Origin of the sequence: Nocardia fusca NBRC 14340 (assembly GCF_001618425.1) — a bacterium.
In the GTDB taxonomy this organism is placed as follows: Bacteria; Actinomycetota; Actinomycetes; order Mycobacteriales; family Mycobacteriaceae; genus Nocardia; species Nocardia fusca.
Genome location: NZ_BDCU01000029.1, coordinates 113,904 through 171,574 on the forward strand (window position 1 = coordinate 113,904; position 57,671 = coordinate 171,574).

Annotated in this window: 53 protein-coding genes and 1 pseudogene (1 of these 54 only partly in view); 25 read left to right on the forward strand and 29 right to left on the reverse strand. The window is 66.4% G+C overall.

What is annotated here, in order from left to right:
- Positions 1-310: 310 nt before the first annotated feature.
- The 4 genes from NF4_RS37825 to NF4_RS17875 all read left to right on the forward strand — a co-directional run bounded on the left by NF4_RS37825 (position 311) and on the right by NF4_RS17875 (position 4,258).
- Positions 311-532, forward strand: a complete 222-nt coding sequence (locus NF4_RS37825) for a hypothetical protein (protein WP_157120420.1) — start codon at positions 311-313, stop codon at positions 530-532.
- Between the two features lie 701 nt (positions 533-1,233).
- Positions 1,234-1,545, forward strand: coding sequence for a DUF222 domain-containing protein (locus NF4_RS17865; RefSeq protein ID WP_063128639.1), 312 nt, complete (start codon positions 1,234-1,236; stop codon positions 1,543-1,545).
- Between the two features lie 71 nt (positions 1,546-1,616).
- A complete protein-coding gene (locus tag NF4_RS17870; RefSeq protein WP_157120422.1) occupies positions 1,617-3,602 on the forward strand; it encodes an adenylate/guanylate cyclase domain-containing protein in 1,986 nt (661 codons plus the stop codon).
- Complete coding sequence (locus tag NF4_RS17875) at positions 3,599-4,258, forward strand: Crp/Fnr family transcriptional regulator (protein WP_063128466.1); 660 nt, start codon at positions 3,599-3,601, stop codon at positions 4,256-4,258. Before NF4_RS17870 ends, NF4_RS17875 begins: the two co-directional genes overlap by 4 nt.
- 4 nt (positions 4,259-4,262) lie before the next feature.
- Here the strand turns inward: NF4_RS17875 and NF4_RS17880 are convergent, their stop codons facing one another.
- Positions 4,263-4,820 (reverse strand): hypothetical protein, encoded by a 558-nt coding sequence (locus tag NF4_RS17880; protein WP_063128467.1) that lies wholly within the window; start codon positions 4,818-4,820, stop codon positions 4,263-4,265.
- A 342-nt stretch (positions 4,821-5,162) separates the two neighbouring features.
- Positions 5,163-5,999 carry a helix-turn-helix transcriptional regulator gene (locus NF4_RS17885; RefSeq protein ID WP_198165364.1) on the reverse strand — a complete coding sequence of 279 codons (837 nt, stop codon included), beginning with the start codon at positions 5,997-5,999 and terminating at the stop codon, positions 5,163-5,165.
- A gap of 166 nt (positions 6,000-6,165) precedes the next feature.
- Here NF4_RS17885 and NF4_RS17890 point away from each other — a divergent pair, with 166 nt between their 5' ends.
- Positions 6,166-7,071, forward strand: coding sequence for an oxidoreductase (locus NF4_RS17890; protein ID WP_063128468.1), 906 nt, complete (start codon positions 6,166-6,168; stop codon positions 7,069-7,071).
- Positions 7,072-7,351: 280 nt separating this feature from the next.
- Here NF4_RS17890 and NF4_RS17895 read toward each other — a convergent pair whose 3' ends face one another.
- Positions 7,352-7,558: a hypothetical protein gene (locus NF4_RS17895; protein WP_063128469.1), complete on the reverse strand. Its 207-nt coding sequence runs from the start codon at positions 7,556-7,558 to the stop codon at positions 7,352-7,354.
- 1,088 nt (positions 7,559-8,646) lie between these two features.
- Positions 8,647-9,240 (reverse strand): TetR family transcriptional regulator, encoded by a 594-nt coding sequence (locus NF4_RS17900; protein ID WP_198165365.1) that lies wholly within the window; start codon positions 9,238-9,240, stop codon positions 8,647-8,649.
- Positions 9,241-9,314: 74 nt separating this feature from the next.
- Between NF4_RS17900 and NF4_RS17905 the strand changes: the two genes are divergently transcribed.
- From NF4_RS17905 to NF4_RS17910, 3 genes are all read left to right on the forward strand, one after another.
- A complete protein-coding gene (locus NF4_RS17905; RefSeq protein WP_063128641.1) occupies positions 9,315-10,208 on the forward strand; it encodes an SDR family NAD(P)-dependent oxidoreductase in 894 nt (297 codons plus the stop codon).
- A 124-nt stretch (positions 10,209-10,332) separates the two neighbouring features.
- Positions 10,333-10,491, forward strand: a complete 159-nt coding sequence (locus NF4_RS37830) for a hypothetical protein (RefSeq protein WP_157120424.1) — start codon at positions 10,333-10,335, stop codon at positions 10,489-10,491.
- Positions 10,492-10,995: 504 nt separating this feature from the next.
- Positions 10,996-12,147, forward strand: a complete 1,152-nt coding sequence (locus NF4_RS17910) for a N(5)-(carboxyethyl)ornithine synthase (RefSeq protein WP_063128470.1) — start codon at positions 10,996-10,998, stop codon at positions 12,145-12,147.
- A 131-nt stretch (positions 12,148-12,278) separates the two neighbouring features.
- On the opposite strand, the pseudogene NF4_RS17915 reads toward NF4_RS17910, so the two are convergent.
- Positions 12,279-13,346, reverse strand: a pseudogene (locus NF4_RS17915) (RNA polymerase sigma factor); the annotation flags it as partial.
- A gap of 425 nt (positions 13,347-13,771) precedes the next feature.
- On the opposite strand from NF4_RS17915, the gene NF4_RS17920 reads away from it, so the two are divergent.
- The 5 genes from NF4_RS17920 (at position 13,772) to NF4_RS17940 (ending at position 19,560) form a co-directional block, all read left to right on the forward strand.
- A complete protein-coding gene (locus tag NF4_RS17920; protein WP_063128471.1) occupies positions 13,772-15,253 on the forward strand; it encodes a serine/threonine-protein kinase in 1,482 nt (493 codons plus the stop codon).
- Positions 15,235-16,371, forward strand: a complete 1,137-nt coding sequence (locus tag NF4_RS17925) for a BTAD domain-containing putative transcriptional regulator (protein ID WP_063128472.1) — start codon at positions 15,235-15,237, stop codon at positions 16,369-16,371. Before NF4_RS17920 ends, NF4_RS17925 begins: the two co-directional genes overlap by 19 nt.
- A 125-nt stretch (positions 16,372-16,496) precedes the next feature.
- On the forward strand, positions 16,497-16,877 hold the full coding sequence (locus tag NF4_RS17930; RefSeq protein ID WP_232330532.1) for a peptidoglycan-binding domain-containing protein: 381 nt from the start codon (positions 16,497-16,499) through the stop codon (positions 16,875-16,877).
- 500 nt (positions 16,878-17,377) lie between these two features.
- On the forward strand, positions 17,378-17,620 hold the full coding sequence (locus NF4_RS17935) for a peptidoglycan-binding domain-containing protein (RefSeq protein ID WP_063128474.1): 243 nt from the start codon (positions 17,378-17,380) through the stop codon (positions 17,618-17,620).
- Positions 17,621-17,859: 239 nt separating this feature from the next.
- On the forward strand, positions 17,860-19,560 hold the full coding sequence (locus NF4_RS17940; protein WP_084533206.1) for an MFS transporter: 1,701 nt from the start codon (positions 17,860-17,862) through the stop codon (positions 19,558-19,560).
- Here NF4_RS17940 and NF4_RS37840 read toward each other — a convergent pair.
- The 14 genes from NF4_RS37840 to NF4_RS18005 all read right to left on the reverse strand — a co-directional run bounded on the left by NF4_RS37840 (position 19,536) and on the right by NF4_RS18005 (position 32,795).
- Positions 19,536-19,673, reverse strand: coding sequence for a hypothetical protein (locus NF4_RS37840; RefSeq protein ID WP_157120426.1), 138 nt, complete (start codon positions 19,671-19,673; stop codon positions 19,536-19,538). The two genes, NF4_RS17940 and NF4_RS37840, sit on opposite strands and share 25 nt — an antisense overlap.
- Positions 19,674-20,556: 883 nt before the next feature.
- Entirely contained in the window at positions 20,557-20,763 is a 207-nt protein-coding gene (locus tag NF4_RS17945) for a hypothetical protein (RefSeq protein ID WP_063128475.1), read from the reverse strand.
- Between the two features lie 167 nt (positions 20,764-20,930).
- Positions 20,931-21,425: a hypothetical protein gene (locus tag NF4_RS17950; RefSeq protein ID WP_063814621.1), complete on the reverse strand. Its 495-nt coding sequence runs from the start codon at positions 21,423-21,425 to the stop codon at positions 20,931-20,933.
- Positions 21,426-21,430: 5 nt separating this feature from the next.
- Positions 21,431-22,051, reverse strand: a complete 621-nt coding sequence (locus NF4_RS17955) for a TetR/AcrR family transcriptional regulator (RefSeq protein ID WP_063128476.1) — start codon at positions 22,049-22,051, stop codon at positions 21,431-21,433.
- A gap of 310 nt (positions 22,052-22,361) precedes the next feature.
- Positions 22,362-22,886, reverse strand: a complete 525-nt coding sequence (locus NF4_RS17960) for a GNAT family N-acetyltransferase (protein WP_063128642.1) — start codon at positions 22,884-22,886, stop codon at positions 22,362-22,364.
- A gap of 430 nt (positions 22,887-23,316) precedes the next feature.
- Positions 23,317-24,537, reverse strand: a complete 1,221-nt coding sequence (locus NF4_RS17965; RefSeq protein WP_063128477.1) for an MFS transporter — start codon at positions 24,535-24,537, stop codon at positions 23,317-23,319.
- 100 nt (positions 24,538-24,637) lie between these two features.
- Positions 24,638-25,873, reverse strand: coding sequence for an alpha/beta hydrolase (locus NF4_RS17970; RefSeq protein WP_157120427.1), 1,236 nt, complete (start codon positions 25,871-25,873; stop codon positions 24,638-24,640).
- A gap of 2 nt (positions 25,874-25,875) precedes the next feature.
- Entirely contained in the window at positions 25,876-26,643 is a 768-nt protein-coding gene (locus NF4_RS17975) for a maleate cis-trans isomerase family protein (protein WP_063128643.1), read from the reverse strand.
- 27 nt (positions 26,644-26,670) lie between these two features.
- Positions 26,671-26,988, reverse strand: a complete 318-nt coding sequence (locus NF4_RS17980) for a hypothetical protein (protein WP_063128478.1) — start codon at positions 26,986-26,988, stop codon at positions 26,671-26,673.
- The gene (locus NF4_RS17985; RefSeq protein WP_063128479.1) at positions 26,985-27,623 is read right to left on the reverse strand and encodes a VOC family protein; all 639 of its coding nucleotides are present in this window, start codon (positions 27,621-27,623) and stop codon (positions 26,985-26,987) included. The genes NF4_RS17980 and NF4_RS17985 overlap by 4 nt, the downstream gene beginning before the upstream one ends.
- Positions 27,610-29,235, reverse strand: a complete 1,626-nt coding sequence (locus tag NF4_RS17990; RefSeq protein ID WP_063128480.1) for an FAD-dependent monooxygenase — start codon at positions 29,233-29,235, stop codon at positions 27,610-27,612. Before NF4_RS17990 ends, NF4_RS17985 begins: the two co-directional genes overlap by 14 nt.
- The gene (locus NF4_RS17995; protein WP_063128481.1) at positions 29,232-30,917 is read right to left on the reverse strand and encodes a (2,3-dihydroxybenzoyl)adenylate synthase; all 1,686 of its coding nucleotides are present in this window, start codon (positions 30,915-30,917) and stop codon (positions 29,232-29,234) included. The genes NF4_RS17990 and NF4_RS17995 overlap by 4 nt, the downstream gene beginning before the upstream one ends.
- 129 nt (positions 30,918-31,046) lie before the next feature.
- Positions 31,047-31,751 (reverse strand): TetR/AcrR family transcriptional regulator, encoded by a 705-nt coding sequence (locus NF4_RS18000; RefSeq protein ID WP_063814622.1) that lies wholly within the window; start codon positions 31,749-31,751, stop codon positions 31,047-31,049.
- A 432-nt stretch (positions 31,752-32,183) separates the two neighbouring features.
- Positions 32,184-32,795: a TetR/AcrR family transcriptional regulator gene (locus tag NF4_RS18005; RefSeq protein ID WP_232330533.1), complete on the reverse strand. Its 612-nt coding sequence runs from the start codon at positions 32,793-32,795 to the stop codon at positions 32,184-32,186.
- A gap of 66 nt (positions 32,796-32,861) precedes the next feature.
- Here NF4_RS18005 and NF4_RS18010 point away from each other — a divergent pair, with 66 nt between their 5' ends.
- Positions 32,862-33,659: an SDR family NAD(P)-dependent oxidoreductase gene (locus tag NF4_RS18010; protein ID WP_063128483.1), complete on the forward strand. Its 798-nt coding sequence runs from the start codon at positions 32,862-32,864 to the stop codon at positions 33,657-33,659.
- 684 nt (positions 33,660-34,343) lie between these two features.
- On the opposite strand, the gene NF4_RS18015 is transcribed toward NF4_RS18010, so the two are convergent.
- The 3 genes from NF4_RS18015 to NF4_RS18025 form a co-directional block, all read right to left on the reverse strand.
- Complete coding sequence (locus tag NF4_RS18015) at positions 34,344-34,565, reverse strand: hypothetical protein (RefSeq protein WP_063128484.1); 222 nt, start codon at positions 34,563-34,565, stop codon at positions 34,344-34,346.
- Positions 34,566-34,726: 161 nt separating this feature from the next.
- On the reverse strand, positions 34,727-35,689 hold the full coding sequence (locus NF4_RS18020) for a cytochrome P450 (RefSeq protein ID WP_198165368.1): 963 nt from the start codon (positions 35,687-35,689) through the stop codon (positions 34,727-34,729).
- A gap of 726 nt (positions 35,690-36,415) precedes the next feature.
- Entirely contained in the window at positions 36,416-37,189 is a 774-nt protein-coding gene (locus tag NF4_RS18025) for a cysteine hydrolase family protein (RefSeq protein ID WP_232330534.1), read from the reverse strand.
- A 188-nt stretch (positions 37,190-37,377) separates the two neighbouring features.
- Here NF4_RS18025 and NF4_RS18030 point away from each other — a divergent pair, with 188 nt between their 5' ends.
- The 3 genes from NF4_RS18030 to sigJ all read left to right on the forward strand — a co-directional run bounded on the left by NF4_RS18030 (position 37,378) and on the right by sigJ (position 40,397).
- Entirely contained in the window at positions 37,378-38,001 is a 624-nt protein-coding gene (locus NF4_RS18030; protein ID WP_198165369.1) for a TetR/AcrR family transcriptional regulator, read from the forward strand.
- Between the two features lie 216 nt (positions 38,002-38,217).
- Positions 38,218-39,399: an NAD(P)/FAD-dependent oxidoreductase gene (locus tag NF4_RS18035; protein ID WP_063128487.1), complete on the forward strand. Its 1,182-nt coding sequence runs from the start codon at positions 38,218-38,220 to the stop codon at positions 39,397-39,399.
- An 83-nt stretch (positions 39,400-39,482) separates the two neighbouring features.
- Positions 39,483-40,397, forward strand: coding sequence for an RNA polymerase sigma factor SigJ (gene sigJ, locus NF4_RS18040; RefSeq protein ID WP_232330535.1), 915 nt, complete (start codon positions 39,483-39,485; stop codon positions 40,395-40,397).
- Positions 40,398-40,470: 73 nt separating this feature from the next.
- Here the strand turns inward: sigJ and NF4_RS18045 are convergent, their stop codons facing one another.
- Positions 40,471-43,743 carry a protein kinase domain-containing protein gene (locus NF4_RS18045; protein WP_063128488.1) on the reverse strand — a complete coding sequence of 1,091 codons (3,273 nt, stop codon included), beginning with the start codon at positions 43,741-43,743 and terminating at the stop codon, positions 40,471-40,473.
- A 286-nt stretch (positions 43,744-44,029) separates the two neighbouring features.
- Here NF4_RS18045 and ctaD point away from each other — a divergent pair, with 286 nt between their 5' ends.
- On the forward strand, positions 44,030-45,799 hold the full coding sequence (gene ctaD, locus NF4_RS18050; protein WP_063128489.1) for an aa3-type cytochrome oxidase subunit I: 1,770 nt from the start codon (positions 44,030-44,032) through the stop codon (positions 45,797-45,799).
- Between the two features lie 9 nt (positions 45,800-45,808).
- On the opposite strand, the gene NF4_RS18055 is transcribed toward ctaD, so the two are convergent.
- Entirely contained in the window at positions 45,809-46,231 is a 423-nt protein-coding gene (locus NF4_RS18055; protein WP_063128648.1) for an SAM-dependent methyltransferase, read from the reverse strand.
- Between the two features lie 254 nt (positions 46,232-46,485).
- On the opposite strand from NF4_RS18055, the gene NF4_RS18060 reads away from it, so the two are divergent.
- The 3 genes from NF4_RS18060 (at position 46,486) to NF4_RS18070 (ending at position 48,644) form a co-directional block, all read left to right on the forward strand.
- Positions 46,486-46,821, forward strand: coding sequence for a YciI family protein (locus NF4_RS18060; RefSeq protein ID WP_063128649.1), 336 nt, complete (start codon positions 46,486-46,488; stop codon positions 46,819-46,821).
- A complete protein-coding gene (locus NF4_RS18065) occupies positions 46,818-48,035 on the forward strand; it encodes an RNA polymerase sigma factor (protein ID WP_063128490.1) in 1,218 nt (405 codons plus the stop codon). The genes NF4_RS18060 and NF4_RS18065 overlap by 4 nt, the downstream gene beginning before the upstream one ends.
- A 114-nt stretch (positions 48,036-48,149) precedes the next feature.
- Entirely contained in the window at positions 48,150-48,644 is a 495-nt protein-coding gene (locus NF4_RS18070; RefSeq protein ID WP_063128491.1) for an SRPBCC family protein, read from the forward strand.
- Positions 48,645-48,863: 219 nt separating this feature from the next.
- Here the strand turns inward: NF4_RS18070 and NF4_RS18075 are convergent, their stop codons facing one another.
- The gene (locus tag NF4_RS18075) at positions 48,864-49,568 is read right to left on the reverse strand and encodes a hypothetical protein (RefSeq protein WP_063128492.1); all 705 of its coding nucleotides are present in this window, start codon (positions 49,566-49,568) and stop codon (positions 48,864-48,866) included.
- Between the two features lie 773 nt (positions 49,569-50,341).
- Here NF4_RS18075 and NF4_RS18080 point away from each other — a divergent pair.
- Together NF4_RS18080 and NF4_RS18085 are read left to right on the forward strand one after the other, a co-directional pair.
- On the forward strand, positions 50,342-50,713 hold the full coding sequence (locus NF4_RS18080; protein ID WP_063128493.1) for a YybH family protein: 372 nt from the start codon (positions 50,342-50,344) through the stop codon (positions 50,711-50,713).
- 218 nt (positions 50,714-50,931) lie between these two features.
- Positions 50,932-52,713, forward strand: a complete 1,782-nt coding sequence (locus tag NF4_RS18085) for a thiamine pyrophosphate-requiring protein (protein WP_063128494.1) — start codon at positions 50,932-50,934, stop codon at positions 52,711-52,713.
- Positions 52,714-52,778: 65 nt separating this feature from the next.
- Here the strand turns inward: NF4_RS18085 and NF4_RS18090 are convergent, their stop codons facing one another.
- Complete coding sequence (locus NF4_RS18090) at positions 52,779-53,087, reverse strand: hypothetical protein (protein WP_063128495.1); 309 nt, start codon at positions 53,085-53,087, stop codon at positions 52,779-52,781.
- A gap of 305 nt (positions 53,088-53,392) precedes the next feature.
- Between NF4_RS18090 and NF4_RS18095 the strand changes: the two genes are divergently transcribed.
- Together NF4_RS18095 and NF4_RS18100 are read left to right on the forward strand one after the other, a co-directional pair.
- Positions 53,393-54,145 carry a FadR/GntR family transcriptional regulator gene (locus tag NF4_RS18095; protein ID WP_063128496.1) on the forward strand — a complete coding sequence of 251 codons (753 nt, stop codon included), beginning with the start codon at positions 53,393-53,395 and terminating at the stop codon, positions 54,143-54,145.
- Positions 54,142-54,876, forward strand: a complete 735-nt coding sequence (locus NF4_RS18100; protein WP_157120429.1) for a cache domain-containing protein — start codon at positions 54,142-54,144, stop codon at positions 54,874-54,876. The genes NF4_RS18095 and NF4_RS18100 overlap by 4 nt, the downstream gene beginning before the upstream one ends.
- 56 nt (positions 54,877-54,932) lie before the next feature.
- Here NF4_RS18100 and NF4_RS18105 read toward each other — a convergent pair whose 3' ends face one another.
- The 3 genes from NF4_RS18105 to NF4_RS18115 all read right to left on the reverse strand — a co-directional run.
- Positions 54,933-55,730 (reverse strand): inositol monophosphatase family protein, encoded by a 798-nt coding sequence (locus tag NF4_RS18105; protein ID WP_063128498.1) that lies wholly within the window; start codon positions 55,728-55,730, stop codon positions 54,933-54,935.
- 223 nt (positions 55,731-55,953) lie between these two features.
- A complete protein-coding gene (locus NF4_RS18110) occupies positions 55,954-56,472 on the reverse strand; it encodes a hypothetical protein (protein WP_063128499.1) in 519 nt (172 codons plus the stop codon).
- A 388-nt stretch (positions 56,473-56,860) separates the two neighbouring features.
- Positions 56,861-57,671: the 3' portion of a manganese catalase family protein gene (locus tag NF4_RS18115; RefSeq protein WP_063128500.1), read on the reverse strand. 80 nt of this gene lie beyond the right edge of the window; 811 of the gene's 891 nt are visible here — the last part of the coding sequence; its start codon lies beyond the right edge, outside the window; its stop codon occupies positions 56,861-56,863.

Sequence of the window (57,671 nt, forward strand, 5' to 3'; positions counted from 1 at the left end):
CTCCTACCCGGGACGATGTGCCGGGAGGAGCGCGCTCGGGTCGGGTGCCGCTACTGCACGCGAACACAGCGCACATTCCCAGTGTCGTCAGGAACGCGGCAATCCACACCCACCATCGTTGTTGCATAGGGGCAACCCTTTGACGCGTCCGATTCTACGCGCCACTTGACCAGTACAGGAGTGGTCGAGCCGGCCGCTGGATGGGGCTTATGCCCCCGGCGGACGCGCGTGGAAGCAGCCCGGCAAGAATCACGTCGAACCGCGCCTGTGCGCAAAGGCCCGTGCCCACGCGAAGGGCGTCGTCGGGGTGGTGACCGAGTTCGGCGCGACCACCGACCAGCGCAGGCTCACCCATTCTGCAGCAGAAGCGATCACCCTGTGGCCGATCCTGATTGCCAACGACGAACCCCTGAAACACCCACTGACATTCACCGCCACCGACCAAAACTCCGCGCCTACTACCTACGCCTCGCGGAAAACACGGGAAAACCCGTGGGCGCAAGCACACCTTGGCAGACCTGGTTACGGCTGATGTCGGTCCATCTCGATGAAGCCGTGTACGAGGCCGGAGCCCTGGACCGGGCATGCATGATCATCATCGGCGAGACGGTCTTCCAACCGATCCACACATAGGCCTCGACGGCACGCCCGGTAGGAACCAAGGAGACGCGATGGGTAGTACACCGATTCAGCCGAGGCCGCTGACCGACCTCGAGGCTCTCTTGTAGTTCGGCAGCTGGTAGTCCTCAGCGGTGGTGACGCAGGCCTTCTGCCACCCGGTCGCCCCACGCGATTGATCTCATTCCTCCGCCCGAGACGGGCCGTCGATTCGGGCGCCACACCCGCGAGCTCGGCCATGATGCGGACGGGGAGCTCGGCGGCGTCGACTTCGCCTCGGTCGTGCTCGATCGCGGTGATAGCGCTGGTGCGCAGAGCGGGGTCACCGTCGGGGTCGGGGTCGGTGGCGTATTCGGCGTGGACGATCTCGAACCCGGCTCGTGCGAGGACTCGGGATCCAGGCTCCTCGCCGCCACGCGAGCGACCGGAAACGGACTCGTCTGCGACAGGTCGATCGGCGATCGGGCGTAGGACTTCGAGTGAGCTCCGGCACCGGCACTACCCACCGTGCAGCTTATTCCGAAACAGCGGACCGACAGTGACGTCGGCTCGGGCATTCCCCCGGCCGGGTTATCGAACATATGTTCTAAATTGAGCTATGCTGCTTCGGTGACCATGAATTCGACCACGCTGGCGCCGGCTGCCCGAACACCAGGATGGCCGGACCTGGCCGATGTCGACTTGCTGCGCGCACTCGTCGAAACCGAACGCCGACGGAAGCGCCTGGATGCTGCCATGCAGGCGGCCGTCGCCGAGGCCGAACGTCGTGGCCTCGCCGCGGACACCGGCTATAGGGACACCGTGGAACTATTGACCGATCTGCTGCGGATCAGTGCCCACGAGGCGCGTCGGCGAATCAACTACGCGGCTCCGCAGGCCCGCTCGCGTTCCAGAAAGGTGTGGAGGGTGCTGGCGGCAGCAAGTTGAGGGCGAGCCCGTTACGGTCCGATCAGCTGTACTTGTTTCTCTCGGGCGAGTCGCGCGGTAGCGTTCGCGTGGTGTCGAAGGTCAAGGTTCTGCTGTGGCTGGGACATGTCGTATTGCCGGCGCTCGGATTGTGGCTGCTGGTAGCCCGCCCCGAACTCGACGTGAACTACGAACACCACGGGACACACTTCTGGCTGGTGCTCACCACCGCCGCCATCGCGATGGCCCTGGGCGTGATATTGTTCCGCGCCGCCCGGATGCGCCGGGACGCCAGATTGATCCTGGTATCGCTGGTATTCCAGTTCAGCGCGGGTTTCCTCGGACTGCACGCATTGGCAACGCCGGGCGTGATCCTGCATACGCCCAACGCCGGCTTCGTCTATTCGGTACCTGTCGGGCTGGGACTCGGCGGTATCGCCGCCCTCGTGTCGGCAGTGGAATTCAGGCCCGCCGCGGCCGCCCGGTTGCATCGGTTCGCGTGGCTGTTGTCCGCGCTCCCGACGCTGCTGCTCGTAGTGTGGGCAGTGGTTTCGATGGCACAGCTACCGCCACTGCATCACGCACCCGATCCGGCGGAGGCCAGGGGGCCACTGGTCGGTGTGGCCTTCGTCGGGTCGGCGTGCTACCTCGCCGCGGCGTTTCGCTACGGTCACCGGTACCTGCGACGACGGGGCGTGGTGCTGCTCAGTGTGCTCACCGCCTTCGTACTGCTGGCCGAGGCGCTTTTCGCCGTGGGTTTCAGTCGTAGCTGGCATACCTCGTGGTGGGAATGGCATGTGCTGATGCTGGCCGCCTTCGTCCTCATCTCCGGTAGCGCGCATTTGCAATTCCGGCGGGAGGGTTCGGCTCTCGGACTCTTCGACAGCGTCACCCTGCACCAGACCATGGCCGGACTGGAGCGCGATTACACGCACGCCCTGAACGAGATGGTCGACGCGCTGCGTGCGCGCGCCGAAGGCGGCGTCGCCCCGACCGAGCCGCTGGGAGCAGTCGGGGTCCGGCTGTCCAGGCGATTCGGGCTCACCGAACGTCAGGTCGCGGTATTGCAGCAGGGCGCCTACGCGCTGGGTAGTGAACGGGAGCAGGTCCGTCGGCTGGGTCTGCTGGCGGCGATCGGTGAACGGTCGAACGTGATCCGCGGCGAACAGGAACTCCTCGATGAGGCGCTGCACCTGGTGTCGGCGGCGTTCGAACAGGATCGATTCCGGCTGGCATTGGTTCGAGGCGCCGAACTGGTCTTTTCCGACGGTGGATCCCCCGATCCGCGGTCGTTGGCGTTCCCGCTGGTCGTCAAGGGAAGCCGGGCCGGAGTACTCGAGGCGCTGCGTGCGGGGGGCCGCTTCAGCGATACCGAGTTCGCGATGTTGCGATCGTTCGCCGACCGGACGTCGGTCATGTTGGAGAATGCGCGCCTGTATCGGCAGATCGACGGGCTGTTCCGATCCTATATGTCGCCCACGGTAGCGACCGCGCTGATCGCCGACCCGTCCCAGGCCGGACTCGGCGGCCGGATCGCCGAGGTCAGTGTGCTGATGGCCGACTTGTCAGGATTCACGCCGTTCTCCGAGTCCTCGCCCCCGGAAGCGGTGGTGCACATGCTGAACACGTATTACGGCGTGATCGTGCCGGCCATCCTGGACCACGGTGGGACGGTCGTCCAGTTCGTGGGCGACGCGGTCATGGCCCTGTTCAACGCGCCGGTCCACCAGCCGGATCATGCGCAGCGGGCCGCCGGCGCAGGGCTCGCGCTCCAGCGAGCGGTCGCCGAGACGGCGATTCGACATCCCGGCTGGCCGCGATTCCGGGTCGGGGTCAATACCGGTCCGGCGCTGGTCGGCAATATCGGCGCACCACAGATGCGCAACTACACCGCGATCGGTGATACGACGAATCTCGCCGCCCGGCTGGAGAGCCTGGCGGAGCCCGGAACCGTGGTCATCGGCTCGCTGACCTACGCATACCTCGGCTCGCGCGCGCAGGTACGCAGCCGTGGCACAGTCACTGTGCGAGGCCGGAGCGAACCGGTGACCTACTATGTGCTGGATGGATTACGGTGACGACCGATTTCGAGATACTCCGTGGCTTGCCCGAGCCGGAACAGCGCGAAATTCTCGCCTTGTGCACACCGCGCCGGTACAAACGGCGGGAAATTCTCTGCCACGAAGGCGATCCCGGTGACTGTCTGCATCTGATCAAATCCGGCCGGCTCATCGTCCGGGTAGCTACTCCGCTCGGGGATACCGCGACGCTGACCATGCTCGGCCCCGGCCACTCGTTCGGTGAACTGGCGGTGTTCGACAGCCACTCTCGCCGGACCGCGACCGTCGAAGCAGTGGAAAGTGTCGAGACGTTGACGTTCGGTCGCACACAGCTGACGGCACTGCGTCAGAGATACCCGGAGATCGACCGGGTCATGATCGACACATTGGCCGCCCAGGTGCGGCGGCTCTCCGCGCAGGTGCTGGAAGCGTTGTATCTACCGGTCGAAACCCGGGTCGTGCGACGTTTGATCGACCTCGCCGCCATCTACGGCGGATCGAGTTCCACCGCCGAGATCCGGCTCAATCAGGAAGATCTGGCGTCCATGGCAGGAACCACCCGGGCCACGACGAACAAGGTGCTGCGCGACCTGCAACAACGCAATATCCTGGCTCTGACCCGTGGCCGGATCACCGTGGTCGACCGGGTGGCGCTGGTTCGCTTCGCCCGCTGAACGCCTATTTCGCGAGTGCCTTACCGCCGGAGGGTGCGACCGCGAACCAGGTGCCGCCGACGCCCTGACCCCGCAGATCTCCCGGCCGGTGGTCCTTCGAGAAGTGGTACACCGGCCAGCCGCCGATGGTGATCTGGCACGAACCGTCCGCGCGCTCGACGAATCCGACCCGCCCCGGATCGATACCCACGATGTAGAGCCCTTGCCCCCGGCTCACCAGCAGCGGCGGCCATGTGACGGCACAGTCGCCGTTGCAGTTCGACTGTGACGGTTTGGCGGTGTCCTTGTCGAACCGATAGAGCGAGCGACCGTCACCATCGGTTACGCGCAACCCGACCGCCGGGTCGGCGACCGCGGTGAGCTCGACAGCATTCGCACCGTGCGGCGCCCGCCCGTCGTAGATGTTCAGCCATCCCTGCGTTCGCACGGGTACCTGCGCCGACGTCGCCGGACCAGCCGGCGCCGGATCCGCCGTCGCAGCCGGCGGCGCGGACAAACCCACAACCGCGGCAGCGGCGAACGCGACAGCGGTCGTATTGATCAAGGTGGTGAATCTCGACATGGAATCCTCCGAATGGCCTTCTTGTTCAGTGACCACAATTCTTCGGCTCCGCACTCGAACGGTCTGTTTTCGCACCGACATCCACTGTGTGTCCAAGCCGACACAAGGACTTCACCGGAGCCGCTCGATAATCGATGCCCGCACCCATCGGCGCGGCGTCCGGAGCTGAGCAAGAAGGAAATCGAACGATTCATCGAAGCCTTTGCGGCCTCATCCCGTGCTCCGCACGGTAGAACCAGGCGAGAAGCAGGAAGGTGTCACAACCCATTACAGCGCGCCCCACCCCGCACCGCCCCGCAAACCGACCCGAACGTACAGGTCCGCTCTGCTGTCCCAGCGGAATCACTCGTCGGCGAGCGCTGAGCGGGTCGCCTGCAGCGCCGAGAGGAGCAGCAGCCGGTCCGCGTCGGCGCTTCCCGGCTCGGCGGTGAAGACCAGCATGACCGGGCCGGGATTTCCCGGAAGTGGGTATGTGTCCCAGTCCAAGACGATGTCGCCGACCTCGGGGATCCGGAAAGTCTTTGTGCCGCTGACAGACTCGCGGATGTCGTGGCGGGCCCAGAGCCGCCGGAACTCGGCGCTGTGGATGCTCAGTTCACCGACGATCGCGGTAGCGCGAGGATGGGTGGGATCGGTCGCGACCGCGGCACGCATCATGCCGATGTAATCCAGAGCCTGCCGCTCCCAGTCCGGACAGGTCCGCTCGCCGGTCAGCGTGTCGTCGAAGATCAGCAGAAGCATGTTGAGCCGGTCGGGCGGGTAAGTGCCCGGGTCGCCGAGCAACGCCTCCGCCATCGGGTTCCAGTCGAGCAGGTCGAGATGCCTACCGAGGACGACCGCGGGGGTGTTCATGACCCGAAGCAACCGACGCGTGCTGTCCGGCACCTGTTCCGGATCGCGGTTCATTCGAGTGGGCATCGGCCGACGGGCGGCGCGCGCCAGGCCGAACAGGTAGCGGCGTTCCTCATCGTCGAGGCCGAGCGCGGTGGCGAGCGCGTCGAGGACGTCGTCGGACGGACGCACCTCCCGACCCTGCTCCATCCGCTGGTAGTAATCGGTGCTCAGCCCGGCGAGCATGGCCAGCTCCTCGCGCCGCAGCCCGGTGACCTTCCGCCGGCCGCCCGGCTCGAGGCCGACGTCGTGTGGATGCAACCGGCCGCGCCGCGCGCAAGAAACCACCGAGCTCACGAGCGTACGGATGCGAGTTGATCACTTCTTCAGTGTGCCTCGGGCCTTGGCCACTGAAGGTAGGTCTACCAGACCTGGGCAACCGAGAACGACCGTGACGGCCCGGACCGCCCGTAGCGTCGACCGTCCAACGCACCGACATTCCCAGGAGCAGCAGATGACCGAATGGACCGCCGACCGTATTCCCGACCACCGCGGCCGGGTAGCCGTGGTGACCGGCGCGAACTCAGGCCTGGGCCTGGTGACCGCTACCGAACTCGCTCGCCGCGGCGCCCACGTCGTACTCGCCGTCCGCAACACCGACGCCGGTGCGGAGGCCGTCCGCCGGATCGGCGGCGAGGCCGAGGTACGCGAGCTGGACCTGGCCTCACTTGCTTCCGTGCGGACCTTCGCGGCGAAGCTGGCCGCGGACTTCCCGGCTATCGACCTCCTCATAAACAATGCCGGCGTCGTACTGCTCGGCCCGCGCCGCACCTCCGCCGACGGCTTCGAGCTGCACCTCGCCACCAACATGCTCGGTCACTTCGCACTGACCGGCCTGCTGCTCGACAACCTGGCTGCGTCGGGCGAAGCCCGCGTAGTCGGTCTCAGCTCGATCACCCACAAGAACGCGCACTTGGACTTCGATGACCTGATGTTCGAACGTTCTTACCGAGCAGCTCCTGCCTACGGCAGGTCAAAGCTCGCCACCACCGTCTTCGGCATCGAACTGGATCGCCGCCTGCGCGCGGCCGGATCGCCGGTCATCAGTGTGCTGGCCCACCCAGGTCTCACCCGTACCAATCTCACTCCGCGAGCCTGGGAGCACCGTGGACGTTTGGGGCGACTGATCGCATGGGGCGGCCTGCTGGCCACGCAGTCGGTGGAACAGGGCGCGCTTCCGCAGTTGCGTGCTGCGACCGAGCCCGATGTGCAAGGGGGCCAGTTTTTGGGTCCCTCCAGGCTCTGGGAGACGCGGGGCCAGGTCGCGGAGGTCCGGGCCGGTCGGGAGGCAGCCGATCCCGCCATCGGAAAGCGACTCTGGGCGGCCTCCGAGAAATTGACCGGCGTCAGCTTCCTTTAACCCCCGCTTCACCAAACGGTCGGCGGTGGCCCCGAGCGAAGCCTCGCCGACCGAACTACTCTCGCGCAGCCATCTCGACCGAGTTCGCCCGTGCTTCCGGCGCGACTCCGCGCGGCGACGGTGGTGCGATCGGCGGAAACCCGGACTCCGCCGACCGCACCGGCAAGATCCATCGCACCGAAAAGCGCGAGATATCACCTTTCCAGCGCTACTTGTTCACGGCTACTCCCGAAGACCGGTGCGGGTTCCTGCCGTTGCCTCGGTGATCCGGGTCCGCGCGCTACGGGGTGAGTGCCGCCTTGACGCAAGCCTGGAACTGGCCGTAGCCGAGTGTCTCGATCGAGCACTGGGTGACGACGAGATCGACATCGAGTTTCGGGGCGACATCGACCGCCACTTGCGCGGAGGCCGACGCCGCCGAGATGGTGATGGCAGCTGCGGCCACGGCGAGTGGAAGACCGGCGAACCTGGCGATTGTGTGAATCATATTTGTTTCCCTCCAGGAATGGCAGTCGCTGGCGATTCGATTTCCGCCGCCAACGAATAGTGATACGAAGCGTGTTGGCGATGAGAACACCGCGTTCCACCGAAATACGATAACCCGATGGGCCATGACCGGGGGCGATCCAGCATTCCCGATATTGGTGATCCGGGGCAGGTGATCAGAAGCGAAAGACGGCCCTGGTTACTATGCCGGCTTTTCGCGGTTTCGCGCAGATTCGGACATGATCAGAGGCTGCGGAGGCCAGCAGATCCTCGAAACCCGAGCCGGTGACCTGCGTCGACGATCTGAGGTTTCCGCATCTCGCGGGGTATACGGCAGCATATAGAAGACGCGAATTACCGATTGGCTTTGAATCGGAGCCGGTCGCGACGAGTCCGCGGGAGGCGGCCCTGCCGATAGAAATTCGATAGCCGATTCGATTCACTCTTGTGGAAATATTAGCCTGCTGAATCAGGTCGAGTAACGGTCGCTGCGGCCAGAAATTCCGCAGATCTTTGTGAGGCGTGCACAATAGGGCTCGCGCGGGACAGGAGAATATGGCATCAGTACGTCCGCTCCGGCGGCGGCCGGTCGCGCGGCTATCCCCAGACCTATGCCGTCCTCGGCAGCCCCGCCAAGCGGGAGTACATCCACAACGCCCTCCCCCGGTTCGGCCACTGACGGAAAAGAATCAGGTCTGTCTCTGTTCGGCATGGTGGGCGACGCGGGGAGAGGAGATGCCATCGACGAACATTCCATTGGCGAGCACTGGAACCGCAGTGGTGGTGTCCATTCTGCGGCAACCGCGACATCGTCGCCGAAGCCTATGTCGACCAGTCGACGGCCGGACGCGCATTCCCACACGCTTCCGCCGACAGCGGCCCCACCCCTGACTCGGGCGAGAGCGGAAACGACCGCCCCGTCGCCGATCCAGTCTTCGATTGCCGGCCTCACAGCGTCCCGGCCGGGCCACTGTTCCCCGGCGGGAATGATCGTGATCGGCCGGTCGGTCGTGCCCCACCCCTGTCGGGTCGGCCATGCGGCGACAGCAGCGGAGTTACGCAGGCACGCAGCTAAGCCGCCGCGCGAGTTCATACCTGGCGCACGTGGGGGTTGACGTCGATCTGGCTGAACCCTCGGTCCAGCAGAGCCGGGCGGTCCGCCTTCCCGCCTGATCGCACCCACTCGCCGGATACGGCGTCGAGTACCGCGGTGGCTGCGTTGGTGAGCAAGTCCGCGGTGTATGCGTCGATGTCTGCCCCTGGGCGGTTTTGCAGCGCTTCGCTGACGCGCCGACGCCACTCGGTTCGCCGGTGGTGGAGTCGTCCGACGAGCGCGGGTGTGGCCTCGATGAGCCGAAGGGTAGCGAGTATCTGCTCGCTGGCATGGATCTCACCCTGCCAGGCCCGGAGCACACGATGCAGCGACTCCCAGGCGTCTTCGCCAACAGGCCGAGCCGCGATGTCGGCGACAACTTTCTCTCCGGTGAGGTCGACGCCGTCGAAGACGACGTCTTCCTTGGTGGGGAAGTATCGGAAGAAGCTGCGCTTGGTCATTCCGGCTGCGCTGGCGATCTCCTCGACAGTCGTCTCGTCGAAGCCCTTCCGAGTAAACAGGCCCATGGCGACCTCGGCGAGCTCGGCCCGGACCGCTCGGCGCGTCCGTTCGCGCAGTCCTTCTGTCACGCACTCAGACTACTTCGCGACATCAGGTGTCTATAGTGTCACCAAGTGACAATGTAGCGAGTGGAGTGGTGACCGTGGAAGGCAAGACCGTGCTGGTGACCGGGAGCACTGGAGGTATCGGGAAGGAGACCGCGCGAGCCCTGGCCGGACTGGGTGCCGGCGTCATCCTCGTCGGGCGCGACAAGGACCGCGCCGAGGCTGCTGTGGACGAGCTCCGCGGCTCCAGTGGGAACGACCGCGTCGAAGCGATCACCGCCGACATGTCCCGGCTCCGCGACGTGCGCCACCTCGCCGAGGAGGTCAGCAAGCGGAGCGGTGGAGTGGATGTGCTGATCAACAACGCGGGCGCAACGCGATCCCACCGGATACTGACCGAGGACGGCCTCGAGACCGCGTTCGCGGTCAATGTGGTCGCGCCGTTCTGTCTCACGCATTGGCTGATGCCGGCTCTGACGGCCGCCGGGTCCCCTCGGCAGCCCGCCCGGGTCATCAACATCACGGGCGGCATCCCGAAGGGGCGGATCGACCTGGACAACCTGCAAGGGGAGAAGTCCTACGTCGGGCTGTCGTTCTACAACCAGACCAAGCTGGCGCAGATGGCGATGAGTTACCGCTTCGCCCAAGAGCTCGGCGGCACACGAGCGACGCTGAACGTGGCCTACCCCGGGCACGCGTACACCTCGATGAACAAGAACCTCACCGCCGGCACCTACCCGCCGTTGGCGCGACCGATAGTGCCTCTGCTGCGGCTCGCCATGCCGATCATCTACGGCCACCGCGCACTACTGCGGGCCACCCGCTCCAGCGTGTACCTCGCCTCCAGTCCCGAGGTCGAAGGTATTCACGGGACTTACTTCAACAGCAAGGCCACCCCGACTCAGTGGCCCGATGCCGCCTTGGACAGAACCACCCAAAGCATCATCTGGGAATTGTGTGAGACACACCGCGAGCGGCTGACCACACAGTGATTCGCCATCCACGAACGGAAGCCTGTAACCACCACCGGCGACACAGCGGGGCAGACGGACTGCCGCCAGCCTCACGGTTGCCGGTTGACCGAGCACACACGGCCTCTGGGAACACGCCGCCCGTGTGGTGGTGTTGCTGGATCGGCAAGCCCAGCCGAAGCCGGCACCAGCAGACTTCCACTTCGCCGGCGTGCCGCTGCACTCCGGCCAGGTCACCGTCCGCGCGCTGGACCCCGCCACCGCGGGTGGGCCGGCCGCCCTTCGTGACGCGCCGTTCGGCTGAGGCCGGATGCGTTGTCGGACAGATTATCCGCGCCCGTCGACGAAACGCTCGAGTGCCGGCTCGCCTCGCTCTGCCCTGGGCTGGAATCTCCCCGGAAGCGTACTGTCGAGGGAACGAGACCGCCGAGGTCTTGCAAACAAAGGATGCCCAGTTGTCCGACAAATCTCCGCGTAGCACGATGTCCAAAAAGCAGGGGAAATCGATCAAGGAGAAACGAGCGGAGAAGAAGGCCAAGTCAGCCGCGACCGAATCCGGTGTTGAAGCCTTGGAGAGCAGAGGCAAGAAGCGCAAATAGACATACTGCTGTCCGGCGTCGGAGCTCAGCCCTCACGGGCTCGGCTCCACCGCGGGAAGATCGATGTCGTGCCGAGTCGACGAACGGATCCTGCCCGGGGTCGTCACGGCCCGGTGCGGGCGTGCTGTGAGGCCGGGACTGGACACCACCCGAGTACACGACGATTGCCGTGGGTGTGCTAAGACTGGTTCCTAGCAAAGGGGCCTCCGGTGCACCAGCTCAGTCTCGGCGTCGTCGCGCGTTCACGAAAAGAGAACGAACGGCGGTTGCCGATCCACCCACACCACCTCGACCGGATCGACGCCGATCTCCGGAAAACCATCTATCTCGAACACGGATACGGTGAACCCTTCGGCGTGCCCGACGAACGATTGGCGGGCACGGTCGCAGGGATGCGCACACGCGAGCAGCTCATCGCCGAGTGCGAGGTCATCCTGCTGGCCAAACCGCTGCGGGAAGACGTCGCCGAACTGCGGACCGGCCAGGTGCTGTGGGGCTGGCCCCACTGTGTGCAGGACGCCGAGCTGACCCAACTGGCCATCGACCGTCGACTGACCGTGATCGCGTTCGAGGCGATGAACCACTGGCGACGCGACGGCTCGTTCGGCCTGCACGTCTTCCACAAGAACAACGAGCTGGCCGGCTACTGCTCGGTGCTGCACGCCTTGCAGTCGATCGGGTCGACCGGGGACTACGGCCGCCGACTGCGAGCGGCGGTGATCGGCTTCGGGGCGACCGCGCGCGGCGCGGTGACCGCGCTGAACGCCCACGGGATCCACGACGTCGAAGTTCTCACCGCCCGTGGCCTCAGCACGGTCGGATCGCCGATCCATTCCGCCACGATGGTGCATTTCGACCACGACGCGAACATGCAGGGCGACCCGCGTCGCAGCTACGCACACACCGAGCCCGGCCGGGTGCCGTTGGCCGGGTTTCTCGCCGAGCACGACATCGTCGTCAATTGCGTGCTGCAGGACACCGACGCGCCGCTGACCTTCCTCATCGAAGACGACCTCGCCGCTTTCGCCCCGGGTAGCCTCATCGTCGACGTCTCTTGCGACGAAGCCATGGGCTTCAGCTGGGCGCAGCCCACGACGTTCACCCGGCCGACCCTCCCGGTCGGCGACGGGGTCACCTACTACGCTGTCGATCACAGCCCGTCCTACCTGTGGAACTCGGCGACCTGGGAGATCAGCGAAGCGCTGCTGCCGCACCTGCGGTCGGTCCTTTCCGGACACTCCACCTGGGACGATCACGAAACCGTCCGACGCGCGATCGAGATCCGCAACGGCACGATCCAGAACTCCGCGATCCTGTCTTTCCAACAGCGCCTACCGCAATACCCGCACCACCGCCGCTGAACACCGGCGACCGCGCCAACGCTGAACTCGTCGAACGCCTGTCGCGCAGACCACGAGGATGAGATGACCGTGACTCGAAGACTGCAGCCGGGCCCGCTGCCGACCTTCAACCGTCCGCAGGACCATTGCGTCTATTCGAGGTAATCCCGAAGCAACTGTGAGCGCGATGGGTGACGTAGCTTCGACATCGTCTTCGACTCGATCTGCCGGATCCGCTCACGGGTGACGCCGTAGACCTTCCCGATGTCGTCGAGCGTTCGAGGCTGCCCATCGTCCAGGCCGTAACGCAGGCGCATGACACCGGCTTCGCGCTCGCTGAGCGTGTCGAGTACCGACCGCAACTGCTCCTGCAGCAGGGTGAACGCTACCTTCTCGACGGCTACGACAGCCTCGGAGTCTTCGATGAAATCGCCGAACTGGGTCGTGCCCTCGTCACCGAGCGTCTGGTCCAACGAGATCGGTTCGCGTGCGATTTGCCGAACCTCGAGAACCTTCTTGGGTGTAATACCCAATTCTGCGGCAAGCTCTTGGTCTGTTGCCTCGCGGCCCAGCTGCTGAAGCAGTTCGCGCTCCACCCGCCCGAGCTTGTTGATGATCTCCACCATGTGCACGGGGATTCGTATGGTGCGGGCCTGGTCGGCCATGGCGCGAGAAATCGCCTGGCGAATCCACCATGTGGCATAGGTCGAGAACTTGAATCCTCTGCTGTAGTCGAACTTTTCGACCGCACGCACAAGACCCAGATTGCCCTCCTGGATCAGGTCGAGGAAGGCCATGCCCCGCCCGGTGTACCGTTTTGCGATCGACACCACCAGCCGCAGGTTTGCCTCGAGCAGATGATCTTTGGCCGCGATGCCGTCCTGTACGATCCAGGTCAGGTCTCGGCGACGTGCGATCGTGAGACCCGCGGGCCCCTCGCATTCGGCCTGCAGTTTCTGCACCGCATACAGACCGACTTCGATCCGGACCGCGAGATCGACCTCCTCGGCCGCGGAGAGTAGCGGAACTCGCCCGATCTGCTTCAGATACGCCCGTGTCGAGTCCCCACTGGCGGTGAACTCGGCTTCCTTGCGCGCCCGACGCAGCGCCGGAGACTCGTCCTCAACCCAGATGTCATCCGCAACGTCATCTTGCTCCGCCGAGGTGCCGGTGGAATCTTGGCCATTTGTTTCGCTTGCGGTCGTTGCCATATTCGCCTCTCCGAGTGATTCGGGCGACCTCGCGATACAAGAAACAGGACCGCAGAGAGGCCTCGAGCGGCTCGGCAATCACCGGGACCAATGACCAGCGTACTGGTCGGCACACGAAGTGAGGCGACGACCGGCACCTTCCCATACCTTCCAGTAGGGTGGCGATCTGCCATCGGGTCAACGTGTCGAGTTCTCGGTGGAGCAGGACCGGAAGGGGCCCCAAGCCGTGGACGTCCACACCGAGGGTCAAGCAAACCAACTCCGGAAATCCGGGCAACATCAATCGACGGCTCCCCGGACAGCCCGGAGCCTGATATTCTCCGCGCGCGGAGAGTCGGCACGAAAAGTGTTGACATGGAAGAGAACCGGCGTAACGCGGACGGCCCGGAAATCCGCGACCGGGGTGCGGGTGGCGGCCGGAGCGAAGGGCGGATGTGGTTCTGCGCATCGGTGAGGAATTCGCGGGCTACCGGATCGATCGAGAACTGGGTCGCGGCGGGATGGGGGTCGTCTACCGCGCTGTGCACCCGCGGCTGCCGTCCAAGATAGTGGCGCTCAAGGTATTCGACCCCTCCCGCGGCGGCCCCCGCGGGCTGCGCCTGTTCGGTCGGGAAGCCGAACTCGTCTGCGGTCTGTCGCATCCGAACATCGTGCGGATACACGACCGTGATGTCACCGACGGGCTGTGCTGGATCGAAATGGAATACGTCGACGGCCCCAACGTCACCGAGGTACTGCTCGACACCGGCGCCGGACTGGACCCGTCCCGTGCTGTCAGCTTCATCTCCGACGCCGCCGCCGGTATCGACCACGCCCATCACAACAAGGTCGTGCATCGCGATATCAAACCGTCCAACCTGCTGGTCTCCACCGCCGACGGCCGTGAACGCGTGCTGGTCGCCGATTTCGGAATCGCCCGCAGCCTCGAAGACGACGCCACCCTCACCGGTGTCGGCCGGCGCGAATACTCGCCGCATTACGTGGCCCCGGAGCGTTTCGTCAGTTCGCTGCCCGACCACCGCTCCGACATCTACTCGCTCGGGGCGACACTGCACCGACTGCTCACCGGTTCCTACCCTTACCCGAACCGTGGCGACCGGGAACTGATCCACGCGCACCGCAGCGAACCTGCTCCGGTGCCCACCCGTATCCGGCCGGACCTGCCGGAGGTGTTCGACTCCGTTATCGCCAAGGCGATGGCCAAGGATCCCGACGACCGATACCAGAGCTGCGCGGAACTGGCCGCCGCCGCCCGCGCCGCACTGTCGGACGAAGTGGTCGCCGAGGTGTCCCGCCCTGTTCATACCGATGCGCTGCCTCGGGCCACGACATCCGAGCGGGTCGGAGCCGACACGGTCACCGGGGCGGAAACGGTTGTCTCCCAGGACACCACCGTGCCCGCCTCCCGGGTTCGCCCTCGTTGGCCATGGATGGCGGCAGCCGCCGCGCTCACCGTCGCGCTCGCCGCCGGCTGGGCCCTTGCCGTCCGGGCCGAACCCGACCCTCCGACGACCCCGGTACCTATCGTGGGCCCCGGCCCGACCGCCACGACCCCCAGCCGCCTCACGGCCCGTTGCCACTGGACGATCCGGCACTTCAACGGCGACCGCACCTATGTGGAACTGCCGACCGGCCACGGCTCCCGAGACGAACCGAACTGCATCCTGAATCTCGGCGACCGCACCGACGCCGTGTCCTCGGTACAACGCGCGGTCGCCCTGTGCCATCACATCCCCGTCGATGTGTCGGGCGCTTACGACTTCACGACCAAGTCGGCGATCGAACAGCTTCAGAAGACCGCAGGCGCCATGGCCGACGGGATCTACGGTCCACGGACCCGCACCACAGTTCTGCGATGGCCGGTGTTTCGGGAAACGGACGGAGGTTTTGCAGGAATATGTTGGAATCTCGACTGACCCGGATACCCATCGATTTGCGGCTGCTCGGTCCGGTGCGCCTGGTCATCGGCGGCCGCCGACTCCACCTGAGTGGATACCGGACGCTGATGATACTCGCCGTACTCGCCGTCGAACGCGGGGTCGCGTTGTCCCCGCAACGACTCGGCCGGCGGGTCTGGGACGACGAACCCCCGCCCAGCTACCGCAGCAGTCTGCAGAACCGGATCGCGCGGATCCGCGCCGCCATCCGCGCCGCGGGCGTCTCCGATACCGACCTGCTGCGCACCGAATCCGGCTGCTACCGCCTGGACATCCGGCCCGGCGACTGCGATCTGCACCGTTTCACCGAAACCCGCACCAAAGCTGTCATGGCGCGGGACAGAGGCGATTACGAGGGTGCGTCGGATGCGTTCCGGCAGGCCCTGGCGGAATGGTCCGGAGACGCGCTCGACGGGCTGCGGGCATCCCCGTTCGTGGACGGTTTCCGGGTCCGCATGGAGGAGGAACGGCGGCAGACGGTGATCGACCGGATCGATATGGATATCGCGTGCGGCCGGGCCCGGGAGGTGATCGGGGAACTGCGGGTCATGGCCGAGGAATCACCGACCGGGGTCGCGGTGTGGTCGCGCTACATCACCGCGCTCTACCTCGGTGACAGCGCCGACGACGCCGCCGGGGCCTGCCGGGTCATCCTGAGCCGGCTGTACGACCAGGGTATGGACGCGCCGCAGGAACTCCGGGCGCTACAGGAACGGATCCTGCGTCACGAACCTTTGCCCGGAAGTCCCGTTTCCGGCTCCACAGCGCCGGAAGAGGAGCGGCCGACGCTGCAGGAATCGCTGTCGGTGATCATGCTGGTCTCCGGCGATGGCCAGGTCATCGCTGTCACCGAGGCCGGGGTGAGTATCGGCCGCGGCGTCGGCAACGATCTGCGGCTGGCCGATCCGAAGATCAGCCGCCGGCACGCCCGTGTCGACAGCGACGGTGAACGCGCGCACATCACCGATCTCGGCTCCGCGAACGGGGTCTACGTAAACGACCGCCGCATCGGCTCGGCGACTCTGCTCGAACCAGGCGACACCATCCGCCTGGGTTCCACCATGGTGAAAGTACGCCTCGCAGACCCCGCCCGGTGATCGTCCGGACACATTGGTGCGACGTGAGCGCGACGTTGGCGCGCCTGGATAACTTCATTCCACCCTGCTCGGGAGCTGCCCCGAACAGCAGTCACCACAAGGGAACTGGAGTCGGAATGAATGAGATGTCCACTACACGCCTGACCGGCCGCACGCTCCGAGCGGTCCTGGTCGCGGGTATCGCGCTGAGCATCGCGAGTGGTTCGGCCGCGCTCGCCCAGGCGCAGAGCGCACCCGCGACGTCGGGCGAACAGGACACCGCCCATGCGTGTGCGTCCTCTTATCCGACGCTGTCGCGCGGCTCGACCGGCGATTGCGTCTATGTTGTACAGAAGGCCCTCTACCTCATCGGTTTCCGCGGAACCCCATTGGACGGCGTCTTCGGTCCAGTCACCGAACAGACCGTGCGCGAGTACCAGAAGTCGGCCGGGATCAAGGCCGACGGCATCGTCGGACCGGACACCTGGGCCGCGCTCATCGGGGAATCGGCACTCGCCGGTCGCTGATCCGCATGACTGCTCCGGCCGTCGGCTCGCCGAATTTCGCGGCAGCCGACGGCCACCGCTGTACGCCCGATGCCCATTCCGTGGCCAGATGTCGGGCCCGGCGCGATGGACCCGATCGCCCCGATTGACAACGCGGACATACCCGGCTCCAGGAACTCGGCCTTCCATGGGCCGGCCGACTGCTCACTGCACTTTTCCCGACGGGCCGCCTTCGCGATCGTCGCCTCACCGGCCGGCACACCATCACGATCCGCGTCTTCTTCTCGACCGGAATCGGCGGGGGTCTACCCATATGTCGGATTCTCCTTCAGGACTGACTCAATCGCCCTGCCACAGAGTCCGACGCGCGACACACCCGACTCGACCGAGTGCCGTGCAGTATCGGTACCTATCGGACCCGACCCGTTCACCCGGACCGAGAGCGCTGAAGAGTTCGTCCATCGCATTCTCGGCGACTGCCCTGCGTGGATATCGGGGCGACAGGTTCAGAATGTGCAGCGGTGCTGGGCGATCATCCGCATTCCTCCCGTGAACGACTCGGAGTCGAATACCGATATCGCGGCGAGCGGCCGAACCCACTGGACGGCGTCTTCGGTCCCGGCACCGAACAGATCGTGCGCGAGTACCAGGCGTCGGCCGGGATCAAGGCCGACGCCATCGTCGGACCGGACACCTGGGCCGCGCTCATCCGGTTACCAGAACACCGCAGAGCCCACAGCTCTGCACCCGGCCTGTCGTGGTAGCCAGCCGGGCCAGAGCTGTTGTGCAGGGTGCGGCGGGTCGAATCCGGAGTTGATGAACGCGGCGGCACCGCTGGCCACTCGGGCACCGGTGCGACGGGCGATCGGCAGTGACCGCCCGATAGAGCGGAGCTTGCATCAGACCGAATGTCCGACTATCTTCCGATTCTGTTACTAGAAGTTACATTTATTCGCGTTCGGTGCCGGACCGATGCGATGGGCGCCGGAGGCGAGGGTAAGCGATGATCACGCTGCGCAAGGACGGTCCAACGCGATCGCATTCGGTACGACCGCAGTGGGCTGCCTTCGGCGCGCTTGTCACCTCGTGCCTGGCTGTGCTGCTGGTGTTGCTGGACAACACCGTGGTAGTCGTGGCGCTGCCGACACTGGCCAACGAGCTCGATTCGGACTTCAGCGGATTGCAGTGGGTGATCGACTCCTACACGCTCCCGTTCGCCGGGTTCTTGCTGATGTTCGGCCATCTCGGAGATCGGCTCGGGCGTCGCCGCGTGCTGGTAGGTGGCCTGGTGGGTATCGCTGCGATGTCTGTACTCGGTGCATGCGCGCAATCGTTGACCCAGGTGCTCATCGCCCGGGCCGGCATGGGAGTTTCGGCTGCGGCGGTGTTCCCCGCGACCCTGGCAATCATCACCACGGTGTATCCCACGCCGCGTCTACGTGCGCTGGGGATCGCGGTCTGGACCGCGATGGCCGGATTCGCTGTCGGGATCGGACCGACCGTGGGTGGTTGGCTGCTGGAGCATTTCTCCTGGCACTCGATGTTCTGGATCAACGTGCCCGCCGCCGTCGTCGTGCTCGCCCTGGCCTACGTTTTCGTTCCGGAATCACGTTCGGGTAGGACAGGATCGCTGGACCTACTCGGTGTCACTCTCTCGATTGCCGGAGTTTTCCTGCTGGTGTGGAGTTTCATCGAAGCACCCCGGCACGGGTGGACGGCACCCATGACAATCGGCGGAATCCTCGCCGCGGTGCTACTGCTGGCGCTGTTCGCGGCGTGGGAACTGCGCGCCGAATACCCGGTGTTGAATGTGCGTTTGTTCCGGATCCGCCGCTTCGCGTTACCCGCGCTCGCGCTCGCGGTGTCGTACTTCGCGATGTTCGGTTTCCTGTTCATGGTCAGCCAGTACTTCCAAGGGGTGTTGCTGATGGATCCGTTGACCTTCGGTATCCATTCGCTGCCGTTCGCCCTCGCGGTCGGCCTCGGCGCGCCGGTCGCGACCTGGCTCGGCTACAGGTACGGGCACACTCCGGTCGTGATCGCGGGGATGGTGATCCTGGCCGGAGGGCTGATGTGGGCCGGGCAGGCGACCGTCGAAACCACCTACTGGCAGATCCCGTTCGGGTCGATGATCCTGATGGGCGGCGGTCTGGGCATCGTCACCGGGCCTGTCACCGACTCCGTCATGTCCTCGGTACCCCGCCTGGAAGTCGGCGCCGGATCGGCGGTCAACGACACGACCCGCGAAATCGGTGGTGCTCTCGGAATCGCCATCCTCGGCTCGGTGCTGTTCGGTAAATACCGCGATATCGTCTCGGCGAAGCTCGACTCCTACGGTCCGCTCGCGAATAACTTCCTGTCCGCCCAGCAGCGCGATTTGATCGAGAACTCCCCGATCTCGGTACTCGAGATATTGAACCGGCCCGGGCTCCCCGGCGTGGTCACCGATCTGGACAATCCGAACAGTCTCGTGCGGGTTATGCAGGATGCGACGATGCAGGGCTGGAAGTACGCGGCGATGATCATGGTCGCCAGTGTGCTGGCCACTGCCATCGTCTTCGCTGTGTTCATGCCGTGGAGCCGCGGCGAGTCGTTGATCGACAACACGGGTGACCGCGACGCACACGGCGAGGAGGCTGCGGTGCCAGGCCGTCCCGACGCCGGCGACGTCCAACGCAGCTATTCCCGCCCGGCCGGATGGTGATGATCGAGCAGGTCGAGCAGCTCAGCGGATACCCGATCCAGCGGTCCGGCACTGCCGGCCGCGATCGACATGATGACCGCACCGTAGAGCACGAAACCACAAATTGGTCCCAAACCGTGAGGTAAACGTGGGCTCGGTCAAAAGAAAAGGTCAGTGCCCGGTACTACACCGGGCCTGACCCGGGGTTTCAGGTGGAGCTAAGGGGACTCGAACCCCTGACCCCCACATAGAGCGTCATGAGCCATCGGCTCGGGATCGGTGCGCGGTGCCCAACCCCAACGATCAGCCCAGCGGCGACCGCCGTGACCGGATAGGCAAGTTGCGGGCTTCACGAATCATGCTCGGCTGCAACGCAATTTCGACGCATTGATCGCAACTTTCTGCGGAGGCCAAAACGCGCGGCACCTCTCCGCGAGTTACCCGGAGAGACCAGCAGCACGTACTCGGCCCGCGCTGATCGTTGGTCAGAACGTCAAATCCCCCGACGGACGACAGGAAAGTGGCCCGGTTCACCTCGCCGCGATGGTCAGGAGCACAGGAAGAGGACTGCCCAGCACAAAGGGCGAAACCCGCCGACGGTGCCGCCTTCAGTTCTCGAACAATCGCCTCTCGGCAAAGCCTGACACCGATGCCACCTCGACGACGAAAGCGCGGGGTTACCGGTGGGCCCGTTCGAGTCTTGCACCCACCGCCTTCTTCCCGACACGGCACACGGCCGACGCTGTGCGATCAGAGCTTCTCGCTCGCGCTGTGGCGTCCGACCACTTCTGCGGGCTACGACACCTTTTGCACCCTGACCCAGCTGATGACGACCGTCAGATACACACCAGCAAGAGGACTATCCAGGCATGCGCCGAGTCGTGGTAGACAGCCTGGCCAGCGGCCAGCATCCCGGTGGCGGCGAGGTGCGGCGCTCCGGTACCGAGGTTGCGGGTTGTACTGGGAGACCTGCGGAGACCCGCTGCGCCCCGGGATGTCTCACGAACGATGGCGGTCTCAAAGGGTCAGCGCATCACCGCTGTTCATTCGGACTCCTCCGGTCTGGGCCAGGAACCGGCGCACGTGCTGCAACGGCATCCCGAGGGACCGCGACATCGAACTGAGCGACTCACCTGCCCGCCACCGTCTCCACAACTCGTCCTGACCAGCAGGTGACAACCCGTAATCCCGCACCGAACCCTCCACGCCGACATGATCATCCATGCGGTGATGCAGTGAGCGGTTGAGCCCAAGATCGTTTCCCGACAACACCGAAACCGCGCGAAGAGCCCCCGAACCCGAGTGCTGCCGACGAACAGCAGTTGGTGCAGCGAGCATCTACTCAGGCGAGGTCGCCCGGATCTCGTCTGCTGACGGCAGTACTGCCGCCGTCATCGGTCGGTCGCCGACTCCGTGACTGTGGGCTCCGCGGGCGTTGCTCCGGGCACGGACGGCTTGGTGAACCAGCCGGCGTACGTCAGCAGCAGACCGATCGCTCCCAGGACTGCGAAGAAGGCCCGCGCCAGCAGCGTCGCGGTGGGCGAGAGCATGGTTGCGTCAACGGTTTCCTCGACAGCGGTGGGGTGGGCGATCAGAAGGAAGCCGCGCAGGGCAACGAACCAGCCGAACACGGAGATCGTGATCGCGAGCGGTCCGCGCCAGCTGCGGTGACCGCCGATGATGACCAGGCCCGCGCCGAGCATCAGCGCGCCGAGCATGAAGACCAGGACCGGCTGTGAGAACAGGTCGTTGATGAGCCAGATCAGATCCGGCAGACGGATCGCGTAGAGGATCGTGAACGTGGCGATGTAGGGGCCGATGACGCGGGCGAATGCCCGCGTGCGCAGCTGTGCTTCGACCGAGGCTGAGGACGTGGTCGTCGACATGGTGTCTACTCCTTGGTGGGCCGGGGCGCGCGGTCCCGTCGGGTTGCGGGCGTGAAGCCCGCTTGGTGAAGGACGGCGCGCAGGTACTGCTCGACGTCGTCCGGCGTGCTGGTGTCGGGCCGGGTGACCAGGTGCTGCCACCCCGCGCCGGTGAGCATGTCCAGCAGGACCTGCGGGTCGGTGTCCGGTGGCAGCTCGCCGTTGTCCCGGGCCTGCTCGAACACCGCCGTGCGGGCATCGCTTCGATGGCTACCGAGCTGCTGCTCGTAGGCGTCGGCGATCTCGGGATAGTCCTCGAACGCGCCGTAGAGCCGGCGCAGGAGCCGTCGCTGCCGAGGATCGGCGAGCGCTGCCGCCCACCCCGTCAGCAGATGTTCCAGGTCGCGGATCTCCGGCGTTGGCGGTGGGTTGCCGTAGGCGGACTCGACAGCGGCGATCAGGAGCTGCGTCTTGTCCGGAAAACGACGGTAGACGGTGGCTCGTGTCACCCCGGCGCGCCGAGCGACCTGCTCGATGCTGGCGGCGGCCGCGCCACGCTCGATCAGCAGCTCCAGCGCCGCGTCGAGGATGGCGGTATCGGCGCCGGCGTCCCGCGGGCGGCCAGGCGGACGTGCCTCGATTCCCATGTTAATTACAATACAGTACTGATCTGCATTGTAAATGCGGGGCAGCAAGGCGGTTGCCATCCGGCCCCTGTTTCGCTGAACGATGTTCGTGCACCCAGGGGTGCCACTAACGATCGTGCCACCTGGTACATGAAGCCCTGTTCGGCCAGGTAGCTGGCGTGAGGCACTGCACGGCCGCCACTGCACACGGTGGACCGGACGACATCAACCCCAGTTCCAGCCGGTTCGTGCGCGACGGTGACACCGTTTTCGGTCGTCGTAGTATTCGCCGAAATCAGGCGAAGTGGCGGGTTTGGTTGATAGGTTCTTGCTATCGGTCGGTGGGTGAGCGGTCACTGATCGACCGGGCCAATAGCAGGGTGGTACTGCCATCGTTTTCTGTGATGTCCCGGATATGCTCGAAACCGACTGCGCTCAGAACACGCAGCGAAGCCTTGTTCGGCGCGGCCACGGTGGCGTGCACCTCGGTCAGCCCCAGGGTGTGGAAACCGTAGGCGACGAGCGCTTCTGCCAACTCGACGCCCAAACCGCATCCCCACACCTGTGGGGTCAAAGCGTAAATGATCTCGTAGCCCTCGACCACGTCAGTCGGCTTGATCTCGGCATGCCCGACCAGGCGTCCGTCCCGGCGAACGGCCCAGACGTCGAACAGATCGTCCGCATAAACCTTGGTGAAGACCCGCCCGAACAAGGCCCGGTCGGCCGCTTCGGAAGACGGGCCGTCACCCATCCATCGAGACACCCTCGTGTCCTGAAACAAAGCGACGAAGCCTTCCTCATCTTCCGGGACGTACCGCTCGAGGACAAGACGCTGGGTACGCAGAGTAGAAGTCACGAGCGGCGACGCTACCCGCGAGCTGGCGTGGGACTCGCTGGTGATCGCGGCCGGTGCCGGTCTGCCCGCGATCGAGAAGTGGAGACGGAGGCGGCAGGAACCGGACTCGGTCTCGAAACCATGGATTTTGGCCCGGAACCGTCCTGTGTTGTCCACCGCCGGCCGCCCGAAATATGATGGGTGGCAAAATATCCGAGAATGACAGTAGGTGCGTGACTACAGTCACCACGATCAATACTTGGTGAGGGGCGCCGGACTCGTGCCGTGCCGCGTAGTAGGGCATCCCGTAACGCCGTTTCAGCCTCGTCACGAACTTCGAATTCGCGTCGCCCATCAGCCCGAAAACCGGGCCGTCGTGTAACTCTGCGACGACGGCGGCGACGCACTCGGACACGGTGTACGGCATAGCCGTTCCATTCAGCAGTATCGGTCAGAGAGCGGGCGCGGTCTTCGGGGCAGGGACCGCGGCGCAGGCCACCGCACCGAGGACCGCGACCAGAGCGAATACGCCGACATTCACACTCAGGCCGGCACCGGCGGCCACGAGAGCGCCACCGACGATCGGTCCGGCAACCGCACCGAGGCGGCCGACGCCGGTGCTGACGCCCAGGGCCGTGGCTCGGTTTCCGGGGCTGTAGTGGGCGGCGATATAGCCGTAGATCACCACCTGGTTGCCGGTGGTCGCCGCTCCGGCCACGAACACGAGCAGGAAGAGAACGGCGGTCGGCAACGGCACCGCGATCAGCCCCAAGGACGCGACCGCGAGGACGAAAAGAGCTGTCGCGATCCACCGACTGCCCCACCGGTCGGCCAAGGCCGACCCGGCCAACCCGCCCACCGCGGCGCCGACGTTGAGGACGAGCAGGAACGCCAAGGCCGAGCCCAGCTCGTAGCCCGCCTCCCGCATCAGCGTCGGCAGCCAGGTGTTCAGGCCGAAGACCAGCAGGAAGCTGCAGAAGTTGGTGATGATGAACAGCACGAGCGCTGCGGTTTGTCTCCCTTTGAGCAGTGTCGTGAGCCGGCCCAGGCGAGCGCTGCGCCCGCCACCTCGCGGGCGTCGTACGAAGCCGGGTGACTCCGGGAGGAGCCAGATGCTGAGTGGAACGATGGTGACGAGCGGCAAGGCGCCGAACGCGAACAGCGCTCGGAAGCCGAGCGGTTCGAGGAACTGGAGAGCCATGACCGCGGCGAGCACTCCGCCCGCGGGAAATCCGCAGAGCATGAGTGCGTTGATGAAGTGACGGCGTGCCGGAGGTGCGACCTCCATGACCAATGCGACTGCCGTCGGCGGAATCCCGCCGAAGCCCAGGCCGGCCAGAAAGCGGAACAGGCCCAGCAACTCCGGTGTCGGGGCAAGGGCGGTGAGCAGCGTCATCAGCGAGAACCACGTCAGCGAAGCGATGAAAAGGCGCCTTCTGCCCATGAGGTCGGTGAGTGTGCCGACTGATACCGCGCCTAGAACGGCGCCCACGAGTGCGTAGCTTCCGATCGCTCCGGCCTGGGTGGGAGTGAGCTGCCAGTCCTGGTAGTCGAGGAGCTGTGGTACGGCGGATCCGTAAACGATGAGGTCGTAGCCATCGAACACGATGGCGGCGAAGCCGAGCGAAACCGCGGCGGCAACGGAATGGCGTCGGATGGACAGCGCTGTCATCCAAAACCCCTTTGTTTTGGCCGGCTGAAGTGCAGGCGTGAAGAGAACGCCCGCCGAATGCGGGCGCGAAGAGAACAGGAGTGAATCCGGGGAATGTCGATCAGCCGAGGCGGCGAATCCACTCGTCGATGGGGCCGGCGGCGTGGTCGCGTCGCTGCGCGGCCGGTTCGATCGGGTGGCCGTAGTGGTCCGCCGCGATCCGCAGGACTTGCTTGTCACTGCTGGCGACGGCGGCCACGATGCCGTCGAAATCACTGGGAAAGACGCAGTTGTCTGCGCTGTAGGAAATGAGCAGTGTCGGCAGAGTCATATCGGGGCCCGCCTTGGCGATGGTGGCGTTGGACGACAGTGCCGACCAGGTCGACAGCCAGGCCTCTGGTGTGGAGAGGCGCCCGAAACCGACGATGCCGTAGTTGGTGACCTCGGGCCTGGGCCCGTAGACCGAGCCGTACGCACGATCCGACTTGTCGAGCGACAGGTCCATCGCGCGCAGGTCGGCATCGGTGCGCCAGACAGTGATCAGCCGTGCGCTGCCGGCGCGATGACGGTCCTCGGCACTGGCACTGCCTGATTGGACTCGCTTGCGGGCGTCGAGCGCCTCGGCAACATGGGCGCGGGCGATCTCGTCGATGCGGGCGACCCGCTCGAGCTGGGCCGTGCGGTAGCGACGAACGAATTCCTCCGAGTAGGCGGAGCTTTCGGGAGCAGGACGGTAACCGTTGTGTTCGCCGAAGGGATTGAGCGCCGGGTCGACCGAGAACGCGTCGTTCTCGTCACTGACCGAGGGGTCGATACAGCAGCTGAGGAGGGTGCCCTGCCCTGGATGCGGAGCGAGATAGACGAGCGCATCGAGCGTGGGCAAGGTGGCTTTGTCCAGCGAGGTCGGGCGCCCCGCCGGTGTACGCAGGATTCGATCGTCCGGCGCTTTGTGTGATTGCTGCACGTAATAGGTGAACAGTGCCCCCCCGCCGGAGTTGCCGAGCCCGACGGTGCGGCGGAACCCGCGAGTGTGGAGCCACTCCAGGCCCGCACCGAGGTCGAGTAGTGCTTGCTCGTGAACCAGGCGGAGATCGTTGCCGGCGTCGCGCGCCTGTTGCACATAGACGGCGTGGCCGGCGCGAAGCAGGGCGGGGATGAGGTAGTGGCGGAAGAAGTCGACCCGCGGGTGCATCGTCACGATGACGGTGGTGTCACGAGACTCGCGGCCCGGCGGGGTGTAGAGAGTGCCCTTCGCCGCATTGCCGTCGACTGTGACATTGGTTTGCAGCTCGACACCGGTACCGGCCGGCAGTACCGCCGGATACCAGTCGGCGGTGAGTCCCGGGTTCCTCGCCATGGTTATGCACCAACCTTGGCGTCACGGGTCAGCAGTCGCCCCGCGCCCGGGAGGTCGACGGGCAGCCCGAGCCGGTCGAGCAAGGTGAACGCTCCTGCGGTCGCAGCCGATAGGACGGGAAGTGCGAATTCGGCTTCGGCCGCCTGGATCAGCGGCAACGACGGCATCTGTACGCACGCCGAGAGTACGAGTGCGTCCGCACCGGTGAGGTCGAGCGAGCGGGCGGCCTCCAGCACCCGGTCGCCCGGAATGCAGCCCACCTCGGCATTGTCGGCCACCTCGAGGGCCCGCCAGTCGGTGACGACAATGCCTTCGGCTTCGAGGTAGGCCACCACGAGTTCGGCGAGTGGGCGCAGATAGGGCATGACCAGACCGACTCGGGTGAGACCGGACGCACGCAGTGTATGAATGAGTGCGCCGGCGCTGGAGCTCACGTGCGGTGCCAGGCCTCGATCCGCGAGCTGCGCGGCGACTGTCTCTTCGGTGCGTTCGTGCTCGCCGACCCCGTCGCTGTGCCCCGGCACCATGAGCGCGACAAGGCAGGCATAGAGAATCGCATCGACACCGGCGTCGCCGATCTCGTCGACGCAGCGTTCCCGCTGGCCGTTCATCGCCCGCAATTCCTCGGGCGAGACAGTGTGCATCCGCATCCTGGTGGTGTGGAAGGAGAAAGTCGCATTCCGATGGCGTTGCAGCAGCGCGGGCATCTCCGTCTCCACGGTGACGTTCGAGCTGGGAACCACGAGGCCGATGCGGTAGTGCTTGTTCATGATCATCCTGATTTGGTTGGTGGCGGGCTAACGGCGGACGATCCGCAGCGCGTTCTTGTCGTGCTGGGCGACACGCGCGTCCTGAAGTCCGGCGAGGGCGGAGTACCAGACGGCGTGGCGGCATTCGGTCGCCCGCCGGTCGATGATGATTTGCTCGGCGGTGCTGGTATGTCCTGGACCGACGTCCTCGCCCAGATCCCCACTCGGACGCTCTTCGCGACCGTCCGAACCGAGAGCGATCAGGAAGTACGGCCCGACCTTCCGGACCTCCAACAGGGCGTCCTGCTCGGCGACCCGGACGACGCCCTCGTTCTCCGGGACGTCCAGTACGAATACGGCGGTCACTTCGTCACCGCTTCCCACTGGGCAGCGCGATCGACGATCAGCTCGGCCTTGCGGGTGAGCAGCTTGTCCAGCGACGGATCCGGCCCGGACGCGACCTCGCACAGCGCCTCGATGGTGAGTTCGGCATCCAAGTCTTCTTGCGGTGTCACCGGCCGCAGTGCGCGAGTGAGCTCGACCATGTATCCGTTGGGATCGTGGGTGTAGATCGACTCGATGGTCTCGTGCTGGACCTGCATCTCGCAGGGCCATTCACTGGCGTCGAGGCGCCGCCGGTACTCGAGCAGATCTTCTTCGGAATCGACGTGAATGGCCAGGTGCCGGGAATTCACGAAGAAGTCGGGCACATCGGCGCCGAACCGGGCGTACACATCGCCCTTGGCGGGCTCTGTGTTCGGCTTCGGCATACCGAAGTAGTAGAAGAACGCGATCCGGTCGTCGTTGCCGATATCGAAGAAGAAGTGGATGAAATCCGGGTGGTCCTCCGGCCCCCAACCAGCGGCACAGATGGAGTGCACGACCGGGAATTTGAGGGTGTCGCGGTAGAAGCGCACGGTCGCGGCCGGATCGAAGGTGGGAAAGGCGGCGTGGTCGACGCCCTTCACCCGGTGCTCAGTCTGGATATCAGGCAGCGTCATCGTGTGTCTCCTTCGTCAGTGATGACAGTGGACAGACCAGGTCGGTACGCGCGGCGGCGATACCGGCGGCGAGGTCGTCGAGGTTCTCCGCCGCACCGTCGACGACGACGAGTCCGGTCGTCTCGGCACGCAGCCGCTCGCCCAGGTCGAGCCGGGTCAACAGGGTTCCCCGGTCGGCCGGTCCGGTGAGCCAGAATCCTCGTCGGCCGGCGAGGACGAGATCGTTGAGTCCTTTGACCAATACGTCCGCCTCGGAACTCCACGGGTCGTCCAACTCGACGGTCACCCGCACCAGATCGCACTCGCTCGAAGGTGTCCGGGAAGAGTCTTCGAGGGGTGTGGAGAGCCGGTCCCGGTCGGCCGGCGACAGCATCCGCGTGTTCCATTCCCGCTCGCTGTGGACCAACGGCTGACTCAGGACCCAGTCCACCAAGCCCTCGTCCGGCACGAGCGAGGTATCGACGCCCGCGAACTCGGCGAGTCCATTGCGGACAACATCGGGATTCGTGCCCGCGAACCGTTCCAACCCGACGTTCCCCGTACGGGTCATGTAGGAGACCATGAGCTGATCGACGGGCAGGTTGGTGCGACGCGGGAAGGAATCCCACCACAGCCGGCTACGCCTCGCCAGTTCCTGCAACCGCGCAACCTGCGGGCGGCGTTCACGCTCGTAGGTGGCCAGCGCGGTGGCAAGGTCCTCACCCTTGTCGATGGCGTCGCGCAAGGCAATCGCATCCTCCATCGCGAGCTTGGTACCCGAGCCGACCGAATAGTGGGCCGTATGTGCGGCATCGCCGAGCAGCACGGCATTGCCGCGGGTCCACCGCCGACAGTGCACTGTGCGGAAACGCGACCAGCGGGTCCGGTTGCCGATGAGGTGGTGACCGTCCAGGTGCTCGGCGAAGGCGTCCTGCAGGTATGTGAGGGAGGTGGTGTCGGACTCGTCGGGCGCGGTCGCCTCGCCGGTGACATCGAAACCCGCACCGCGCCAAGTAGCTTCGTCGGTCTCGATCAGGAACGTGCTGCGATCGGGTGCATAGGGGTAGGCATGGGTGACGAAGGTGCCGTGCGCGGTTGTCACGGGTGCGAAGATCGCGCTGTCGAGGGCGAAGTCCGCGCCCGCCCAGAGGTAGAGTCCACCGGAAACCTCGACCTCGGCACCGAAGTCCCGGGCATGCTCGGTGCGCGTCTGACTGCTCACCCCGTCGGCCACAACGATCAGCTGGGCGTCGACCTCCTCCAAGCGACGTCGCTCCCCGTAGTGCAGCTCCACGCCGGCGTCGCGCGCATGTCGGTCGAGCACGGCGAGCAGCTCGGTGCGCGCGATGCCGATCAGCGGACCGTTGTGCACCCGGGCCACCTGATCGCCGACAATCATCCGCATATCGTGTGGGCGGCCCGCTGCCACCATATCGGCCTGTGTGGCCGGGTCGGCTTCCTCGAGGTTGCGCTGGGTGCGGCCCGCGACCGCGACACCGAACCCGAACGTCTTCTCCGGCGTGCTCTGCTCGAAGACCTGCACGGTGGCGTCCGGATGTGCCAGTTTCAGCAGGCGAGCGGCGTACAACCCACCCGGACCTCCGCCGAGGACGGCGATGTGTTCGAGCCTCATTGTTCGACGCTCTCCTTCTCGATCTTCTTCTCGATGTCGGCCCGCAGATCCTTTTTCGAGACCTTGCCGACATTCGTCAGCGGAAACTCGTCGACGACCTCGACTCGCTCGGGCAGCTTGAATTTCGCCAGCCCCTGATCGAGCAGGAACTCCCCGATCGACGTGACGTCCGGTTGCTCCTCCCCCTCCGCCACGATGACGTACGCGCAGATCCGCTCGCCGAGAACCGGGTCGGGCATGGCGACCACCGCTGCGTTGGAGAGGCCGGGGTGACGCACGAGCAACTCCTCGACCTCATCAGCATGGATCTTCTCCGCGCCACGGTTGATGACGTCTTTGATCCGGCCGTCGATGGCGTAGTACGTGCGTCCATCCAGCACCTGCCGGATCACCAGGTCACCGGTGCGATAGAAACCGTCGGACGTGAAAGCCGACACGTTGTGTTCGGGGGCCCGATAGTAGCCGGGGATGGTGTAAGGACCACGGCATGCCAGCTCACCGACGGTTCCGTCCGGCACCTCGTCCTCGATGCCGATATCGAGCACGCGGACCTCGTCGGCCGACGAGATCGTCGTGCCCACCGTCGCCAGCCGAACCTGCTCCGGCGCATCGGGCGGGGTGAAGAGAAACAGGCCTTCGGCCATTCCGAACATCTGGAGCGCGGTTATTCCCAGTTCGCGCTCGAGCCGGGCGATGAGTTCCCGACTGGGACGCTGTCCGCCGATGACGAACCGCCGAATACTGGTCAGATCGGTGCGCTGGGCGTCATCGTGGTCGAGCATCCGGATCGCGACCGCCGGTGGTACCACCGGCATCACTGTGACCCGCTCGCGGGCGATCAGCTCCAGGATCGGTCCGGCGTCGGCGCCCGGGGCTAGCACACCGGTGCCCCCGACCAGGTGCACCGGCTGCATTGCCGCCACGGTCCCGGCATTGTGCATGATCGGCAACGGGTGCAGCAGTACCGACTCTTCTGTCAGTTCGAGAGCCTCTGCCCACACCCGGGAGTTGTAGAGGTACTCCTCGTGCCGGCGGGGAGCGACTTTCGGCAATCCGGTCGTTCCGCCGGACAACTGCAACACCACCAGCTCATTCGGGTCGATGTTGATGCCGGCGAGATGCGCGCGTGCCCGCGGGGCACGACCGGCCTCGAGAATGTCCCCGTAAGTGGACGCCGCATCCGGTGCGGCGCCACGGATGACGATCAGAGTGTCCAGCGCATCGTTGTCCCCCTGCAGAGCCGTCCCGAGGCCGACGAGGTCCCGGTTGCGGAAATCCGCCTGCACCAGGTGCCCCTTGGCACCGGTGTGCGCCGCGAGATGCCTTATCTCCCGCTCACCGTGCTGCGGAAGCGTGCAGACCGGGACAATTCCCGCTTTCACACATCCGTAGTAGGCCACCACCGTCTCAGCGACATTGCCGAGCTGGAAAACAACGCGATCCGCAGGCCGCAAGGCGGTTCGGGCCAGCAGCCCGGCGGCAAAGCACTCCGTCAGTTCGTCCAGTTCGGCATAGGTCAGCCGGCCCTCGATGGTGACCAGCGCAGTGCGGTCCGCATGTGTACGTGCCGCTGCGCGCAAGGCCTCGCCGAGCGTTTCCCCGGTCCACAGGCCGGTGCGCCGGTAATGCGCTACACGCTCCGCCGAGAACTGCGGTAACGCGTCAGAGGTGTCGAACGTCATCGGATGCCCCTACCGCGATTTACTTGAGTGTCGAAATATCGACACTGTTGTCAAAAGCATGCTCACGAAGATAAGTCGCTGTTACACGACTGTCAACTATTCGGCAGGTACGAAGGTTGAGCTGTGCGGTTATCCGTCGGCGTGCCGGTCGTCATGGACGGCAAGGGCGCTCTCCAAATGGGCGATATCCTCCTTGAGCAGCGCCAACGCCGCCCAGGGGCCGGGTTGCAGCTGCCGATCGTCCTCTCGCCGCATACCCGTCATCGCCAGATCGACCAACACGTCGGCGACCGCGTCGGGATCACCATCGGCCGTGCCGCGATACCACCAAGCAACCCAATTGGCCATCCCCAGCATTCCCAGTGCGACCGTCCGCGCAGGCAGCGGCCGGAACCGCCCCGCCCGCATCGCATCCTCGATCAACCCGGTCAACAACTCCAGCACTTGGCGCCGAGCATGATGGTGCATCTCGGCGATCTCCGGCGGCAGGTCCGGCTCGCTCCGGTCCAGCAGCCGGAAACGGGCTGTGTTGCGCGCATTGTTCACGATGATCCGGCGCAGCGCCTCCTCCACACGGGCATCCTCGGCCAGCTGCTCCTGGGCCCGAGTCTCCTCCAGGATTTCCACAACGCGCTCGAGTACGTCGCGTACCAACGCGGCGAGGATCTCTTCCTTGTTGCTCACATAGTGATAGAGCGCGGGGCGGCTGATCCCCATGGCATCCGCGATGTCCTGGAATGAAGTGTTCGCATATCCCTGCGACGCGAACAAGCGCGCCGAATGCTCCAGCAACTCGTTCGACACGAGCCGCTTACGACTGCGCTCCCGGGCCATCGTCACCCCACCTCCATGGTTGATCCGCTCACGCTCATCTTGCACCACGCCCGCTGGCCACTCAGCCGTGGCGCGAAGCGACTCCCCGCCGCCGCCCCGCGGATGCGGTCGGCGACAGTGTGAGGTCGGCCCCAACTGGCCCGCTGAGTGACCCGGACATATCACCGGCGCTTTTCAAATCAAGCTCGCGTTTTCCGGATCAGTAGGCAGGCCCATCCTCCATAAGTACGGCGGTTCGCCGAGCCCACCGGCGTCCCAGCGCTCACGCTGGCTCGCCGTGTCGAGGTCTCAACGCGCTCTGCGTCCACGCGGAAAGGACTGCACTCCGGAGACCGATCGGGAGGCGATGCAGCGCCGGGTGCGCGCGTTGGCGGTCGCGGCGGGCAGTTGGGCCGAGTGGCAGATCGCGCCTCGTTGCAGAGGGATCCGACCTTATTCGGTCGGCTTCGGCAGGGCGTTCAGCGCCAGAGCGACGATGGACTCCAGCCGGGTGCTGTCGGCTCCGTCGCGGCCCTGCTGGCTCATTCCCTGCAGGGTCGCACCGACAAACGAGGCGAGCTGCGCCGGGTCCGCAGTGGACGGCAAGCGGCCAGAAGTGATGTCGCGTTCGAAAACTCGCGCAAGGGCCGCCGCATTCGTGTTCCGCATATCGGCCAGCCGGTCGGCGACGTGTTGATTATCCGGGGCCACCGTGACCGCGGAACTGATGACCAGGCAGCCGCCCGGGAATTCCGGTCGCGCGTAATGGCGCGCCGCTCCCCGCAGGATCCGGCCCGTGATGCCGATACTGCTCTGCTCCTCGGCGAATGCCTCGGCGACGAACCGGCCGTGGGTGGCGTTGTAATGCTCGATCACGGCGAAGAACAAGCCCTCCTTGGATCCGAACGCCTTGTACAGGCTGGGCGGCCTGATGCCCATGGCGTCGGTGAGCATTGTCAGGCTCGTTCCTTCGTAACCGTATCGCCAGAACACCTGCGTCGCCGCGTCGAGGACATCGGTCAGCACGAACCTGCGACCCTGACCCGCTACCGCAACCACGGTCACCTCCAATTCTCTCGGTCGTGCCCATCATACTTGTAGTGATCACTACACGTATGGAAGGGTGGAATCATGACAACGACCCACGCCCCCGCCCAGACCGCGACCCGGTCTGCTGATGTCCCGATCGCCGTCGTCACCGGCGCAAGTCGCGGTATCGGCGCCGCGACGGCCCGGCGCCTCGCCGCGGACGGCTATGAAGTCGCCGTTCACTACGGCACGAACGAAGAATCCGCAGCCCGCGTCATCGCACAGATCCGCAAGGACGGCGGTCGCGCTTTCGCTTTCGCCGCCGACCTCACCGAGCCGGGCATCGACCGGTCTTTCTGGAAGTCCTACGACGCGGCCGCAGGTACCCGGCGTGGGGCACCGGTATACGCACTGATCCACAATGCCGGCGTAACCATACGAGGGCTGATCGAAGACTTCCCCGGCGAGGATTTCCACCGCCAGCAGCAGATCAATGTCACCGCACCATTTCTCATCACACAGGCCGGGTTGCCGCGGCTCGCCGAAGGCGGACGAATTGTGAATCTCTCCTCGGGGGTGACCCGGATCGCCATGGCCGATGTCATCGGATACGCCATGACCAAGGGAGCGATCGACGCATTCACCCACACCCTCGCTCAGCATCTCGGGCCTCGCAAGATCACCGTAAACGCCGTCGCACCCGGAATCATCGATACCGATATGAACGCGTCCTGGCTACGCGGCAACGAACAAGCGCGCGGCGAGATCCTGCCCCAGGTCGCGCTCGGATACATAGGCGAGCCGGCCGAAGTCGCCGACGTCGTGGCATTCCTCGTTTCCGCCGACGCACGCTACATCACCGGACAGACCATCGACGTCACCGGCGGCTCGCGCCTTTGACCATCGAGAGACCCAACGGGGTTCGGCAGCCAATCGCACAAGCAGGTCACCACGCTCAGATCGAGTAGCTACCCCCTATGACCAGGGGTTTTCCAGTTGCCCATGTTGTGCGTGTCCTACCGAGGGCGCCGACCCGCGACAACGATTGCCGCAGGTCAATAGCCCCTGCGGAGGCGAACTGTGGAGCGAGCCGGCGAAGGCAGTCGGTGAGTCAACCCCCGGGGCCGCCGCCCGGGAAATCGGAGTGCATACCGTCCAATCGCTAGGGGGTCACAAGCCGACGCGGCAACCTATCCATCAGCTTGCACTGGGGGCGGCGTGCAAAACTGGGAGACACGGGCGCAGCAGTTCCGGTTCGAGCTGCCATTGGCCGGACCCCGTCCCTCGACGAGCATCGACAGCTCCATCGCAGCCACGCGGCATCCAGGGCCGTTGGTCAACACGATTGCTATCGAATCCGTCGGTCCGGTCTCGGTAGACACAGCTGCCACGCGACCGCATCGATTGCGGCAAACAGGATAGGACCAAAACGGGGGGTAAACGCGGGGCCAGACACAATAAAACCGGTCAGGCCCGGTCCAAGACCGGGCCTGACCTGCTATTTTTGTGGAGCTCAGGGGACTCGAACCCCTGACCCCCACTCCGGCAGCCGATTGCCTCGAAACCTCTGTGGAGTGGCTTGTCCTACCTGGATCCGATCGGGGCTCCCCGAGCCGAAAAGTGCAGGGCCGCATCCGTGCGGTGGCCAGAATTGTCGCCGATACGCTGGAGGCACCGCTCGGGGCCGTCCATGTCATCGTCGACGAGGTCGAGCCGAATCGATTCGACGCCGACGACGACCTCGGTGTCCAATCCGGTCACGTTGCCGAGATGATTACGCCGGTAGGCGGTGGCCGGGTGGCTCATGTACCTTTCGTGCGCGGTATCGGAGCCATCCAGCCGGTCGCAGGATCAGCCGTACTCAGCGGGGTTCCAGGTACGGGTGGGCTTGTTGGTGAGGATGAACCGCAATGCCTTGATCATGATGTCACCTCCTTCCCGGGGCTGGTATTGAGCGCGGACAGGGCCTATGGGGTGCGGCGCAGGGTGAACGGCCTGGGGATCGCCGCGTTGGTCACGATCGGGCGTGTGTCACCGCCGCCGATGACGCGCAGCGAGGTGTTCTCGGTGAGGGCGGCGGCTGCTGCGGTGACCAGATCGTGGGCGACCGCGGCGCCCGCGCAGGTGAAGGGGCCGGAGCTGAAGGGTACGTAGGGGCCGTTCGCACTCGGTCGAGCCCAACGGTCGGGTCGGAACGCCCCTGGTCTGGACCAACGTTGTTCGTCGTGGTGGAGCAGGTAGGGGCTGACGGAAAGCTGGTCACCGGCCTGGAAGGCGACTCCGCCGAACTCGGTGGGCCGCGGGACGGGACGGCTGACCATCCAGGAGACCGGCCGGTGCCGCGCGGCCTCACGTACGACCCGGTCGACGGGCCACGGCCATGGTGAGCCAGGAGAGTGGAGACTGCCCAGCAGCACCGACCACGCCAACGAGTAGCCCAGCGGTCCCACAATGGACCGGAACATCAGCACATACAGCTGCGCCACCGTGGAATCGGGGACCTCGTCGGGGCAGGCACCGATCACCGCATCGAGCAGATCCCGCGGTCCGGACTCCGCCGCGTGGCCGGTGTCGCGGCGCCGAGCCCGGACCTGCTCGGTCAGCACGGTCGATAGTTCGGCGCGCAGCAGCTGAGCCCGCGCCCGCTGCCCCATCCGGGCCGGGCGAAGCGCACCCACGCGTGCGTTCCGTTCCAGTAACCGCCGCAATTCGGGAGCACCATCGGGGTGCAGCAGCACATCCGCGGTGCATCGATACACCAGCTCGACCCCCGCCGCAGGCCAGCGGGTGACGGAGGACATTTCGATCGCCGCGGCCGCGAGGGACTCGCGGTACCGGGGCGCATGCGTCCGCAGAATCGCGCGCGCCGCGCGGCCGAAATCGACCTGCACAGACCGCGAAGGCAGCATGGACCCGAAGAACTCGGACATCCCCTCATTGAATGCGCGGTCGTTCAACACCGTCAGCGCCAGGCCCGTATCGCCGACACACCACCCGCCCCAGGGCAGCCTGAACACCTCCCCCGAGCTGGTTCGGCGAAGATTTTCGAGAAAATCCAACGGATCGCGCCGGAACCGGAGCATCTCTGTGAAACCCATCGAACGGTCCTCTCACGGAGAGGGGTGAGCGGTTCATCAGGTGCTTTCGAGCTGAACCCATCCACTGGACCTGCGTACAACCGCAGGCCTGACGTAGCCTTTCAATCCTAACCGGCTCGTCCAGGCCGGTATGGACCGCGGCGGTGATCACCATGCCCGGATCCGGGACAAAAGGTGGGTGTGACCTGAGTGATCAGGTGCGGGGCATCGGGCTCGCAGGCCAAGTGCTCGGCCACGCCGGGTTCGGGGCCGGCACGCCACCGTGGCGGTCTCCGACCGCGTCTCGGTCCACGCCGCGCCGGGCGGCGGGCTCGGGTGACGCCGTCTCCGATTCGCTCGAGCAGGGCACATCGGACGCACCCTGCCGACCGCCGTACCTCCGTCCGGCCCCGGCACACCGTCACGACATCGTTAGCCGAAGCCGCTCACGAACACAGCCGGATCACCGGCCGGGCCGTCGAAGGTTTCGAGGACGGCTCGACGATCGCTGCCGCGCCGCGGCGGCGAACCGACCGAAACGACGGCGTTCACGGCCGTCGCAACGGCATGGGCGATACCTCAGCCCGAAACATGCGGCGGGTCGGCCCAATACTGTGGGCTGCGGCCATAGTGCGGCGTCGAATACGCGCGGTCCCATGTCGCGCCGGCGGCGATGAGCTCGCGCCACGGCGCGACCTCGACATACATGACCCGCATCGAGTTCAACGACCCGATGTGCAGATCGGGTCCGTCGGTGGTGACCGCGTCCTCGGCAACGGCGACCTCGAAATTTCGTTCCAGGGCGGCGCGGACCGTCGCCTCCACACAGACGTTGGTCTGCAGTCCGCAGACGATCAGACGATCGGCGCCGAGCGTGCGCAGGACGGGGTCGAGCTCGGTGTAGGCGAAGAAGCTGTGCCGGGTTTTGTCGAGTACCAGCTCCCCCGGTTCGGGTGCGACGGCATCCATGATCTGCGAACGCCACAGCTTCTCCTCCTCGGACAGCACCGGCAGCCGATCCGCGCGGCTCGCGCGGTGGCGGGCCGACCGCGGTGTCATCGCCGACGAGGACACCTGGCGCGAATAGATCACCGGAATCCCCTGCGACCTCGCCTCGTGGATCAACGATCGGCATTCGGCCACCACCTCGTCCCGCCTCCATAGCGGCGGCCACCCGTAGGCGTCCCGGACATCCTGCACCAGATACGAGTTCTGCACGTCCACCACGAGCAATGCCAACGACCCCACGAACACCCCTTGTTTGTATCGAAAGCTGCTGTGCCTCAATGCCTCCAGCAGGCGAACTCCCATTATGGGCTGCTGGTCGGGGCGGCGGCGCACATCCGGGCTCATCGGCGGAGTCGAGGGCGCAGATCTGCGGGGACGCCCCGCGGCCGGTGCGGGATTCGAGGCCTGTGCCACCTCGGCTGCGCCGCGACGTGACGACAATTCGCCCGGGGTCCGGCAGGAGACCGTCCGGGCAGTGCAGCCGGTGGGCCCGGCCATCGGTAACGTCAGTGCCCGAGGAGGTGGTCGGTGCGGTGAACACGGAAATAATGCGGGCGAGGCAGGAACGGCGGCGCGTGATCGTGGCCGCGGCATCCGGGTTGTTCGCCGCCTGCGGTTATCGGGCGGCGAGTATGGACGAGATCGCCTGCCGGGCCGGGATCAGCAAACCGGTACTGTACAAGTCGTTTTCGAGCAAGCTCGAACTCTATCTGGCGGTTCTGCACGAGGCGGTACAGGTATTGCGTGCCACGCTCAGCGCGGCATTGGCCGCCACCCGGGATATGCGATCGATCGTGGTGGCGACGGTGACCGCGGTGTTCGACTTCGCCGACAACCACGCGCGCAGCGCTGCCCTGCTGGCCGGCGCGGCCGACGCCGAGGAGCCTTCGGCGCAGCGTATGGCACGCCAGGCCACCACGATCTGCACCGATGCCCTGTTGCAGGCGCTGGCACCGTCGGCCTCGCTGCGGGCCGAGCGGGGATGGCTCATCGCGGCGGAGATGGTCGGGATCGCGCAGTCCTGCGCGCGCGACTGGGTGGTCACCGGTAAGCGACTGCCCAAACACGAAGCCGTTGCCACGACCGCCGGTTTGTGCTGGTCCGGCCTGGCCGGTGTCCAATTGGCGCCGAAGAGCCCGGTCCCTGCCGCGGACTGAGCCCCGTCTCCGAGGTGGAGACAGCGAGTATTCCGGCCGGATGGCGTGCTCCCGCGGCGTGGGCCGGTGATCGTCTCGAATCGGCACAGCGGGTCTGCGGCGCCCGGACACGGCGGCAGGCCATGTGATCGGGATCACATAACGAACTGTCACGTTCTCCGGGCCTGCTCTGTCCAATAGCCGACCCAACGGACGAGCCCCTTCACGGAGAGAACGATGAATACCGACACTGCCCACGAGATCGTTGTCCTCGGCGCCGGCTACACCGGTCTGATCGCCACCGCCCGCCTGGCCCGCTACACCCGCAGACTGAACACTCACATCACTGTGGTGAACCCTTCTCCCCGCTTCACCGAGCGGCTGCGCCTGCACCAGGTCGCCGCGGGCCAGGAGCTGGCCGACTTGCGGATTCCGGATCTACTGGCGGGGACCGGCGTGGAATTCCACCGGGCCGCGGCGACCGCCATCGACACCGCCGACCGCACCGTCACCCTCGACGACGGCGCGGTCCTGCACTACGACCGGCTGGTCTACGCCCTCGGCAGCACCACCGATACGAGCTCTGTCCCGGGCGCGGCGGACCACGCCTGGACCCTCGACAATCCCGCCCTGGCGCATCACTTCGCGCAGCGGTTGCCCGAGATCGCCGCAGCAGGGGGCACCGTCACCGTCTGCGGGGGCGGACTCACCGGCATCGAGACGGCCGCCGAGATCGCCGAGGCGCACCCCGGGCTGACGGTCAACCTGATCAGCGCGGCCGAACCCGGCACCATGATGGGCGAGAAGGCCCGCGCCTACCTGAACCGTGCCCTGGACCGGCTGGGAGTGGTCCGCACGCTCGGGGTGAAGGTCACCAAGGTCCTCCCCGACGCCGTGCGGCTGGACACCGGCGAGGTCGTGGCCTCGGATCTGACCCTGTGGACCACCGGCGTACGGGTGTCGCCGCTCGCCGCCACGGCCGGAATCGCGACCGACGCGAAAGGACTCATCATCACCGACGCCACTCTGCGCTCGATATCGCACCCGGAGATCCACGCCGTCGGGGACGCCGCCCGCGTGCAGCAGGCGTGGGGACAGCTGCACGGCACCTGCCAGAGCGGTGTGGTCACCGCGGACTACACCGCCGCCGCCATAGCCCGGCTCCGGCGCGGAAAAGTGGTGAAACCGCTGCGCTTCGGCTACTTCCACCAGCCGGTGAGTCTGGGCCGGAAGGACGCGGTCATCCAGTTCACCCACGCAGACGACACCCCGAACAGGTGGTATCTCCGGGGCCGGGCCGCGGTGATCTACAAGGAACAGGTCAGCAGCAGCCCGACGGTGGCCGCCAAGGCGAGCCGCTATGTGAAGATCCCGGTACAGCTGTCGAAGGGCGGCCGTGCCACCCGGAAGGCCGTATGACCATTCGGGGTCCGCGGGGCCGCGAAGCCGCACAGTTTCCCGGCCCCCGCGGAATACGAACCTCTGACCGATAGGACAGCACCGTGCCAGAGCGCGATACCCACCAGCCGCTCCCCGAGCCCGAGCTGCCCGGCGAGCCGATCGACCCGTTCGTCGAACACCGTCGGCTGCTCTTCGGTACCGCTTACCACCTCCTGGGCAGTGTCGCCGATACGGAGGACATCCTGCAGGACACCTGGTTGAAATGGCGTGCGGTGGATCAGGCGTCGGTGGCTCATCCGAAGGCCTACCTGGTGCGCACGGTGACCAATCTCGCGCTGAACCACCTCACCTCCGCCCGGGCCGCCCGCGAAACCTATATCGGTCCCTGGATCCCCGAACCGGTTATCACCGCACCGACCGCCGCCGAGGAGAGCGAAATGGCCGATACCGTGTCGACGGCGATGCTGGTCGTCCTCGAAACACTCAATCCCGTCGAGCGCGCCGTATTCGTCCTGCGTGAGGTCTTCGGCTACTCCTACGCCGACATCGGCGGCTTCCTCGACCGCCCCGAGGCCACCGTCCGCCAGATCCTGCACCGCGCCCGTTCGCATGTGCATGCCCGCCGTCCCCGATTCGACGCGGACGATGCGGCACGCAAACAGATCACCGAGAAGTTCATGGCAGCCTGTCATGGCGGCGACCTCAACGCGCTCATGGAATTGCTCGCACCGGAAGTGACGCTGTGGAACGACGGCGGTGGCATCGTCACCGCGGCCCGCCGCCCGCTGCACGGACCCGACCATGTCGCGCGCTGGCTACTGGGTGTCCTGGCCAAACCGGACTCCGCCGGCGTCCGGCTCGAACCCGTGGTCGTCAACGGCGAGCTGAGCATCGTCGGCACACTCGGCGACTTCCGCATCGGCGCCTTCACCTACGACATTCGCGACGGCCGCATCGAGAACATCCGCTTCCAGGTCAATCCGGAAAAGCTGCGCGGTATCCAGGCAGCGGACTGAAACCCTCGCACCACCGAGGAAACCCGATTGCCCGGTCCGGACCCACCCGGCTCGGAACGAGGCGGCGCGGCGATCAGCCCCGGCCGGTTTCGTCCACCATCCACGCGGCGATCTGGGCGCGGGAGGTGAACCCCAGCTTGGTGAGGATGTTCTCGACGTGCCCCTGGGCAGTGCGTGGTGAGACAACGAGTTCGGTGGCGATCTGCCGGTTGCTCAGGCCCCGGGCGACCAGTGCGGCGACCTGCCGCTCCCGTTTGGTCAACCGGGCCGTCCGGTCGGGGTCGGCGGTCGCGCCGGTGGATTGTTCGCGCAGTGCGTATGCCAGCGCCGCGGAAACGCTCATCGTGCGGCCCCGCTCGAATGCCGCATCGAACTTGTCGTCGCCGAGAGTTTTTCGCGCCGACTGCTCGCACTCCTCGTGGAAGTGCGACAGCGTATCGAAGACGCGGCCGCGGCTGCCTCCGGCCGGCCAGAGGTGGCGAGCGGCTCCCATGAGCACCGCGGCCCGCTCCGTCTCCCGGCGGTGGCAGGCGATCCATGACAACGCTTCGAGGCAGAAGGTCACCACCATGTGGCTGTTGAGCGGGCGGTCGACGCGCAAAGCGTCCTCGATCAGCTCCTGCGCACGGTCGACGTTGCCGCGGCGCCACTCGGCGACGCCCAGGCCTCGCATGGCCAGCGCGCGATACAGTATTCCTCCGCACCCCTCGGTGATAGCGATCAGCCGCTGCTGGTGCTCGATCGCTTTCTCCGTCTCGCCGCGCATTTCGTACGTCATGCCCAGCAGAGTCAAGGCATGAATGTGGAGATGGCCGGTGAGGTTCGACCGGTAGACGTCGATGGCGGCCTCCAGGAGCGGTTCGGCACGCGAGGGGTCGCCACTGAGCAGGGCCAAGCCCGCCGCCGCGTGGTTCATCTGCGCCTGCAACATCGGCGTCGGGTCGCGTTCGGCCAGCACCCGGCCCTCCTGGAGCAGGGTCGCCGCGGACCGGAAATCGCCCTGCGCCGCCGCCATGTCGATGGCGACGCGCAGTGTCTTCACCCGGTCGGGGATCGATATAGCACCGGGGTGGGCGAGAACCCGTTCGATCCAGGACCGTCCTTCACCGTAGAAGCCGCGGAACACCCAGAACTCCCACAGCGCGGCGGCCATCTGCAGGCCTGCTTCCGCTGCTTCTTCGGTGTCCTCGGACAGCGCGGATTCGAGGGCCTCGCGCAGATTGGGGTGCTCGCGCTCGAGCCGGGCGATCCAGCCGGGCTGCGCACGGCCGATCCATCCGGCCTCCGCGTCCAGCGCCAGCCGCCTGTACCAGGCGCGGTGCCGTCGGCGCAGCTCCTGGTACTCGCCGGATTCCCGCAGCTTGGATCGACCGTAGTCGCGCAGGGTCTCCAGCATCCGGAACCGCACGACGGAACCCGACTCCTCCCGGAGCAGTATCGACTTGTCCACCAGGCCGGAAAGCGCATCGACGATTTCGGCAGGTGCCGAGTCGACACCGCACACCTGCTCGACCGCATCCAGTCCGCAGCTACCGGCGAACACCGACAAGCGGGCCCATGCCCGCTGTTCGGCCTGCGAACACAGGTCATAGCTCCAGTCCAGGCACAGCTTCATCGATTGCTGCCGGGTCGGCGCGGTGCGGAAAGAACCGGTGAGCAGCTCGTATCGGTCCGTCAGCCGGGCCAGGATCTGGTCCGGCGACAGCGTGCGCAGGCGTGCGGCGGCAAGCTCGATCGCCAGCGGCACTCCGTCCAACCTGGCACAGATCCTGGTCACCGCGACCATATTGTCCTCGGTCAGCTCGAATCCCGGTACCACCGCCGCGGCACGCTCGACGAACAACGTCACCCCGTCGAAGCGGGGCAGCCCTTTCAGCGATGGTCGATGATCGGGATCCGGAACTGTCAACGGCACCACCCGCTGGATAACTTCGCCGGCGATCTTCAACGGCTCGCGGCTGGTGATGATGGTCCGTACACCCGGGCACGAGGCCAGCAGCGCCTCGGTCAGCTCGGCGACCGCCTCGATGATCTGCTCGCAGTTGTCCAGGACGAGCAGCGCTTCGCGGGGCCACAGGTAGTGCATCAGGGTCTCGAGCAACGGCCTCGTCGAGTCGTCCCGTACCCCGAGCGTTGCCGCTACGGTGTCGACCAGTAGCCCGGCATCGGACACGGGCGTCAGATCGATCAGCCATACCCCGTCGGCGAAATCGCGCTGAACCTGCGACGCGGCCTTCAGCGCCAACCGCGTTTTGCCCACGCCACCGGTACCGACGAGGGTAACCGAACGCGACCTCGACAGCTGCTTCTTGACCTCGGTCAACTCGGCGCGCCGATCGACGAGCCCGGTCAGCTCCAGTGGCAGATTGCCACCGGTACTCTCGCCGACCGGCTCCGCCTGCCGCCCACCTTCTGCCGAACTCCTCGACAGCGAGCGTTCGGGCCCGGGATGGGTCAGCAGGGCCAGTTCGCCCGTCGGACTCCCGCGGCGCCGCTGTACCCGCCGGACGGCTTCGCCGAACTCCGCGGCAGAGGGGCGTTCGCGGCGATCCCGCCTCATCGCCGTTTCCACCAGCGTCGCCACCTCGTCGTCGATCCCGCACTGTCGCGGGTCAGGCAGGTCATGGGTGGTGATCCGCAGGAACTGTGTCACCAGATTCTCGCCCCTACGCCGCTCGAAGGCGGCATGCCCGGTCAGCGCGCAGAACAGGGTCGCGCCGAGCCCGTAGACATCTGATTCCGGCGTCGACGGCTGTCCCTCGAGCACTTCGGGTGCGGTGAACGCGGGAGAGCCGGTCACTGCGCCGGCGGCCGTCTCGAAACCGCCACCGATATGTGCGATACCGAAATCGATCAATGCCGGCTCGCCGAAATCGGTGAGCAGAATATTGCCCGGTTTCACATCCCGATGCACTATCCCGAGCCGGTGAGCCGCCTCGAGCGCGCCTGCGGTCTTCGATCCGATCCGCAGCGCATTCTCCGACGAAAGCGGGCCGTGCCGGCGGATCCACAAATCGAGAGACCCCGAGGGGTGATAGGGCATCACCAGATAGGGGCAACCACCGGAGAGTGTGCCCACCTCCAGCACGGTCACGATATTCGGGTGCCCGGTCGAGCGGCCCATCGCCCGCTGCTCCCGCAGAAATCGGGCCCGATTGTCCTCGTCCAATCCGGCGGTGAAAACTTTCACCGCAACGGTCCGGTCCAGCTCCGGCTGCCGGCAGCGATACACCACCCCGAATCCACCCCGGCCGATTTCCACAGCATCCAGGTAACCGGCCGCGCTCAATTCGGCGCGAAACGATATCGTCTCGCGCTGCGTGCGGAGTAGGTCATCACCGCTCATCGGTGAAATCGCCCCGGGGCAACGTTGTGCGAAGCGAAAGAAACCATGGGCTCACCTCTTGCCCGCTCCACTATATCCCCGGCCGGAGAAGTCCCCCGCTGACCGGTTCGATATGCGGAAAAAAGCGCTCGGCGCTTACTCGCACACACCTCCCTCACCTCTTTCCCGGGTGTCGCTGCCCGACTTTTCCAGGCCGTTCGGGCAGGGTTTAGCCGGACGCGGCGTGGGTATCGGCGCGGGCACCAGTGGTTCGAACGCAAGCGGTGGCTCGGATGAAGGAGAGCGCATGGCAGTGACACCGTCCCGACCCGCAGAGCTCACCCCCACCCGCCCGTTTCCGGCACGGGTGGGCCCCAAGGGTTCGGCCATCCGGAAGCTGGTGACCACGACCGACCCGAAACTGCTGGGCATCATGTATCTGGCCTCGGCGACGGCCTTCTTCCTGATCGGCGGGTTGATGGCATTGCTGCTGCGCGGGGAGCTGGCCCGCCCCGGGCTGCAGTTCCTGTCGCCGGAACAGTACAACCAGCTGTTCACCATGCACGGCACGATCATGCTGCTGTTCTATGCCACGCCGGTCGTGTTCGGTTTCGCCAATGCGGTCCTGCCGCTACAGATCGGGGCGCCGGATGTGGCGTTTCCCCGCCTCAATGCCCTGAGCTATTGGCTGTATCTGTTCGGTGCCACCATGGCGACCGCTGGATTCGTCACTCCGGGCGGCGCCGCCGATTTCGGCTGGACGGCATATTCGCCGCTCACCGATATCCTGCACTCACCGGGCGTCGGCGCCGATCTGTGGATCATGGGCCTGGCCGTATCCGGGCTGGGGACAATCCTCGGCGCGGTCAATATGCTCACTACCGTGGTATGCCTCCGGGCCCCGGGGATGACGATGTTCCGGATGCCGATCTTCACCTGGAATATCGTGGTGACCAGCATTCTGGTGCTCCTGGCGTTCCCGATCCTCACCGCGGCGCTGATGGCGCTCGCCTACGACCGGCACCTGGGCGGTCATATCTACGATCCCGGTGTCGGCGGCGTCCTGCTGTGGCAGCACCTGTTCTGGTTCTTCGGCCACCCGGAGGTCTACATCATCGCGTTGCCGTTCTTCGGCATCGTCTCCGAGATCTTCCCGGTCTTCAGCCGCAAACCCATTTTCGGCTACACCGCGCTGGTTTTCGCGACCCTCGGCATCGGCGGCCTGTCGATGGCGGTATGGGCACACCACATGTACGCCACCGGCGCGGTACTGCTCCCATTCTTCTCGTTCATGACCTTCCTCATCGCCATCCCGACCGGCGTGAAATTCTTCAACTGGATCGGCACCATGTGGAAGGGACAACTCACCTTCGAAACACCGATGCTGTTCTCGGTGGGATTCCTCGTCACCTTCCTGTTCGGCGGGCTGTCCGGTGTCATCCTGGCCAGCCCGCCCCTGGACTGGCACGTGCACGACAGCTATTTCGTGGTGGCGCACTTCCACTACGTACTCTTCGGCACCATCGTGTTCGCGACGTTCGCCGGTATCTACTTCTGGTTCCCCAAGATGACCGGCCGGCTCATGGACGAGCGTCTCGGCCGCCTCCACTTCTGGACCACCTTCCTCGGCTTCCACACCACCTTCCTGGTCCAGCACTGGCTCGGCGCCGAGGGCATGCCCCGGCGCTACGCCGACTACCAGGCCGACGACGGCTTCACCGCCCTGCACACTGTGTCCACCATCGGCTCGTTCGTGCTCGGCGTCTCGATGATCACGTTCGTGTGGAACGTCTTCAAGAGCTACCGCTACGGCGAGGTGGTCACCGTGGACGACCCGTGGGGGTACGGCAACTCCTTGGAATGGGCCACCAGCTGCCCGCCGCCGCGGCACAACTTCTACGAACTGCCCAAGATCCGCAGCGAACGCCCGGCTTTCGAACTGCACTACCCGCACATGGCCGAACGCATCCGCCGAGAGTCTCATGTCGGCCGCAGCAGCCACGGCGCCGGGGCGGAACTGTCCCAACCCCCCAGCCCTACCGTCGGTGGCGCCGCCTCCGACGGCCCAGCTCGCTGACCTCGCCTTTCATATCGGGATCTCGCGCAACGGGTCTCCCCCGTCGACGAACAGTTGCCCCTGTGGGGTCAGCGCCGCCGCGATCCGCTCCACCGCGACCGCGCCCGCCGCCGGGTAGCGCCCGTCCAGCGCCCCCACCCGCACGGCGAACGCCAGGTCGAACGGCTCCTCGCCGGGCAGCAGCGTGAACTCCTCGATACTCGTACACCGCACGCTCAGCACACCGGCCGCGATCTCCGTCGCGGCCGTGCGACGGATCGCCTCGACACCCGTGGCGGATCGGTCGACGACGAGCACATGCCCGGCACCGACCCGCCGCGCCACCTCTCGGGCGGCGGCGCCGGGCGCTCCGCCGATCTCCAGCACCCGGATGCCCGGCCGCAACGGCAATGCCTCCACCACGGCCGCCAGCCGCGCCGAAAGTCCGCTCATACCGTCCCTCACTTCCGGGCTCGAATTGGCCGCCAGTGTCCCACCGGCCACCGACATCGAGCCGAACGAGCTGCGGGCGAAGGAGAAGCTTCGCCCCACCCGACCTCGCCACCGTCGTGGCCGGGAACCGCCCACCTCGTGAGCGGCCGCACCCGGGAGATGCGACCGCGCGGGCGCCCGTACAGACGCCTACGTCCGCGTACGGATGCCGCTTCCCGGTGGCGCAGGCCCAGGTGGTCGTGCATATTGAGGGCATGAAGTACGTCTTGCTGATCTGTGACGACGAGACGTCGTCGCCGAGCCCGGCGGAGCTCGCGGCGGATCCGGCCCATCGGGCGTACGCGGCGGAATTGGAACGCCGGGGTGCCCGCCGGGGTGGGGCGCGGTTGCGTCCGGTGGCGGACGCGACGACGGTTCGGGTCCGGGGCGGGGAAACGCTGGTATCCGACGGTCCGTTCGCGGAGACCAAGGACTTCATCGGCGGCATCGACATCATCGAATGTGCGGACCTGGACGAGGCGATCGAACTCGCGGCGCGTCATCCCTACGCTCTGCACGGGTCGATCGAGGTCCGCCCCGTGTGGGAATGACCGCGCCACCCGCGGTGCGGGCCGCGGTGGACCGGGCCTATCGCGACGAGTGGGGCCAGGTGGTCGCGACCTTGATCGGAGCCACGGGCGATTGGGATCTGGCCGAGGACTGCGCGCAAGAGGCGTTCGCCGCCGCGTTGTCCACCTGGCCCCGCGACGGCGTGCCCGAGCGACCGGGGGCCTGGCTCACCACGACGGCGCGCAATCGCGCGACCGACCGGCTGCGCCGCGACACGGCCGCGAGCGCAAAGATGCGGCAGCTCGCGCGGCTGGCCCGAGAACCTGTCGAGCCGACGCCGGAGGGGATTCCCGATGAGCGGCTGCGGCTGATATTCACGTGCTGCCATCCGGCGCTGCCGTTCCCGGCCCGGGTCGCGCTCACCTTACGCACCCTGGCGGGCCTGAGCACCGCCGAGATCGCCAAGGCCTTCCTGACCGCCGAGTCCACGATGGCGCAGCGCCTGGTGCGCGCCAAACGCAAGATCGTCGAGGCCGGTATCCCGTATCGGGTGCCCCCGGCGGAGCAGCTGCCGGAACGGTTGTCCGCGGTCGCGGCGGTTCTCTATCTGATCTTCAACGAGGGGTACGGCGACGCGGACGGGGGGCGCGGACTGACGACCGAGGGTATCCACCTCGCTCGGGTGCTGGTCCGGTTGTTGCCCGAAGAGCCCGAGGCGCGGGGCCTGCTGGCACTGATGCTGCTGCTCGAGGCCCGCCGCGAGTACCGCACCGAGGGCGGTGTGCTGGTCCCCCTGGAAGACCAGGACCGCTCCCGGTGGGATCGCGCGCTGATCGCCGAGGGGGTCCGGACACTGGACGAGGCGCTGGCCGCGCGGCGTCCCGGGCCGTATCAGGTGCAGGCCGCGATCGCGGCCTGCCACGCCACCGCGCCCGACTCGGCGGCCACGGACTGGCCCCAGATCGCGGCACTCTACCGGGAGCTCGCGCGACTGGCGCCCTCGCCCGTGGTCGACCTCAACTACGCGGTGGCGGTCGCGCTGGCCGACGGCATCCCCGCCGGTCTCGCGCTCGTCGATGAGCTCGCCGGGTCCGGCCGACTGGAGGGCTACTACCTGCTGCCCGCAACCCGAGCCGATCTGCTGCGCCGGGACGGCCGGGCCGCCGAGGCCGCCGCGGCCTACGCGGCGGCGCTGGAACTGGCGCCGACGGATGCCGAGCGCCGCTACCTGACCGGGCGCCTACGCGCCCTCTGACCGGCGCTCCGGCTCCTCGGCAGAATTCTCGGTTGTTTTTTCGCGTCGGTTGTCGATTTCGCGAGGTCTGCTTCGTCGGTGGGATGAAACCACCCGATGGAGAGAGGTAAGACCATGACGAACACCGAGTACCTGACCGCCACCATGTCCGTGGGCCGGACCCCCGACGAGGTCTTCGCGGCCGTCACCGATGTCCGCGGATGGTGGAGCGAGAACATCATCGGCGCGACCACCACCGTGCACGACGAATTCGTCTTCACCGACGACAGCAAATACGCGGGTGAAACGGCCGCGGGGAAGCCGGGCATCCGCTTCGCCCGGTTCCGGCTCACCGAGGTGGTGCCGGGCGCGCGGGTGGTCTGGCAGGTCGTGGATTCCGACCTCACCTTCGTCGACGACCGGGCCGAGTGGACCGGTACCACGGTCGTCTTCGACCTCACCGCGACCGCGGAAGGCACGACACTGCACTTCACGCACGAGGGCCTTACCGCCGCGGGATCCGAGTGCTTCGAGGCGTGCTCGCGCGGCTGGACCTTCTACATCACCGAGAGCCTGCCGCGGCTGATCACCACCGGCACCGGCGATCCCATCCCGGATTACAACTCCTGAACCACCGTCGGCGGGCTGCTTCCGGCGCGGGTCGCAGGGTGGGCCGGGTATCGACTCCTGCGTGGTCCGCGCGGGAGGCGATGCCGCGCCGACGGCAACGCGGGAACGCCGCCGGGTGGAGGCCTGGCGGCGTTGCGGTCGGACGGCCGGCGTCCGGCAAGCGCCTCTCGGCAAGTGGTCGCTCGTGCGACGAATGGGCACGGCCCGCCCGGGCCCGGATCAACTCTCCCCCCGGCCGCTCCGCCCGTTCGCGGCCGACTGACCGAAGAAGAAGCCGAGGATCAGCAGGATCATGTTCATCACGATCTCCGGGACCTTCGTATCGGTGAACATCGCGACCACCATCACCAGACTGAACCCGACCAGCAGGACCGCGCCGATGAGTACGGCGATGGGCTCACGCTGGAACAGCGACCACCGCATCCGTGAGCGGCGCTCGTTCAGGTCTCGGACCACATTCTGCAATTCGGTCTCCAATGCAGCGTCCCGCGCGTCCTCGGTCGCCGAGGATACCGCCACCACGTCCTGTGCCCGCTGGATCTGAGCCGCGACCATCTGCCTCGCCACCGGGTCGTGGATCGCGGATTCGGCCACCTGCTGGATCTGGTCGAGCTCACGTCGCGCGGTGGTATTCCTCAACCCGGCTTGGAGTTCCTTGCGGATATCGGCGAGCCGGCGCAGCATGTAACCCTCGCCGACCACATCGGTCACGCCGTTGCTGTCGGTGATCTCGAACGGTTGCCGATTCTGCCGGGGAACGGTCTCCATCATGTTCTCGACCCGGGACAGCCACGCCGCGACCTCGTCCGGTGTGACGCCCTCGAAGGTGCGCGGGATGCCGAGTTCCTCCTTGATGTTGTTGCGGACGGCTTCGCGGTTCTCCGGCGAAACATCTCGTTCTTCCCGCGACTCTCTGCGACCCAACGCATTCCTCCCACACTGACCCATGTTTGCCGGACCAGCGTACGGGCTCCACGCCGACGCAGGAACGGGATCCACCTTCGCGCAATGAATCCCAGGGCCCGCGTGCGCCCGCACCGCACGTCCTCGGCGCCCGCACACAGGGGTCCGCGACGACCCACGGTCCGGACGCAACCGTCGTTTCCGCAGAGAGAGACCCCTGCGCCTTCCGACGGTCGGCATCCACTGCCGCAGTCCTCTACCGGATTCCGGAACGCGCCGACTCTGCATCGCCCGACCGGCCGCCCGATCGGTCCGGTCACATTGCCGTGGCGGATCACGAGCTGCCACCTCCCCCGCAGCCGACTCCGCCATTACTTCCGTGTGCACCGCCACCTGAGCCGTCTCCGCCTGCGCCCCATACGTCCCTTCGCCTCTTACGCCCCTCTTCGGCGCGAAGTCTCTCGCGGAATCCCCGGCTATTGCTCCGGTCTTAGCCGATATAGATCACGAGGGCGAGCCCCGCCAACGCGAACAGGATCCAGTCTGCCAACCCCATATCCCACGGTAGGCCGAAACCAGTTGACCCGGCCAGGATCTCGCATCGGCCTCGGCTGCTCGGATATGAGCAGGCATGGCAAACGAATACAGTGGCGAGGGCCCGCAGGATCGGTCGATTCCCGCGGCCGACACTGTCGTCGGGCTACGAACTCGAGTGCGCGCGGTAATGGCACGGTGCTGGATCGCTCGGCCGATGCCCGGGGATTCGTTCGGACGGCAAGGGAGGAACGATCGAGATGATGGCACGAACACCGGAAGAACTCCTGCCTCTCATCACCGCCGCGATCAACGCCGGCGATCCGAGCGGCGTCGTCGAGTATTTCGACGAGCAGGGCTGTTTCGTACTACCCGATGGCGCCCTTGTGCGCGGGCGCGCGGAGCTGCTGGCACTGTATGAGCAGCGGCTCGCGCTCCGGCCGGAGATATCGGCGCGGGCTGCGAAGATCGTTCAGGTAGGCGATGTAGCGCTGGTTACCAATGTGTGGTCCACCCGTCTTCGTAACGGTCGGATCGATGGCAACAGCTCCTTCGAGGGGGTGGCGACCCTCGTGCTCCGTCGTCATGATGACGGGGCCTGGCGGATTCTTGTCGACGATTCCGACAGATGAGGTGGAGCTGACGTTTCGGGATCTCATGCGGTGGGCCAGGCGTGCTCGAACCGGCCGCAATGTCCTGCGAAGATCGGTGCGCGGCACCCCGGCCGAGTACCCGGCGACCGCCGCACCGGGTCGCCGGAATCGTCCATCCGGCGTACCGAGGATTGGCTTCGACCGCAGCGGGTAGCACGACGGCCGACAACCGCTCCGCGAGTCAGCGAGGAGAAGCCATGGCCCAGCAAGTCTCCGACTATGTCCTGCGGCGCCTCCGCGAATGGGGAGTCGAGCAGGTATTCGGTTACCCCGGCGACGGTATCAACGGGTTGGTGGCCGCGTTCGGCCGCGCCGGCAATTCACCGCGGTTCGTCCAGGCCCGGCACGAGGAGATGGCGGCGTTCCAGGCGACCGGATATGCCAAGTTCAGCGGCAAGGTGGGCGTCTGTACCGCGACCTCGGGCCCCGGTGCGATCCACCTGCTCAACGGGCTCTACGACGCCAAACTCGATCACGTCCCGGTCGTGGCAGTGGTGGGTCAGACCGCGCGGAGCGCGATGGGCGGCAGCTATCAGCAGGAGGTCGACCTGCAGTCGCTGTACAAGGACGTCGCCGCGGACTATCTGGTCGAGGTGAACGTCTCCAGCCAGCTGCCGAATGCCCTCGACCGGGCCTTCCGCACCGCCATCGCCCGCCGCTCCCCCACCGCGGTCATCATCCCGGCGGATCTCCAGGAGGAGCCCTACGAGCCACCGCGGCACGAGTTCAAACAAGTACCGTCCAGCCCGCCGGCGGCACCGGCGACGAGCTCCGATCCGGCCGACGAGGAGATCCGGCGCGCCGCCGACGTGCTCAATGCCGGGTCGAGGGTCGCCATCCTGGTCGGCCAGGGCGCCCGGGCGGCCGCGGCGGAGGTGCTCGAGGTCGCCGACCTGACCGGCGCGGGGATCGCCAAGGCGCTCCTGGGCAAGGATGTCCTACCCGATGACCTCCCCTTCGTCACCGGATCGATCGGGTTGCTGGGCACCCGGCCCAGCTACGAGCTGATGCGTGACTGCGACACCCTGCTGATCGTGGGCTCGAATTTTCCCTATACCCAGTTCCTGCCCGATCTCGATCAGGCGCGGGCGGTACAGATCGACCTCGACGGCGCGATGATCGGTATGCGCTACCCCACCGAGGCCAATCTGGTCGGCGACGCGCGGACCACCCTGCGCCACCTCATCCCGCTGCTGCACCGCAAAGAGGACCGCTCCTGGCGCGAGGGCATCGAACAGAACGTGGATCGCTGGTGGACCACCATCGAGCGGCAGAGCATGCTCGACGCCCATCCGATCAATCCGATGCGGGTGGTGTGGGAGCTGTCCGAGCGGATCCCCGGCAACGCCATCGTGACCGCGGATTCCGGATCCTCCACCAACTGGTACGCCCGCTGCCTGCGCTTCCACGACCAGATGCGCGGATCGCTGTCGGGCACCCTCGCCACGATGGGCCCCGGGGTCCCCTATGCCATCGGCGCGAAGTTCGCCCATCCCGACCGCCCCGCGATCGCCCTGGTCGGCGACGGCGCCATGCAGATGAACGGGCTCGCCGAGCTCATGACCGTCGCCCGCTATCAGCATCTGTGGCAGGATCGCCGGCTGATCGTCTGCGTCTTCCACAACAACGACCTCAACCAGGTCACCTGGGAATTGCGCGCCATGGGCGGCGCACCGAAGTTCGAGGAATCGCAGAGCCTTCCCGATGTCTCCTATGCCGAGATCGCGCGGGCGATGGGCATCGAGGCGGTCGCGGTCGAGAAGCCGGACGCGATCGGCGGCGCCTGGGATTACGCGCTCGCCGCGGACGGCCCGGTGTTACTCGACGTCCGATGCGATCCGGAGGTGCCGCCGATTCCCCCGCACGCCAGCTACGAGCAGATGAAGGAGATGGCTGCCTCGGTACTGCGCGGCGACCCGGACGCCTGGCATCTGATGGTGCAGGGCGCCAAGACCAAGGCACAGGAGTTCCGGCCCTGACCGGTGAGGAGCGCCGACGGCGTCCGCCGGTCCCTCCGATACGAGCCGCAACGACCGTGCCGCGGTCACGCCCAGGCGTGAGCCCCCGGGCTCGCTGACAGCGGCGACATGAGCCGCTTCCAGAATTCGTGCCGGATCGCATCCCAGAGCCCGGCCAGCTCCGGATGGAGTTCCCGCGCTCGCGCGAGATCCGGATAACTACCGGAGGTGAAGCAGACCACCGGGGAGGCATCGGAGAGCTTCTCGACGACGAGGATGGCGATGGCGTGATCCCGCAGCAGCCGCCAGGTGGCGCCGAGCCCGTCGGCCTCCGTTCGGCACATGCCCTCCCTCATCGACGCGCCGTCGAAGACTCCGACCTGCTCGGTGGTCACCGCCGAGCCGATGGGTGATTCTCCCCCGCAACGAGGCTGCCGGTGAGAAGCATCGACACAGCGAGCCGGGTGTTCGTGCATGTCGTTCCCTCTCCTGATCGTCACATCGACCGGTGGCGCCCGAGGTGGCACCGCCAGATAATCTAATACCTCTGAAATCATAGTTCAATGGCTTATACGAAACTGGAGCGTTATTTGTTGTCGAAGGACCGACCGTGGAGCCGCCTCGCCATTGACTCCATAGTTCATATTTCAAGTTCCAAGTCCTAGAATCGATGTACATACCGCGCACCAGAGGAGTCGCGTTGTCCCAGCAGGAGCGCGCGGGCCTGACCGCGCTCAGCGCTGTGCTGTCACCGCTGGAGGGCAGTGGTCCGAAGACAGAGGCCGTGGTCCAGCGGTTGTCCGCGGCGATCAGCCTCGGGGTGATGGTGGACGGCCAGCAGTTGCCGAGCGAGTTGACCCTCGCCGACCAGCTGGGTGTCTCGACGATGACCCTGCGGGAAGCCCTGGCCGTCCTCCGGGAACAGGGCATCGTCCGCACCAAACGAGGACGCGGAGGCGGCAGTTTCATCTGTTCGTCCGCGGAGGCCCTGGAACACACCGCGTCGGCCCGGTTGCAGCAGATGAGTCTCGCGGAATTACGCGACCTCGGAGACGCACAGTTCGCCATCGCCGGCGCGGCCGCGGTATTCGCCGCCCGCCGCGGTGGCCGGGCCGACATAGCCCGGCTCCACGCCCTGACCGACCGGTTGCGGACCAGCACCGAGCCGGTCGCGGCCCGGCGGGCCGACAGCCGTTTCCATATCGAGATGGCCGTGTGCGCGCAGTCCACCAGGCTGACCCGCGCCCAGGTCGACCTCCAGGCCGAACTCTCCGCACTGATCTGGCTGCCGCGACTGGAGCTGGATCCGGCCGCCGAGGCGTCCGTCCACGGCGATCTGGTACGCGCCATCGAACGTGAGGATGATGCCGCGGCCCGAGAGCTGGCAGAATCACAGAGTGAATCCCGCATCCGTCGGCTCGTCGCCCTACGTATGGAGCTCAGTGATCGATGACGGACAATCCAAGACCTCCGACCATCGAGTCGCTCGCTTCCGTGGTGGCAGAGCTGGCCGAGCAGATTTTTGAGTCGCTGACCACGATAGGGACCGCGCTGACGCGCGTATGGGACGAGGTCACCGCGAATCGGCGATCCACCCCCCGCTCCACCGATCTGGCGCGGTTGCGCGAACCCATCGCCCATGAGCTCGAGCAGGCCGGTGACCTGTTCGACGGGGCGGGCGTGGTCATCGCCGACGGCGTACTCGCCGACCGGCCGCGGTTCCTGGAGTGGTGGCAGGTGCATTCGGCAGACGGCCCCCAGCGGCTGGACCCCGAGCTGAACCCGCTCAGCGAGTACTTCTACGACTACACCCAGATGGACTGGTACGTGATCCCGCGTGACGAGCGGCGCCGCTGGGTGCACGGACCCTATATCGATTTCGCGTGCACCGACCAATACGTGTGCACGTTCGCGGTGCCGGTCACTACCGCGCCGGGGCAGTTCCTCGGAATAGCCGGTGCCGATGTGCCGGTCGGCGCGATGCAGGAGGTCCTGCTTCCCCGGTTCCGCGCCTCGGGCCCCGCTCTCGTACTCGTCAACGACGAGGGCCGCGTCCTGCTCGCCACCGATCCCGGTCTTCCCCCCGGGTCCAGGACCGGCCGCGTCGGCTGGACCGGTACCGGGGTGCCGATCGACGCGCTTCCGTGGTCACTGTGCCGGCTGGAGGGCACCACCGCCCACTGAGACGGTTATCGTTGCGGACCGGCAACGCGGCGGTGACCGCGATCCGGGTGGAGGCGTCAGCGCTCGTTCAGATACTCCAGCAGCTCCTCGTGGAGCAGGCCGTTCGACGCGGCCGCGCTGCCGCCGAGGGGGCTCGGGTTGCCGTCGAGACCGGTGAAGCTCCCGCCGGCCTCGGTGACTATGACGGCGCCGGCGGCCATATCGCCCGGGGAGAGCGCCGGGTCGGCGCAAACGTCGACCACCCCCTCGGCGACCATCATGTAGGGCCAGAAGTCGCCGTAGGCGCGCGTGCGCCAGACCGCGCGGGACAGCTGCAGCAAGCCGTTCAGCCGGCCGTGCTCCTCCCAGCCCGTGAGGGTGGAGTACGCGAAGGACGCGTCCGGCAGTTTCGACACCCGGGACACACACAGGCGGGACGCCGAGGAAAGACTACGGCCGGTGAAGGCACCGTGGCCCTGCACGGCCCACCAGCGTCGGCCCAGCGCCGGCGCCGAGACGACGCCGACGACGGGCCGGTAATCGCCCCCCGACACCTCCAGCAGGGAGATCTGCGTCGCCCACACCGGGACACCGCGCGCATAGTTCTCGAGGCCGTCGATGGCGTCGACCACCCAGCAGCGTGGGCCGGTACCGTCCAGGCCCTGCCCCGCGCCGAGAACCGCGTCGCGGGGGCGGGCGCGCTGGAGTTGACCACGGACCAGCTTTTCCACCGCGGCCTGGGTGTCGCTCCACCGGGCCATATCCGGCTTGGTCTCGATGTCGAGGTCGAGGGCCTTGAAGCGGTCCATACTCGCCGCGTCGGCGGTATCCACGAGCACATGGGCGAAGCGGAGGTCGTCGAGGTGGTCCTGCATGAAACGAAGCTATCCGCACCAAACGGACAGTGCCACCGGGCCGCGGGCGGCGCACCCGGCGCGTGCGCTACCGCCGCGGCGGTAGCGAACTCGAAAAGTTCAGCGACCCAGCCGCTTCGAACACTCGGCCATCTCCTCGATCACGAGGTCCATGGATGTGGCGCGCCGCGCCGCGGACTTCAGATCACCGATCCGCCGACCGGGCAGGCCGGGCCGGGGCAGTCTATGCGGGGGCGACGGTGCTGCGGCGCCGGAAACCGGCCGGGGTCTCCACGTGCACCCAGCAGCCGCTCGCCCCGTCGCCCAGGGCGGTCAGCGGCGGAGGCAGGAACGACGGCGGAGCGAATCGCACGTCGGTGCGCTGCGTCGCCGTGGTGACCACAGCGGCCTGTTCGGGTCCGCTCCATTCGCTGACCCACAACCCACCCACGATCCACACCGGGGGTGTCGTGCCATCGGCGAGTGTGACCGTCACCGAATCGCCTACGTATTCACCCCACACCACCCACCAGCGGCCCGGGGTATTCGATGCGATCGGCCCCGACACCCCGACGGCCATATCCGCGCGCCCCGACCACGGCCGCCACAGCAGCTCGTCCGCGCCGGCCTCGGTCACGATCTCCCCGCCCGGTTGCGGTTGTGTGACCCGGAAGCAGCGGTCGGTGCCGCGCCACTGTAATTGCATCCCCGACAGCGGTAACACTTCCGACTCGAGATTCGACTCGTGGTATCCGTTCGCCATCACGGCTCCTCACTCCTGCGCTGCTCCGCTCCTGTACTGCCTCGGAGCGCCGACACCGGCCGTGCTACCCGCCCCTGCTGTTACTAAACCGTGATCATGAAGAGATGCGGCCGCTTCCGCGAGGTCGCGACAACGATCCGTTGTATCACGTCGGCGACCTCGCGTTTCACCATCCGGCCGACCTACCGGCCGGGCGCGGCGCACACCGCTGGCCGGTCGCCCTCCGACCTTCCCGTCTACGACACTCCCGACGGCGAACGGTCCCGTCGGCCGCCGGAGGAGCCGGTGGCCGACGGGAGTTCACGGAGTGTGCGGGTCGGCCGGTTCGTCCGACTTCCGTCCACCGGCCATGCGTCCATGATGTGCTCCCTGGCCCCGCCGGTGAGGTTCAGGCGGGCCCGTGTTGTTCATGGGTGAACGGTTTGCTGCCCGCTACCGCGGGGCTGCCCTCGGGGTTGGTGGCCGAGCCCCGGTTCTCCCGGTGACCGGTACCCAGCCAGTCACGCACCGGGTCGGCGACGTATTCCCATTCCACACCTGCCGGCCACGGTCCCTGCCCTTCGTTCCACGGTCCGCGGGCGCTGCCGTCACCGTTGGACATGTTGAACGCCATGTTCTGGAAGCGGTCGTCGCCGGGCAGCGCACCGGGCGGGAAGTTGACCGGCAGTTCGTTGAGGGCGGCGGTGAACTGCTGGAAGTGCGCCACCTCCCGGGACATCAGGAACGAGAGTGTGTCCTGCACGCCGGGGTCGTCGGTGAACTGCTTCAGGTATTCGTAGACGATCTTGGCGCGCGATTCCGCCGCGAGATTGCTGCGCAGATCCACCGACGGCTCGCCGTTGGAGTTGACATAGGCCCCGGTCCAGGGCACGCCGGCGGAGTTACCGACATCAGGGCCGCCACCGCGCAGCGCGAGGAACAGCGGGTCGGTCGCCACCTGGTGGATCGCGTGTTCTTTCCCATCGGCCGAGGCGACCACCGGCATCCAGTCGCAATGCTCGTTGGCCTGCTTCAGGTCGTCGTTGAGCCCGTCGAGGAGCATCGTGATCATATTGCCGACGATTTCGAGGTGGCTGAACTCTTCGGTGGCGATATCCATGAACAGGTCGTACATCTTCGGATGTTTGCGACGCAGCACGAAGGCCTGGCTGAAGTACTGCATCGCGGCCTTGAGTTCCCCGTTGGCACCGCCGAACTGC

Excerpts from the sequence above, each read along its gene's own strand:
- NF4_RS17895 (WP_063128469.1), bottom strand. The coding sequence starts at position 7,558 with ATGATTCACACAATCGCCAGGTTCGCCGGTCTTCCACTCGCCGTGGCC.
- NF4_RS17930 (WP_232330532.1), top strand. The coding sequence starts at position 16,497 with ATGTCCACTACACGCCTGACCGGCCGCACGCTCCGAGCGGTCCTGGTC.
- NF4_RS17940 (WP_084533206.1), top strand. The coding sequence starts at position 17,860 with ATGATCACGCTGCGCAAGGACGGTCCAACGCGATCGCATTCGGTACGA.
- NF4_RS18105 (WP_063128498.1), bottom strand. The coding sequence starts at position 55,730 with ATGCAGGACCACCTCGACGACCTCCGCTTCGCCCATGTGCTCGTGGAT.
- NF4_RS18015 (WP_063128484.1), bottom strand. The coding sequence starts at position 34,565 with ATGAGCCACCCGGCCACCGCCTACCGGCGTAATCATCTCGGCAACGTG.
- NF4_RS18055 (WP_063128648.1), bottom strand. The coding sequence starts at position 46,231 with ATGAGCGGACTTTCGGCGCGGCTGGCGGCCGTGGTGGAGGCATTGCCG.
- NF4_RS18010 (WP_063128483.1), top strand. The coding sequence starts at position 32,862 with ATGACAACGACCCACGCCCCCGCCCAGACCGCGACCCGGTCTGCTGAT.
- NF4_RS18025 (WP_232330534.1), bottom strand. The coding sequence starts at position 37,189 with ATGAGCCCGGATGTGCGCCGCCGCCCCGACCAGCAGCCCATAATGGGA.
- NF4_RS17925 (WP_063128472.1), top strand. The coding sequence starts at position 15,235 with ATGTTGGAATCTCGACTGACCCGGATACCCATCGATTTGCGGCTGCTC.
- NF4_RS17970 (WP_157120427.1), bottom strand. The coding sequence starts at position 25,873 with ATGGCGAGGAACCCGGGACTCACCGCCGACTGGTATCCGGCGGTACTG.
- NF4_RS18035 (WP_063128487.1), top strand. The coding sequence starts at position 38,218 with ATGAATACCGACACTGCCCACGAGATCGTTGTCCTCGGCGCCGGCTAC.
- NF4_RS17985 (WP_063128479.1), bottom strand. The coding sequence starts at position 27,623 with ATGACGCTGCCTGATATCCAGACTGAGCACCGGGTGAAGGGCGTCGAC.
- NF4_RS17865 (WP_063128639.1), top strand. The coding sequence starts at position 1,234 with ATGAATTCGACCACGCTGGCGCCGGCTGCCCGAACACCAGGATGGCCG.
- NF4_RS18060 (WP_063128649.1), top strand. The coding sequence starts at position 46,486 with ATGAAGTACGTCTTGCTGATCTGTGACGACGAGACGTCGTCGCCGAGC.
- NF4_RS17880 (WP_063128467.1), bottom strand. The coding sequence starts at position 4,820 with ATGTCGAGATTCACCACCTTGATCAATACGACCGCTGTCGCGTTCGCC.
- NF4_RS18020 (WP_198165368.1), bottom strand. The coding sequence starts at position 35,689 with ATGTCCGAGTTCTTCGGGTCCATGCTGCCTTCGCGGTCTGTGCAGGTC.
- NF4_RS17975 (WP_063128643.1), bottom strand. The coding sequence starts at position 26,643 with ATGAACAAGCACTACCGCATCGGCCTCGTGGTTCCCAGCTCGAACGTC.
- NF4_RS18085 (WP_063128494.1), top strand. The coding sequence starts at position 50,932 with ATGGCCCAGCAAGTCTCCGACTATGTCCTGCGGCGCCTCCGCGAATGG.
- NF4_RS18065 (WP_063128490.1), top strand. The coding sequence starts at position 46,818 with ATGACCGCGCCACCCGCGGTGCGGGCCGCGGTGGACCGGGCCTATCGC.
- NF4_RS18045 (WP_063128488.1), bottom strand. The coding sequence starts at position 43,743 with ATGAGCGGTGATGACCTACTCCGCACGCAGCGCGAGACGATATCGTTT.
- NF4_RS17965 (WP_063128477.1), bottom strand. The coding sequence starts at position 24,537 with ATGACAGCGCTGTCCATCCGACGCCATTCCGTTGCCGCCGCGGTTTCG.
- NF4_RS17950 (WP_063814621.1), bottom strand. The coding sequence starts at position 21,425 with ATGTCGACGACCACGTCCTCAGCCTCGGTCGAAGCACAGCTGCGCACG.
- NF4_RS17945 (WP_063128475.1), bottom strand. The coding sequence starts at position 20,763 with ATGGATGATCATGTCGGCGTGGAGGGTTCGGTGCGGGATTACGGGTTG.
- NF4_RS17890 (WP_063128468.1), top strand. The coding sequence starts at position 6,166 with ATGACCGAATGGACCGCCGACCGTATTCCCGACCACCGCGGCCGGGTA.
- NF4_RS18110 (WP_063128499.1), bottom strand. The coding sequence starts at position 56,472 with ATGGCGAACGGATACCACGAGTCGAATCTCGAGTCGGAAGTGTTACCG.
- NF4_RS17995 (WP_063128481.1), bottom strand. The coding sequence starts at position 30,917 with ATGACGTTCGACACCTCTGACGCGTTACCGCAGTTCTCGGCGGAGCGT.
- NF4_RS18100 (WP_157120429.1), top strand. The coding sequence starts at position 54,142 with ATGACGGACAATCCAAGACCTCCGACCATCGAGTCGCTCGCTTCCGTG.
- NF4_RS18000 (WP_063814622.1), bottom strand. The coding sequence starts at position 31,751 with ATGGCCCGGGAGCGCAGTCGTAAGCGGCTCGTGTCGAACGAGTTGCTG.
- ctaD (WP_063128489.1), top strand. The coding sequence starts at position 44,030 with ATGGCAGTGACACCGTCCCGACCCGCAGAGCTCACCCCCACCCGCCCG.
- NF4_RS17955 (WP_063128476.1), bottom strand. The coding sequence starts at position 22,051 with ATGGGAATCGAGGCACGTCCGCCTGGCCGCCCGCGGGACGCCGGCGCC.
- NF4_RS17990 (WP_063128480.1), bottom strand. The coding sequence starts at position 29,235 with ATGAGGCTCGAACACATCGCCGTCCTCGGCGGAGGTCCGGGTGGGTTG.
- NF4_RS18070 (WP_063128491.1), top strand. The coding sequence starts at position 48,150 with ATGACGAACACCGAGTACCTGACCGCCACCATGTCCGTGGGCCGGACC.
- NF4_RS18080 (WP_063128493.1), top strand. The coding sequence starts at position 50,342 with ATGATGGCACGAACACCGGAAGAACTCCTGCCTCTCATCACCGCCGCG.